General features: G+C 70.2%; 53 protein-coding genes, 1 tRNA gene and 1 pseudogene (1 of these 55 cut by a window edge). 12 read left to right on the forward strand and 43 right to left on the reverse strand.

Annotated features, from left to right (window positions below):
- Positions 1-226: 226 nt before the first annotated feature.
- From LHA26_RS00005 to LHA26_RS00020, 4 genes are read right to left on the reverse strand one after another with little or no spacing between them, the layout of a single operon-like run.
- Positions 227-1,105, reverse strand: coding sequence for a glycosyltransferase (locus LHA26_RS00005; protein ID WP_252166720.1), 879 nt, complete (start codon positions 1,103-1,105; stop codon positions 227-229).
- Positions 1,102-2,067 carry a glycosyltransferase family 2 protein gene (locus LHA26_RS00010; protein WP_252166721.1) on the reverse strand — a complete coding sequence of 322 codons (966 nt, stop codon included), beginning with the start codon at positions 2,065-2,067 and terminating at the stop codon, positions 1,102-1,104. Before LHA26_RS00010 ends, LHA26_RS00005 begins: the two co-directional genes overlap by 4 nt.
- Before the next feature lie 57 nt (positions 2,068-2,124).
- Positions 2,125-2,574, reverse strand: a complete 450-nt coding sequence (locus tag LHA26_RS00015) for a DUF421 domain-containing protein (protein WP_252166722.1) — start codon at positions 2,572-2,574, stop codon at positions 2,125-2,127.
- 9 nt (positions 2,575-2,583) lie between these two features.
- On the reverse strand, positions 2,584-3,072 hold the full coding sequence (locus tag LHA26_RS00020; protein WP_252166723.1) for a hypothetical protein: 489 nt from the start codon (positions 3,070-3,072) through the stop codon (positions 2,584-2,586).
- Between the two features lie 191 nt (positions 3,073-3,263).
- Between LHA26_RS00020 and LHA26_RS00030 the strand changes: the two genes are divergently transcribed.
- Positions 3,264-5,816, forward strand: a complete 2,553-nt coding sequence (locus LHA26_RS00030) for a sensor domain-containing phosphodiesterase (RefSeq protein WP_302898026.1) — start codon at positions 3,264-3,266, stop codon at positions 5,814-5,816.
- Between the two features lie 5 nt (positions 5,817-5,821).
- Here the strand turns inward: LHA26_RS00030 and LHA26_RS00035 are convergent, their stop codons facing one another.
- The 3 genes from LHA26_RS00035 to cpdR form a co-directional block, all read right to left on the reverse strand.
- Positions 5,822-7,015: an SDR family oxidoreductase gene (locus tag LHA26_RS00035; protein ID WP_252166724.1), complete on the reverse strand. Its 1,194-nt coding sequence runs from the start codon at positions 7,013-7,015 to the stop codon at positions 5,822-5,824.
- Positions 7,016-7,199: 184 nt separating this feature from the next.
- Positions 7,200-7,274 (reverse strand) — tRNA-Val (locus LHA26_RS00040).
- A 58-nt stretch (positions 7,275-7,332) separates the two neighbouring features.
- The gene (gene cpdR / locus LHA26_RS00045) at positions 7,333-7,719 is read right to left on the reverse strand and encodes a cell cycle two-component system response regulator CpdR (protein WP_252166725.1); all 387 of its coding nucleotides are present in this window, start codon (positions 7,717-7,719) and stop codon (positions 7,333-7,335) included.
- Between the two features lie 164 nt (positions 7,720-7,883).
- Between cpdR and LHA26_RS00050 the strand changes: the two genes are divergently transcribed.
- The gene (locus LHA26_RS00050) at positions 7,884-8,741 is read left to right on the forward strand and encodes an N-formylglutamate amidohydrolase (protein ID WP_252166726.1); all 858 of its coding nucleotides are present in this window, start codon (positions 7,884-7,886) and stop codon (positions 8,739-8,741) included.
- A 234-nt stretch (positions 8,742-8,975) separates the two neighbouring features.
- Here LHA26_RS00050 and LHA26_RS00055 read toward each other — a convergent pair whose 3' ends face one another.
- From LHA26_RS00055 to LHA26_RS00065, 3 genes are read right to left on the reverse strand one after another with little or no spacing between them, the layout of a single operon-like run.
- Positions 8,976-9,560 carry a cytochrome b gene (locus tag LHA26_RS00055; RefSeq protein WP_252166727.1) on the reverse strand — a complete coding sequence of 195 codons (585 nt, stop codon included), beginning with the start codon at positions 9,558-9,560 and terminating at the stop codon, positions 8,976-8,978.
- A 7-nt stretch (positions 9,561-9,567) separates the two neighbouring features.
- On the reverse strand, positions 9,568-10,335 hold the full coding sequence (locus tag LHA26_RS00060; protein WP_252166728.1) for a SapC family protein: 768 nt from the start codon (positions 10,333-10,335) through the stop codon (positions 9,568-9,570).
- Positions 10,336-10,382: 47 nt separating this feature from the next.
- Complete coding sequence (locus LHA26_RS00065) at positions 10,383-11,831, reverse strand: FAD-binding oxidoreductase (protein WP_252166729.1); 1,449 nt, start codon at positions 11,829-11,831, stop codon at positions 10,383-10,385.
- Between the two features lie 134 nt (positions 11,832-11,965).
- On the opposite strand from LHA26_RS00065, the gene LHA26_RS00070 reads away from it, so the two are divergent.
- The 3 genes from LHA26_RS00070 (at position 11,966) to LHA26_RS00080 (ending at position 14,974) form a co-directional block, all read left to right on the forward strand.
- Positions 11,966-12,397: a hypothetical protein gene (locus LHA26_RS00070; RefSeq protein WP_252168430.1), complete on the forward strand. Its 432-nt coding sequence runs from the start codon at positions 11,966-11,968 to the stop codon at positions 12,395-12,397.
- Between the two features lie 88 nt (positions 12,398-12,485).
- Positions 12,486-13,874: a DEAD/DEAH box helicase gene (locus tag LHA26_RS00075; RefSeq protein WP_252166730.1), complete on the forward strand. Its 1,389-nt coding sequence runs from the start codon at positions 12,486-12,488 to the stop codon at positions 13,872-13,874.
- A gap of 98 nt (positions 13,875-13,972) precedes the next feature.
- On the forward strand, positions 13,973-14,974 hold the full coding sequence (locus LHA26_RS00080; protein ID WP_252166731.1) for a GGDEF domain-containing protein: 1,002 nt from the start codon (positions 13,973-13,975) through the stop codon (positions 14,972-14,974).
- A 10-nt stretch (positions 14,975-14,984) separates the two neighbouring features.
- Here LHA26_RS00080 and tgt read toward each other — a convergent pair whose 3' ends face one another.
- The 9 genes from tgt to LHA26_RS00125 form a co-directional block, all read right to left on the reverse strand.
- On the reverse strand, positions 14,985-16,112 hold the full coding sequence (gene tgt, locus LHA26_RS00085; protein WP_252166732.1) for a tRNA guanosine(34) transglycosylase Tgt: 1,128 nt from the start codon (positions 16,110-16,112) through the stop codon (positions 14,985-14,987).
- A 77-nt stretch (positions 16,113-16,189) separates the two neighbouring features.
- Positions 16,190-17,218 carry a tRNA preQ1(34) S-adenosylmethionine ribosyltransferase-isomerase QueA gene (queA, locus tag LHA26_RS00090; RefSeq protein WP_252166733.1) on the reverse strand — a complete coding sequence of 343 codons (1,029 nt, stop codon included), beginning with the start codon at positions 17,216-17,218 and terminating at the stop codon, positions 16,190-16,192.
- Between the two features lie 22 nt (positions 17,219-17,240).
- Complete coding sequence (locus LHA26_RS00095) at positions 17,241-17,951, reverse strand: peptidylprolyl isomerase (protein WP_252166734.1); 711 nt, start codon at positions 17,949-17,951, stop codon at positions 17,241-17,243.
- Between the two features lie 69 nt (positions 17,952-18,020).
- Positions 18,021-18,527, reverse strand: coding sequence for a pantetheine-phosphate adenylyltransferase (gene coaD, locus LHA26_RS00100; RefSeq protein ID WP_252166735.1), 507 nt, complete (start codon positions 18,525-18,527; stop codon positions 18,021-18,023).
- Between the two features lie 8 nt (positions 18,528-18,535).
- Positions 18,536-19,453: a polyprenyl synthetase family protein gene (locus LHA26_RS00105; protein WP_252166736.1), complete on the reverse strand. Its 918-nt coding sequence runs from the start codon at positions 19,451-19,453 to the stop codon at positions 18,536-18,538.
- Entirely contained in the window at positions 19,443-19,688 is a 246-nt protein-coding gene (locus LHA26_RS00110; RefSeq protein ID WP_252166737.1) for an exodeoxyribonuclease VII small subunit, read from the reverse strand. Before LHA26_RS00110 ends, LHA26_RS00105 begins: the two co-directional genes overlap by 11 nt.
- A 115-nt stretch (positions 19,689-19,803) precedes the next feature.
- Complete coding sequence (locus LHA26_RS00115) at positions 19,804-20,478, reverse strand: cell cycle transcriptional regulator TrcR (protein WP_252168431.1); 675 nt, start codon at positions 20,476-20,478, stop codon at positions 19,804-19,806.
- Between the two features lie 110 nt (positions 20,479-20,588).
- A complete protein-coding gene (locus LHA26_RS00120; RefSeq protein WP_252166738.1) occupies positions 20,589-21,221 on the reverse strand; it encodes a glutathione S-transferase family protein in 633 nt (210 codons plus the stop codon).
- A gap of 2 nt (positions 21,222-21,223) precedes the next feature.
- Positions 21,224-22,234, reverse strand: coding sequence for an NAD(P)H-quinone oxidoreductase (locus LHA26_RS00125; protein ID WP_252166739.1), 1,011 nt, complete (start codon positions 22,232-22,234; stop codon positions 21,224-21,226).
- Between the two features lie 69 nt (positions 22,235-22,303).
- On the opposite strand from LHA26_RS00125, the gene LHA26_RS00130 reads away from it, so the two are divergent.
- Positions 22,304-22,501: a DUF1192 domain-containing protein gene (locus tag LHA26_RS00130; protein ID WP_252166740.1), complete on the forward strand. Its 198-nt coding sequence runs from the start codon at positions 22,304-22,306 to the stop codon at positions 22,499-22,501.
- 134 nt (positions 22,502-22,635) lie between these two features.
- Entirely contained in the window at positions 22,636-24,948 is a 2,313-nt protein-coding gene (gene clpA / locus LHA26_RS00135) for an ATP-dependent Clp protease ATP-binding subunit ClpA (RefSeq protein WP_252166741.1), read from the forward strand.
- Positions 24,949-25,021: 73 nt separating this feature from the next.
- Here the strand turns inward: clpA and LHA26_RS00140 are convergent, their stop codons facing one another.
- Genes LHA26_RS00140 through proS form a run of 3 tightly spaced genes read right to left on the reverse strand, consistent with a single transcriptional unit; the run spans position 25,022 to position 28,255 of the window.
- On the reverse strand, positions 25,022-25,699 hold the full coding sequence (locus tag LHA26_RS00140) for an ABC transporter ATP-binding protein (RefSeq protein WP_252166742.1): 678 nt from the start codon (positions 25,697-25,699) through the stop codon (positions 25,022-25,024).
- Entirely contained in the window at positions 25,692-26,939 is a 1,248-nt protein-coding gene (locus tag LHA26_RS00145; protein WP_252166743.1) for a lipoprotein-releasing ABC transporter permease subunit, read from the reverse strand. The genes LHA26_RS00140 and LHA26_RS00145 overlap by 8 nt, the downstream gene beginning before the upstream one ends.
- Positions 26,936-28,255, reverse strand: a complete 1,320-nt coding sequence (gene proS / locus LHA26_RS00150) for a proline--tRNA ligase (protein ID WP_252166744.1) — start codon at positions 28,253-28,255, stop codon at positions 26,936-26,938. The genes LHA26_RS00145 and proS overlap by 4 nt, the downstream gene beginning before the upstream one ends.
- A gap of 483 nt (positions 28,256-28,738) precedes the next feature.
- Here proS and LHA26_RS19985 point away from each other — a divergent pair, with 483 nt between their 5' ends.
- Positions 28,739-28,873 carry a hypothetical protein gene (locus LHA26_RS19985; RefSeq protein ID WP_302898027.1) on the forward strand — a complete coding sequence of 45 codons (135 nt, stop codon included), beginning with the start codon at positions 28,739-28,741 and terminating at the stop codon, positions 28,871-28,873.
- Between the two features lie 56 nt (positions 28,874-28,929).
- Here the strand turns inward: LHA26_RS19985 and pyrG are convergent, their stop codons facing one another.
- The 5 genes and pseudogenes from pyrG to LHA26_RS00175 all read right to left on the reverse strand — a co-directional run bounded on the left by pyrG (position 28,930) and on the right by LHA26_RS00175 (position 32,927).
- Positions 28,930-30,567, reverse strand: coding sequence for a CTP synthase (pyrG, locus tag LHA26_RS00155; protein WP_252166745.1), 1,638 nt, complete (start codon positions 30,565-30,567; stop codon positions 28,930-28,932).
- 395 nt (positions 30,568-30,962) lie between these two features.
- Positions 30,963-31,322 (reverse strand): annotated as a pseudogene (gene secG / locus LHA26_RS00160) (preprotein translocase subunit SecG); the annotation flags it as partial.
- A 642-nt stretch (positions 31,323-31,964) separates the two neighbouring features.
- A complete protein-coding gene (locus LHA26_RS00165; protein WP_252166746.1) occupies positions 31,965-32,417 on the reverse strand; it encodes a hypothetical protein in 453 nt (150 codons plus the stop codon).
- Between the two features lie 163 nt (positions 32,418-32,580).
- Entirely contained in the window at positions 32,581-32,745 is a 165-nt protein-coding gene (locus LHA26_RS00170; RefSeq protein ID WP_252166747.1) for a ribonuclease E inhibitor RraB, read from the reverse strand.
- Entirely contained in the window at positions 32,745-32,927 is a 183-nt protein-coding gene (locus LHA26_RS00175) for a hypothetical protein (protein WP_252166748.1), read from the reverse strand. Before LHA26_RS00175 ends, LHA26_RS00170 begins: the two co-directional genes overlap by 1 nt.
- Positions 32,928-33,065: 138 nt before the next feature.
- Here LHA26_RS00175 and LHA26_RS00180 point away from each other — a divergent pair, with 138 nt between their 5' ends.
- The gene (locus LHA26_RS00180; RefSeq protein ID WP_252166749.1) at positions 33,066-33,527 is read left to right on the forward strand and encodes an acyl carrier protein; all 462 of its coding nucleotides are present in this window, start codon (positions 33,066-33,068) and stop codon (positions 33,525-33,527) included.
- A gap of 79 nt (positions 33,528-33,606) precedes the next feature.
- On the opposite strand, the gene LHA26_RS00185 is transcribed toward LHA26_RS00180, so the two are convergent.
- Positions 33,607-35,106 carry a DNA recombination protein RmuC gene (locus LHA26_RS00185; protein ID WP_252166750.1) on the reverse strand — a complete coding sequence of 500 codons (1,500 nt, stop codon included), beginning with the start codon at positions 35,104-35,106 and terminating at the stop codon, positions 33,607-33,609.
- Positions 35,107-35,200: 94 nt separating this feature from the next.
- Between LHA26_RS00185 and dcd the strand changes: the two genes are divergently transcribed.
- Positions 35,201-35,755, forward strand: coding sequence for a dCTP deaminase (gene dcd, locus LHA26_RS00190; protein ID WP_252166751.1), 555 nt, complete (start codon positions 35,201-35,203; stop codon positions 35,753-35,755).
- A 16-nt stretch (positions 35,756-35,771) separates the two neighbouring features.
- Here dcd and LHA26_RS00195 read toward each other — a convergent pair whose 3' ends face one another.
- The 10 genes from LHA26_RS00195 to LHA26_RS00240 are packed head-to-tail and all read right to left on the reverse strand — an operon-like array spanning position 35,772 to position 49,638.
- Complete coding sequence (locus tag LHA26_RS00195; RefSeq protein ID WP_252166752.1) at positions 35,772-36,881, reverse strand: AI-2E family transporter; 1,110 nt, start codon at positions 36,879-36,881, stop codon at positions 35,772-35,774.
- Positions 36,878-39,106, reverse strand: a complete 2,229-nt coding sequence (locus tag LHA26_RS00200) for a ribonuclease R family protein (protein ID WP_252166753.1) — start codon at positions 39,104-39,106, stop codon at positions 36,878-36,880. The genes LHA26_RS00195 and LHA26_RS00200 overlap by 4 nt, the downstream gene beginning before the upstream one ends.
- Before the next feature lie 32 nt (positions 39,107-39,138).
- Complete coding sequence (locus tag LHA26_RS00205; protein WP_252166754.1) at positions 39,139-40,203, reverse strand: enoyl-CoA hydratase/isomerase family protein; 1,065 nt, start codon at positions 40,201-40,203, stop codon at positions 39,139-39,141.
- Entirely contained in the window at positions 40,200-41,288 is a 1,089-nt protein-coding gene (wecB, locus tag LHA26_RS00210; RefSeq protein WP_252166755.1) for a non-hydrolyzing UDP-N-acetylglucosamine 2-epimerase, read from the reverse strand. Before wecB ends, LHA26_RS00205 begins: the two co-directional genes overlap by 4 nt.
- A 27-nt stretch (positions 41,289-41,315) precedes the next feature.
- Positions 41,316-43,310, reverse strand: coding sequence for an acetyl-CoA carboxylase biotin carboxylase subunit (locus LHA26_RS00215; protein WP_252166756.1), 1,995 nt, complete (start codon positions 43,308-43,310; stop codon positions 41,316-41,318).
- A gap of 43 nt (positions 43,311-43,353) precedes the next feature.
- Entirely contained in the window at positions 43,354-44,346 is a 993-nt protein-coding gene (gene bioB, locus LHA26_RS00220) for a biotin synthase BioB (protein WP_437441266.1), read from the reverse strand.
- Between the two features lie 17 nt (positions 44,347-44,363).
- A complete protein-coding gene (gene scpA / locus LHA26_RS00225) occupies positions 44,364-46,514 on the reverse strand; it encodes a methylmalonyl-CoA mutase (protein WP_252166757.1) in 2,151 nt (716 codons plus the stop codon).
- A complete protein-coding gene (gene mce, locus LHA26_RS00230; RefSeq protein WP_252166758.1) occupies positions 46,507-46,923 on the reverse strand; it encodes a methylmalonyl-CoA epimerase in 417 nt (138 codons plus the stop codon). Before mce ends, scpA begins: the two co-directional genes overlap by 8 nt.
- The gene (locus LHA26_RS00235) at positions 46,920-48,101 is read right to left on the reverse strand and encodes an acetyl-CoA C-acyltransferase (RefSeq protein WP_252166759.1); all 1,182 of its coding nucleotides are present in this window, start codon (positions 48,099-48,101) and stop codon (positions 46,920-46,922) included. Before LHA26_RS00235 ends, mce begins: the two co-directional genes overlap by 4 nt.
- A 10-nt stretch (positions 48,102-48,111) precedes the next feature.
- On the reverse strand, positions 48,112-49,638 hold the full coding sequence (locus LHA26_RS00240) for an acyl-CoA carboxylase subunit beta (protein WP_252166760.1): 1,527 nt from the start codon (positions 49,636-49,638) through the stop codon (positions 48,112-48,114).
- 125 nt (positions 49,639-49,763) lie between these two features.
- Between LHA26_RS00240 and LHA26_RS00245 the strand changes: the two genes are divergently transcribed.
- On the forward strand, positions 49,764-51,161 hold the full coding sequence (locus tag LHA26_RS00245; protein WP_252166761.1) for a helix-turn-helix domain-containing protein: 1,398 nt from the start codon (positions 49,764-49,766) through the stop codon (positions 51,159-51,161).
- On the opposite strand, the gene LHA26_RS00250 is transcribed toward LHA26_RS00245, so the two are convergent.
- The 5 genes from LHA26_RS00250 to LHA26_RS00270 form a co-directional block, all read right to left on the reverse strand.
- Complete coding sequence (locus tag LHA26_RS00250; protein ID WP_252166762.1) at positions 51,146-51,541, reverse strand: hypothetical protein; 396 nt, start codon at positions 51,539-51,541, stop codon at positions 51,146-51,148. The genes LHA26_RS00245 and LHA26_RS00250 overlap by 16 nt on opposite strands.
- A 147-nt stretch (positions 51,542-51,688) precedes the next feature.
- On the reverse strand, positions 51,689-53,110 hold the full coding sequence (cls, locus tag LHA26_RS00255) for a cardiolipin synthase (protein ID WP_252166763.1): 1,422 nt from the start codon (positions 53,108-53,110) through the stop codon (positions 51,689-51,691).
- Between the two features lie 93 nt (positions 53,111-53,203).
- Positions 53,204-53,611: a hypothetical protein gene (locus LHA26_RS00260; protein WP_252166764.1), complete on the reverse strand. Its 408-nt coding sequence runs from the start codon at positions 53,609-53,611 to the stop codon at positions 53,204-53,206.
- Positions 53,612-53,728: 117 nt separating this feature from the next.
- Positions 53,729-54,343, reverse strand: coding sequence for a TetR/AcrR family transcriptional regulator (locus tag LHA26_RS00265; protein WP_252166765.1), 615 nt, complete (start codon positions 54,341-54,343; stop codon positions 53,729-53,731).
- Between the two features lie 194 nt (positions 54,344-54,537).
- Positions 54,538-55,182: an RBBP9/YdeN family alpha/beta hydrolase gene (locus LHA26_RS00270; RefSeq protein ID WP_252166766.1), complete on the reverse strand. Its 645-nt coding sequence runs from the start codon at positions 55,180-55,182 to the stop codon at positions 54,538-54,540.
- A 197-nt stretch (positions 55,183-55,379) separates the two neighbouring features.
- Between LHA26_RS00270 and LHA26_RS00275 the strand changes: the two genes are divergently transcribed.
- Positions 55,380-55,441: the 5' end (the start) of a hypothetical protein gene (locus LHA26_RS00275; RefSeq protein WP_252166767.1), read on the forward strand. The gene runs 349 nt beyond the window's last position; 62 of the gene's 411 nt are visible here — the first part of the coding sequence; it begins with the start codon at positions 55,380-55,382; the stop codon falls past the right edge of the window.

Genomic DNA, 55,441 nt, shown 5'->3' on the forward strand with positions numbered 1-55,441 from the left:
CAGAGCCTTGGCCTCCGCCCGGGGGCGGACAGGATCCTTCCACCCTGAAAGGGCGCAAGCGACCGAGCCTAAGCGCTGATCCTCCGAGCGGGCGAACCGAAGGTCCGCGGCGTCCGAGGCCCGCCGAAGCGACGGTGTCGCCGGCCGGGAGGCGCTAAGTAGGCGCCGACTCAGATTGGGTCAACAGGTTTTTTGGGAAAAAATGCCGGCGCGCGCCAGGCCCCGCTCAACCGGGGATTTCGGCCGCCGCGCGTGGCGCGCCGTCGCGGATGGCGCGCGCCACGCCCGGCGCCCTCTCGCCACCCGCCACAGCCTGCAGCGCCGCCCAATCCTGGCCGAACGCCGCCGCCTCAGCCGCCGCCAGCGGCCGGCCCTCGGCGCGCACCCAGGCCGTGACCGCCCGCCGCCATGCGGTGAAGGGCCCGTCGGTCTCGGAGTGATTCTGCCCCGTCCCCATCATGTAGAGCCCGGGCGTGCGCAGCGTGGCGAGCGCGACGCCGAGCGCGGCCGCGCGCGCGGGCCATTCATGATGCGAGCCGAGCACGGCATGGGGATCGCGGCCGATCGGCTCGGCATCGCCCGCAACCACCCGCGCGATCGTGCTGGAGCCGCACAGCCCGTGGAACGGGCCATCATAGGCCGGTCCGAGCGGAAAGGACGCGACCCGCAGGCTGGGAAGATCGAGCGCCAGGCCCGCGCCGAGCACCGCCCCCACCTGATCCGGCCCGATCGCCCGCCGCGCCTCCGCCACCAGGCCCGAGGCGAGCCAGTCGTCGGCGTCGAGGAACATCAGAAGCCCGCCGCCCCGCGCCGTCACCGCCTCCTTGATCCGCCACTTCTTGCACCCGCCATCGTCATTGGCGGCGCTGGGCGCGGCGCTGGGCCAGTCCGCCTCGAGCAGCTCGAAGCGCGGATCGCCCGCCACGCGCGCCCAGCAGGGCGGCGCCTCGTGCGCGGCGAGCAGCACCGTGAAGTCGCGATCGGTCTGCGCGCGCAGCGAGTCCAGCGTGCGCGCCAGGAGCCAGTCCACCCGCGCCCAGTCGCGCGCCGCCGCCCGCGCGATCAGCGGAATGCCGAAGAAGAAGGGCTCGGGCGCGGCGCTCATGCCGCCTCGGCCTCGGCCAGCCGCGCGATATGCGCGCGGTAGGCGGCGACGCACCGCGCCTCGGCCGCGCGCGTCTCGGGATCGGCGCGGAGCGCCGCCATCGCATCGGGAAGATCCGGATGATAGGCGAGCAGCGCCTCGTCCGCCTCCTCGTTGCGGTCGAAGATCGCCCAATTGGCGGCACGGTCCCAGCGTTCGGGCCCCAAGCCGCCGCCGCGCCAATGTTTGACGCAATAATCCTCCCAGGCGCGCGTGTTATAATGGTTCACCTGCGCCAGATCCCAGCGCACCGTGCCGGGCGCGCTCTGCAGAAAGGCCTCAGCGCGCGCGAAGGCTGGCGGCAGCGGCCGCCCCGCCCCGTCCACCGCGCGCAGCGCCGGGGCGCGCGCCTGCTTGGCATGGCCCGGGCCGTGCGGCAGCAGCGGGCAATGATAGGCATCGGGCGTGCGGCACAGCGTCTTGAACGACCAGTTGACGCCATGGTCGCGCGGCGCGGCGCGGCGGAAGCGCGAAGTCACCGGCTCGGGCGCGAAGGCGCGCGCGCCGCCGCTGCCGAAGATCCGCCAGTTGATCGCGATGCTGGTCGCCTCGGGCACCGCCGCGAGCAGCGCGCCGACGCTGTGATCGCCGACATGGACGAGAAGGAATTCGTCCGCGTCCAGCACCATCACCGCCTCAGGCCAGGCGCCGGCGATCGCCCGCTCGGCGGCCTGATAGGCGAAGAGCTGCGCCGCCGCGCCCGGCGGCGGGGTGCAGCGCAGATGCCGGATCAGCCCGCGCGCGGCGAGCCGATCCAGCAGCGCGGGCGAGTCGTCGGCGCAATCATTGCTGCACAGGATGAGATCGGTGAAGCCGATCAGCCGGTGATAGGCGATCCATTCGAGCAGGAACGGGCCTTCGTCGCGCACCGTGGCGACGAGCAGGACGCGCGGGGTGGGCTGGCTGCGGCTCGGCTCCGTCATGCATCCCCTTCCCGCCATGGCGCGGGTTCAGCGCCGCCGGCCGCTTTTGGTTCCGGCTCAGCCGCCGGCGCTCTTGGGGATGACGGACAGGCCGCCATTATGCTCGACCACGATGCGCTCCACCGCGTCGAAGCCCGCAAGCCCCTGCTGGCGTATCTCGCTGAGCAGATCGGCCTGCTGGATCCGCAGCTTGGCCAGCCGCAGCTCGTCCACCTTGCCATCCTGAAAGAGGGTGACGGGGGTGCCCTGCACGATCATGCCCAGCGTCTCCCAGCGCACCATCAGCAGCGACACCGCGACATGGGTGAGCGAGATGGCGAACAGGGCGAGCAGCGCCGCCGTGATCGAGCGCTCCTGGCCGACCACCGCCTGCACGGCGAGGCCGCCGAAGATGAAGATCACCACCATGTCGATCGGCGTGGCGGAGCGGAGCACGCGCCGCGTGGTGATCCGCAGCACGAAGGTGAGCAGCAGATAGACGAGAACGGCGCGAAGGATGATGCCCATGACGGCTCCTCACGGCAGGATGAAGACGGAGATGGGCGCGGCATGGCCCTGCACGCGCATCACCCCGCCGCCGCGCCCGGCGACGAGCGGCGTCAGCTGCAGCGTGATCAGCCCGCTGCGATCGGGGCCGAGATCGAAATCATAGGTGACGCCATCGCCGCCGGTGCGCATCGCCGAGGCGCGCGGCGAGGTCGCCTTCACCTCGAGCGAGGCCAGAAAGCGGCGGTCGAGCGTCACCTCCACCCGGTCGGACGGGAAATGCGGACCGACCGCGAGATCGAGATTGGTCGGCGTCTGGCTCCGCACGCTGGCGTCGAACCGGGCATAGGCGGGTATGCCGAGGAAGAGCGCGTGGCGCTTGCCGAAGGGGCTGTCGCCCAGCAGCCCGGCGAGCGCCGCGATCAGCAGCACGATCATCAGCCCGAAGGCGATCAGCTCGGCCTTGTGCCAGCGCCGCTCGAACGGGATATTCTCGCGTATATCGATATCGATAGCCATCGCCGTCCTTCCGCCTGCCGGCCGCGCCGTCGCGCACAGAACAGCTAAGCTCTTGTATTGGTGTCATGATATATATCAGCCGCGGCTTCATGCGGCGTGATGGACACTCGCCTCATCGTGCCCGCCCGCGGAAGAAGTCCCGCTCGCGTCGCGTAACCTTTTAAAAAGAGGCGCAGCGCTACAGCGGCCTCATGGAGGAACGGGCCCAGCGTAGCGAACAGGCCGCCGAGCAGGCGCGGTTGACGGCGCTCATCAACATGGCGATCCTCGATACGGCCGCCGAGCCCGAATTCGACGGCATCACTTTGGCCGCCGCCGCCGCGCTCGGCGCCGCCAGCGCCGCGATCAGCCTGGTCGATGCGGACCGGCAATGGTTCAAGGCGCGCCACAATATTCCGGTGCCCGAAACCCCGCGCGATCAGGCCTTCTGCGCGCATGCGCTGGCCCTCACCACACCGCTGGTGGTGCCGGACGCGCGCTGCGATCCGCGCTTCATCGACAATCCGCTGGTCACCGCGCCGGGCGGCATCCGCTTCTACGCCGGCGCGCCGCTGATCGCGGGCGGCGCCTGTCTCGGCACCTTGTGCGTCTTCGATCCGGCGCCGCGCCCCGGCCTCACCGCCGCGCAGAGCGCGGTGCTGACCGGCCTCGCCGCCACCGCCGCCCGGCTGATCGAGGCGCGCCGCTTCTGGCGCGCGGGCCAGATCGCGACCCAGGTCGTCGACGTGACGTCGGACGCAATCCTTTGCACCGATCGCGCCGGCGTGATCCGCTTCTGGAACCGCGCCGCGGAGCAGGTTTTCGGCTATGCGGCGGCCGAGGTGCTGGGTCGCGATCTCGATTGCATCATCCCGCCCGCCATGGTCGATGCGCATCATCGCGGCTTCGAGCGCGTGCGCGGCGGCGCCGAAAGCGCGCTCGCCGGCCGCTCCATCGCGCTCCCCGCCCGCCGCAAGGACGGCACCGAATTCCCCATCGAACTGTCGATCGCGCGCTGGGGCGAGCCCGAGGGCATTGGCGGCTTCGCGGCGATCGTGCGCGATATCTCCGCGCGCCGCGAACTCGAGCGCGAACGCCAGCAGGCGAGCGACTTTCTCGATACCATCGTCGCCAATCTGCCCGCGATGCTGTTCGTCAAGGATGCCGAGAGCCGGCGCTATCTGCTCGTCAACGCCGCCGGCGAGCGGCTGACGGGGCGCAGCGCCGCCGAGATGATCGGCGAGACCGACGCCGCGCTCTTCCCGGAAAGCGGCCCCGCCGCCGAGGCCCGCGACGAGGAGGCGCTGCGCGCCGCCCTGCCCCGCACCGACGAGAGCTGTTTCGTCCGCGCCGATGGCGGCCGCGTCCATATCCGCACGCGCCGCATCGTCATCGACGGGCCGGAACGCCCGCGCCAGTTCATCCTCGGCCTGTCCGAGGATATCAGCGAGGCGCGCCGGGCCGAGGCCGAGGTGCACCGGCTCGCGCATTTCGATACGCTCACCGGGCTGATCAACCGCGACAGCTTCCTCGCCGAGCTGGAACGCCGCGTGGCCGACGCGATCCCCTTCGCCTTTCTCAGCATCGATCTCGATCGCTTCAAGGCGGTCAACGAGCAGTTCGGCCATGCCACCGGCGACGAGGTGCTGGTGATCCTGGGCGAGCGGCTGCGCGCCGCCGTCCGCGCCGATGATATCGCGGCGCGGACCGGCGGCGACGAATTCGCGGTGCTGCTGCTCGGCCCCGATGCCGAGGCGCGCGCGCGATCGGTCGCGCAGCGGCTGGTCGAGCGTTTCGCCGAGCCGATCGCCACCAGCCGCGCGATCGCGCACAGCGGCGCCACCATCGGCATCGCGCTCGCGCCGCAGGATGGCGCCACCCCCAATGCCGTCCGCCAGAGCGTGGAGCTGGCGCGCGAGCGCGCCAAGGCCGACGGGCGCGGCCAGTTCCGCTTCTTCAGCCCCGAACAGGATGCCTCGGCCCGCGCGCGCCGCGCGCTGGAGGCCGATCTCCGCCTCGCGATCGAGCGCGGCGAGATCGCGCTCGCCTATCAGCCGATCGTCGCCACCGCCACGGGCCAGATCACCAGCGTCGAGGCACTCGCCCGTTGGAGCCACCCCGTCCATGGCCCGATCCCGCCGGATCTGTTCGTCTCGCTGGCCGAGGAGAGCGGGCTGATCCATGCGCTCGGCGCGCTGGTGCTGCGCCGCGCCTGCGCCGACGCCACCAATTTCGCGGTCGATGTCCGCGTCGCCGTCAATCTGTCGCCGCTCCAGTTCCAGGGCGGCGCGCTGTGCGAGCAGGTGCGCGCCATCCTCGCCGAAACCGGCCTCGATCCGCACCGGCTGCAGCTGGAGGTGACCGAAGGGCTGGTGATCCGCGATGTCGAGGCCACGTTCCACGAGTTGAACCGGCTGCGCGCGCAGGGCATCCACATCCATCTCGACGATTTCGGCGTCGGCTATTCCTCGCTCGGCTATTTTCAGCGCTTCCGCTTCGATACGGTGAAGATCGACAAGAGCTTCGTCGATACGATCGCGACCTCGGCCTCGGCGCGCGCCATCATCGGCGCGGTGGTCGGGCTCGGCGGCGCGCTCGGCATGAAGGTGGTGGCCGAGGGCGTCGAGGAGGCGGCGCAGATGGAGCTGCTCGTCGCGCTCGGCTGCACGCATCTGCAAGGCTATCTGTTCAGCCGGCCGGTCAGCGCGGAGGCGGTGCGCGCGCTGCTCGCCCAGCCCGCCGCGCCACTCCGCGCGGCGCTCTAGCCGCTTCAGGGGCGCAGCACCTCGGGCACGGGCGCGCCGATCCGGCGGGCGACTTCGGCCACCTCGGCGTCGCTCGGCGCGGGCGGCGGTTCGCGACCGGGCGTGCCGGCATCGTCGGCGATTCCGGGGCCGGTGCCCGCCACCGTCTCGTTGAGCGGGCGCGCGTTGGGCCCATCCGAAATCGCCTCCCGCGCCGGCGTCGGCGCCGGTTCCGGCGCCGCGCGCGCCGGCCCGCGGCGGCGCGCCAAGGCCAGTCCGGCGACCAGCGCCACCCCCAGCGTGGCGGCGCCGAGCGTGGCCGCCTTGCGTCCGCGTTCGGGATCGCGGAAGCCGCCATCGATCGCTCCGTCGTCGGCGGGCGGCTGGTGGAGATTGCCCGATGTCGACGCGGCGGGCGCCGCCTGCGCGAAATAGCGCCCCAGCGCCCGATCCATGATCGCCGCGCCGATGTTCGGCCCCAGCAGCTGGCCAAGCTTCATCGCCAGCAGCGGCGCGCCCACCGCCGTCGCCGCGCGCGGGCGATCGGCCAGCCGCATCACCGCGCGCGCGACGGTGCGCGGATCGAGCACGCCCGGCGGCACCGAGGTTTCGCCGCCGGTATAATTGCCGGCGTGGCGGATCGCCGGGGTATCCACGAAGGTGGGAAAGACATCGCAGATATGGATGTCCGGATGGCCGTGAAGCTCGCCGCGCAGCGCCTGGGAAAAGCCGCGCAGCCCGAATTTGCTCGCGGCATAGGCGACCGCCCAGGGCGCCGCCAGCAGCCCGCCAACCGACACCATGTTGACGAAAATGCCATGGCCCTGCGCCAGAAAGACGGGCAGCACCGCATGCGCGTCGTTGAGCCGGCCGATCAAATTGGTCTCGATCACGCGCCGGTGATCCGCCATCGGCACGTCGGTGAAGCGGCCGACCACGCCGATTCCGACATCGCTGAACCAGAGGTCGATCTCGCCCAGCGCCGTCACCGCCGCCTCGGCCAGCGCGACGCAGGCGGCGGCGTCGGTGATGTCGGTGGGCACGATGCTGGCCGTGCCGCCGGCCGCGCGGCAGCGGGCCGCGACCGCCTCGAGCGCGTCGCCGTCGCGCGCGGCGAGCACCAGCCGCGCGCCCCGCGCCGCGAACGCCTCGGCGGTGGCGGCGCCGATCCCGCTCGACGCGCCGGTGATGACGATGGCCTGGCCGTGCCGCTTCAGCATGATCGCTCTCCTTCACGGCCTCCAACGCCCGGCGCACGCCCGCGCCGCTGGCGCCGCACCGGACGTGCATCACGCGCGACGAACCGTGGCGCGCTCTTCATCGATGCGGATCGTCGCGGCCGCGCCGCCAGGCCTTGGGCAAAACGAAAAAGAGCCCGGAAGCCTGAGACTTCCGAGCTCTTTATGGTGGGCGTGGCAAGGATTGAACTTGCGACCCCTGCGATGTCAACACAGTGCTCTACCACTGAGCTACACGCCCGTGGGGGCCGCCTCTAGCCAGAGCCTCGGGGCTTGGCAAGCGGCGCGTGCAGAAAAAGTCAGAGGGCGCCGTCGGGGTTCGCCATGCTGCCGATGCCGAACAGCCGATCCACCTCCAGCACCAGATCGCGCAGATGGAAGGGCTTGGAGAGCACGCGCGCATGGGGATGGGTGGCGCCCGTCTTCAGCGCCACGGCGGCGAAGCCGGTGATGAACATCACCCGCATGCTCGGCGCCAGCGCCGCCGCGCGCTGCGCGAGTTCGATCCCGTCCATCCCCGGCATGACGATGTCGGTCAGCAGCAGATCGAACTGGTCGCGCTCCAGCAGCGGCAGCGCCTCCGTCCCGTTGGCGACGGCGGAGACGGCATAGCCGACCCGCTCCAGCGCCCGGGCCAGATACACGCGCATGGAGCTGTCATCTTCGGCAAGCAGGATCTTGATCATGGCACCACCATATGTCGAAGCGCCCGTCCGCGCGCCGGTCTCGTCGCCCGCCCGGTTCCGAATCGGGACGTGGCGGGCTTACAACGCCGCCCTTTCAAATAGCTGCGGCGCGGTCGGCGCGCACCCCCTTGCCGGGCCCCGGCCTCCCGCGATAGCAGCAAGCGATGAACCTCGGCTGTGTTCCCCAATCCGCCTTCGCGCGGCTCGGCCCGGCCGAACCCCTCACCCCGGTCGTGCTCGCCGTGCCCCATGCCGGCCGCGCCTATGATCCCGCGCTGCTGGACGCCGCGCGGCTGCCGCTCGCCGCGCTCGAGACGATCGAGGATCGCCATGCCGATCGGCTGATCGACGCGGCGGTGGCGGCGGGCGCGGTGGCGCTGGTCGCGCACGCGCCGCGCGCGCTGGTCGATCTCAATCGCGATCCGCGCGAGATCGATCCGGTGCTGCTGCGGACCGAGGAACGCCCCGCCGACCTGCGCATGACCGACAAGGTCGCGGGCGGGCTGGGCGTCATCCCCAGCCGCATCGCCGCCGGCGGCGCGGTGTGGCGCCAGCCGCTCGCCTGGGCGGAGATCGCGGCGCGGCTGGAGGCGGTGCATGCCCCCTATCATGCCGCCATCGCGCAGGCGCTCGATGCCGCGCAGCGGCGCCACGGCCATGCGGTGCTGATCGATTGCCATTCCATGCCGCCCTTGCCGGCGCCGTCGCGCGCGCGGCTGGTGGTGGGCGATCGCTACGGCGCCAGCGCCGCCCCCGGCTATGCCGCCGCCGCGCTCGCGACCGCGCGCCACGCCGGGCTCGGCGCGCTCTGCAACCGTCCCTATGCCGGCGGCTATACGCTCGATCGCCACGGCGCGCCGGCGCGCGGGCGCCACGCCGTGCAGATCGAGATCGATCGCAGCCTCTATCTGGATGCGTCGCTGCGCGCGCCCGGGCCCGGCCTGGCGGCGATGCAGGCGCTGGTCGCGGCGCTCTGCGCGGCGCTCGGCGCCCTGCGCGCTTTCGCCCAGGCGGCGGAATAGTCCTCGCCCGCCGGCCGTCCCCTGCCGCCTAAAGAAAAAGCCACCCCGCGCTTTCGCGCAGGGTGGCCAAGGTTCAGGGAGGAGACGCGCCTGAAAGGCGCGTCGTGCGGGTCGCGAAGGGGGGCGCGACCGCGCATTTCCTAAATAGAGACTGTTCGTGGCCGTTCAAGCACAGTCTTCAAAAAAAGTTCGCATCGCGACGAATCGCTGTTGCGATCGGCCGAAAGCTCCTGTTCAGCCGCGCGTCCGCCGCCCGGGCGCCGCGAATCGGCCCGGCAGCATGCGGTGCAGCACGCCGTCGCGCAGCACCAGCCCGTGGCGCGCCGCGCCGGCGAGATGCAGCGCCACCAGCGCCAGCATCGCCCAGCCCATGATCTCGTGCGCCTCGTGCGTCGGGCCGCCCAGCCAGGCGAGCGGCCCCAGCGGCAGCGCCGGCACGGCGAGGCCGCCGATCCAGAACGGGCCGCCGCGCGGGCCGGTGGAGGTGAAGATCCAGCCGGTCAGCGGCAACAGCAGCATCAGCGCGTAGAGCAGGCCGTGCACGCCGCGCGCCAGCACACGCTCGCGCGCGCCGGCGGGCAGCGGCGGCGGCCGATGGACGAGCCGCCACGCGACTCGCGCCACGGTCAGCACCAGGATGACGAAGCCCAGCGCCTTGTGGAGCGGGATCGTCCCGCGCAGCAGCGATTCGTGGAGCAGGCCGATCGTCAGATTGGCCAGCACCAGCACCGCGATCACCCAATGGAAGGCCATGGCCACGGCGCCGTAGCGCCGCAGCGGCGGTTCCACCCAGGGCCCCATGTCCGCGCGCCCGCTCATCCCCGCCTCAGAAGGTCGGCGCGGGCAGCTTGCCCTGCTCGCTCTGTCGACCGAACAGCTCGGCCAGCTTCTGCAACGAGAAGACATGCGCGTAGATCAGCGGCAGCGCGCCGCTCTGGATCAGCTTGCGCGCGAGATCGCCGCGCAGGTTGCGCAGCGCCTCTTCCGAGACGATCTGGAAGCCGCGATACACGTAAGGTTCCGGCGCGCCATTGGGCTGGGCCGAAAACTCGCCGTCGATCAGCAGCTTGTTCTCGATCAGGTCGCGCACGAAGGCGCCGGTCAGCTGGCTCGCCTGCTCGAACTGCTCGCAGAAGCCGAGCACGCCCTTGGTGAATTCCGAAGGCGCGCTGCCGTCGAACAGGGCGTCGCCCTCGGCGAAGGCGCCCAGCGCCTCGGCGCTGGGGTCGAAGCAGAGCGAAAGCTCTTCGGTGTCCGGGCGAAGCCGCGCGAGCATGAAGGGATAGCGGCGCACATAAGCGGGCACATAGGTGGCCGGCTCGCGCAGCATGCCGTCCTCGTCGAAAAATACGTTCACGCCCTCGTTCAGCCCCATGAGCGCGAGCGGCACGGGGTTTTCGCCCGCCGAGAAGACGATCGGATAATGGCGCTGCGCCTGGATGAACTCCTCGGCGAGCAGCGGCACGGCATGGACCTGGGCCAGGAACGGCACCTTCTCCGCCGGCCGGAACCGCCAATCGGCATGAAGCGCGCTCGAAAGCGGCGTCAGGTCGTTGTAGAAAAGCGGCAGGCTCTGCTGCGGCTGGCTGGCCATGTCGGTCTGTCTCCCCAATGCGGCCGGATGGCCTCTCCCCGCCGCGTCTATGGCGCTGGCGCCGGCTCTGCAAGCGGCAGCAGCGCGCCGGGGTTGAGGATGCCCGCCGGGTCGAACAGCTGCTTCACCGCGCGCAGCCCCGCCAGCCGGTCCGGTTCGCCCAGCGCCGCGAAGTCGTCGCGCTTGAAGCGGCCGATGCCATGCTCGGCCGAAAGCGTGCCGCCCGCGTCGAGCACGAGCCCGTGGACGAAGCGCGACACCGCCGCCGCCTCGCGCGCGAACCAGGCGCGATCGTCTGCGTCCCGCGGCGCGCGCACGTTGAAATGCACGTTGCCGTCGCCGAGATGGCCGAAGGCGATCGGCCGGGCGCCGGCGAAGCGCGCCGCCACCGCCGCGCTTGCCGTTTCGATGAAGCCCGGCATGGCGGCGACGGGCACGGCGATGTCGTGCTTGGCGGCCAGCCCGTCGCGCGCCTCGGCTTCGGACAGGCTCTCGCGCAGCCTCCACAAGGCTTCGGCCTGGCGCTCATTCTGCGCCAGCACGGCATCGGCGAGGCCGCCGCGCTCTGCCTCGGCGGCGAGCGCGGCCTCGAGCGCGGGCGCCACCGCCGCGTCGCCCACGGCCTCGATCAGGACATGCCAGCGATGCGCGCCGGCGAGCGGCGCCTGGGTCCCGGGAATATGGCGCAGCACCAGCGCCAGCCCCTCCTCCGGGATCAGCTCGAAGCTCTCCACCGCCTCGCCCAGCCGATCTTCCAGCCGGCGCAGCAGCGTCAGCGCCGCCCCCGCGTCGTCGAGCCCGATCCACGCCACGGCGCGGGCGCGGAAGGCCGGCACCAGCCGCAGCGTGGCGGCGGTCACCAGGCCCAGCGTGCCCTCGGCGCCGATCAGCAGCTGCTTCAGATCATAGCCCCGATTGTCCTTGCGCAGCGGCGTCAGCTGCTCCAGCCGCAGGCCATTGCCGAACACACCCTCCAGCCCCAGCACCAGCGCGCGCATCGGCCCGAAGCGCAGCACCTGCGTGCCCCCGGCATTGGTGGAGATCAGCCCGCCCACCGTGGCATTGCCCTTGGCGGCGAGCGAAAGGGGGAAGCGGCGGCCGTGCGCGGCGGCGGCCTCGTGGAGGTCGGCCAGCACCACCCCGGCCTCGGCGGTGATGGCGTTATCCTCGGGCGAGACGGCGCGGATCCGCTGCATCCGCCGCAGCGAGACGAGCAGCGCGCCCGGCCCGTCGGCCGGCGGCGTCGCGCCGCCCACCATCGAGCTGTTGCCCCCCTGCGGCACCAGCGCCACCCGCGCCTCGGCGGCGGCCGCCACCACGAAGGCGGCCTCGTCCAGCGTCGCGGGCGCGACCAGCGCCGCCGCCGCGCCCGTCATCCGGCGGCGCCAGTCGGTCAGCCACGGCGCGAGCGCGGCGGGATCCTGGGTGAAGCCGGCCGGGCCGAGCCGATCGGCCAGGCGCGCGAGCAGCGCGGCGGAGGGCGGAGCGAGGGACATGGCGCGCGCTCTATCGGCTTGGCGGCCGGCGGGAAAGCCGCCAGCGGGCGGCGCGCGGCCGATCAGTTCATCCCGCGTTCAAGCGCGGCTCCGCACGCGGCATCTGTCATGCTGAAACCCACTATCGGCCGGTGATGCTGCTGCTTCTCGCCGCCTTGGCGACGGCGTCCCCCCATGCTCCGCCGCATCGCGCCGCGCCGCCGCACCGCGCCGTCGCGCCGGCGCGCAAGGTGCTGCGCGTGCCCGCGCGGCATCGCCTCGGCGTGCCGCCCGCATTGCCGCATTTCCAGGAGCGGCGCGGCCCGCGCTGCATCGATGCCAATGCCATCGCCGGCGCCGCCGTCACCGCGCCCGACGGCGTCGACCTGATCCTCAAGGGCGGCAAGCGGGTCCGCGCCGCGCTCGACGAGGCCTGCCCCGCGCTCGATTATTACGAGGGCTTCTATGTGTCGCCCACGCCCGATGGCCGCATCTGCGCCGATCGCGATGTCATCCGCACCCGCTCGGGCGGCGCCTGCGAGATCGATCGCTTCCGCCTGCTGGTGCCCGAAAAACCCACCAAATGAGCCTTGCGCTTGACTTTGGGCGAGCAACGGCACAGGGCGGAGGCGATGCCAGCCGCCGCCTTGTGGGTGGCCGATCCCGGACGCATGCATGACCTTCGCCGATCTCGGCCTTTCCGATGAGTTGCTCCGCGCCGTAGCCGATTCCGGCTATACCGAGCCCACGCCCATCCAGCGGCAGGCGATCCCGCCCGTGCTGATGAACCGCGATCTGATCGCGATCGCGCAGACCGGCACCGGCAAGACCGCCAGCTTCGTCCTGCCGATGATCGACATTCTCGCCCATGGCCGGGCGCGGGCGCGGATGCCGCGCTCGCTGATCCTCGAGCCGACACGCGAACTGGCCGCCCAGGTCGCCGAAAATTTCGAGAAATACGGCAAATATCACAAGCTCTCGATGGCGCTGCTGATCGGTGGCGTGCAGATGGGCGATCAGGTCGCGGCGCTCGAGCGCGGCGTCGATGTGCTGATCGCCACGCCCGGCCGGCTGATGGATCTGTTCGGGCGCGGCAAGATCCTGCTCACCGGCTGTTCGCTGCTCGTCATCGACGAGGCGGACCGCATGCTCGATATGGGCTTCATCCCCGATATCGAGGAAATCTGCACCAAGCTGCCCGCCACCCGCCAGACCCTGCTCTTCTCCGCCACCATGCCGGCGCCGATCAAGAAGCTGGCGGATCGCTTCCAGTCCAATCCCAAGCAGATCGAGATCGCGCGCGTCGGCACCACCAACGCCTCGATCACCCAGGCGCTGGTCGAGACGAGCAACCGCGCCAAGCGCGAGACGCTGCGCGGCCTGCTCCGCGCCGAGGATGTCCGCACCGCCATCATCTTCGCCAACCGCAAGACGACGGTGCGCGAGCTGAACCAGTCGCTCCGCCGCAACGGCTTCGCCTCGGGCGAGATCCATGGCGACATGGACCAGCCCGCCCGGCTGCGCGAGCTGGAGCGGTTCAAGGCGGGCGAAATCAACCTCCTGGTCGCCTCCGATGTCGCCGCGCGCGGGCTCGACATCAAGGGCGTGAGCCACGTCTTCAACTTCGATGCGCCCTGGCACCCGGACGATTATGTCCACCGGATCGGCCGCACCGGCCGCGCCGGCGCCACCGGCAAGGCCTTCACGCTGATCACCGAGGACGATGCCGAGGCGATCGCCAATATCGAGAAGCTGACGGGGCAGACCATCCCGCGCATCGCCGCGCCCGATGCCGGCCGCCCCGCCCGCGCCGAGGCCGAGGAGGAGGCGCCGGCGCCGCGCCGCGAGCGTTCGGCCCGCGCCGGGCGCGGCGAGCGCGCCACCCGCGCCGACGAGCCGGCCCGCGCCCCCCGCGCCGCCGCCCCGCGCGAGGAGCGCGCCGTCGCCCCGCGCGCGGAGCGTGCCGCGCGCACCGCGCCGCCCGCCACCGGCCCCGCCGGCGAGGGCGATGCCGGGTGGAACGGGCCGGTACCCGCTTTTCTGGCGATTGGCATCGCCGGATAGCCTCGGGGCTTACCTCTTCTTTACTAGCGCTTAGTAGAAGAGCGTCAGACGCGGACGGGCCGGGGCCCGCCCGGCGAAAACAGACGAGACCCGAATCGGTGAGCGACGACTCCAGCCTCTTTGCCAAGATCGGCGCGTTGCTCAGCGAGGCCGGCCTCGAGCCGACCCCGCACAATTACGAATTTTTCTACCGCTACGCGACCGGCGCGGACAAGCAGCTGATCGCGGCGGTGGATACGGTCCGCGCCGCCGGCCAGCCGCTCAACAACCGCATCGTCGGCACGATCCGGCGCGAGCTGTTCGGCGCCGGCGGCGGCCTTGGCCGCGTGATCGAGAATGCCGAGCGCGAGCTGGGCCGGATGGTCGATTATGTCGAGCAGTCGGATGCCGACACGCGCGAATATCGCGACCGGCTGGATCGCAGCGCCGTCGATCACGCCACCACGCTCGATCGCCAGAAGGCGGTGCTCGCCGACATGGTGGAGGCCACCAACGCCATCCTCAGCCAGACCGACAAGCTCCAGAGCGAGCTGGCGCGCTCGGCGCGCGAGATCGACGCGCTCAAGGCCGATCTCGAGATCGCGCGCACCGAATCGCGCTCCGATCCGCTCACCGGGCTCGCCAACCGCAAGGCGTGTTGCGATTATCTCGGCGCCCAGCTGCCGCGCGCCGCGCGCGACCAGAAGCAGCTCAGCCTGATCTTCCTCGATATCGATCACTTCAAGCGCGTGAATGACCGCTTCGGCCACCGCACCGGCGACGAGGTGCTGCGGCTGGTCGGCCAGACGCTCGAGCGCAGCTTCCACGGCGTCGGCTTCGCCGCGCGCTGGGGCGGCGAGGAATTCGTGGTGGTGATGCCCGGCGCCAGCGCGCCCCAGGCCGCCGCCTATGCCGATCGCTTCCGCGAGACGATCGGCGCGCGCGCCGTCAAGGTGCGCGGCACCGGCGAGGAGATCGGCCGCGTCACCCTCTCCATGGGCATCTCCGAACTGGTCAAGAACGACACTATCCAGTCGCTGGTCGATCGTGCCGACCAGGCGCTCTACGAGGCCAAGGAAGGCGGCCGCGATCGCGTGATCTGCTCGCGCGCGGCGGCCTGATCGGCGCGCCTCAGCCGCGCCCGCGCGCGGCGTAGCGCCGGCGGAAGCTTTCCGCGAAGTCGGTCAGCCGCCCCGCCGCGATCGCGTCCCGCAGCCCCGCCATCAGCTGCTGGTAGAACCAGAGATTATGCTCGGTCATCAGCATCGCGCCCAGCATCTCGCCGGCGCGCACGAGATGGTGGAGATAGGCCTTGGACCAGCGGCCGATCGGCGACTCCGGATCCAGCGGTTCCAGATCCTCGGCATAGCGGGCATTGCGGATATTGACCGGGCCGTCCCAGGTGAAGGCCTGGCCGTTGCGGCCCGAGCGGGTGGGCAGCACGCAATCGAACATGTCGATCCCGCGCTCGACCGCGCCGACGATATCGTCCGGCTTGCCCACGCCCATCAGATAGCGCGGCCGGTCGCGCGGCAGCATCGCCACCGCGAAGTCGAGCGTGCGGAACATCTCCTCCTGCCCCTCGCCCACCGCCAGCCCGCCCACCGCATAGCCGTCGAAGCCGATCTCGATCAGCGCGTCGGCGGATTTCTGGCGGAGATCGGCATAGGTCGAGCCTTGCTGGATGCCGAACAGCGCCGCGCGCCCGGCATGGTCGCCGCCCGCGTCGAACGCCGCGCGGGAGCGCGCCGCCCAGCGCATCGAGCGCTCCATCGAGCGGAGCGCGCGGTCATGCTCGGCGGGCCAGGGCGTGCATTCGTCGAAGGCCATGACGATGTCGCTGTCCAGCATGCGCTGGATCTCCATCGAGCGCTCGGGGCTCAGCATGTGGCGCGATCCGTCGAGATGGCTCTGGAAGCGCACCCCTTCCTCGCTCTGCTTGGTGAGCGCGGAGAGCGACATCACCTGATAGCCGCCGCTGTCGGTGAGGATCGGGCGGTCCCAGCCCATCCAGTCGTGCAGGCCGCCCAGCCGCTCCACCCGCTCGGCGCCGGGGCGGAGCATGAGATGATAGGTGTTGCCGAGCACGATGTCCGCGCCGGTCGCGCGCACCGTCTCGGGCTTCATCGCCTTCACCGTCGCGGCGGTGCCCACGGGCATGAAGGCGGGGGTGGCGATGGTGCCGCGCTGCATGGTGATGGCGCCGGTGCGCGCCGCGCCGTCGGTGGCCGCGATGTGGAAGGCGAAACGCTCTGTCATGATCGCCGGCTCCTGCCCCCCGCCGCGCCCAGCGTCAACCGCGGCGGCCAGGGCGCGCGCCGGCGTCCGGCGCCCGATCAGCCCGGCAGCAGCAGCGAGGCGTCGCCATAGCTGTAGAAGCGATAGCCCTCGGCGATCGCATGCGCATAGGCCTGCTGCATCCGCTCCAGCCCCATCAGCGCCGACACCAGCATGAACAGCGTCGAGCGCGGCAGATGGAAATTGGTGAGCAGGCCGTCGATCGCGCGGAAACGATAGCCCGGCGTGATGAAGATCGCGGTATCGCCCTCGAACGGGCGGATGCGGCCATCCTCGCCGGTGGCGCTCTCGAGCAGGCGCAGGCTGGTGGTGCCGACCGCGATCAGCCGCCCGCCCGCCGTGCGCACCGCGTTGAGCCGCTCGGCGGTGGCGGCGTCGATCCGGCCCCATTCGGCGTGCATCTGGTGCGCCTCGGTATCCTCCGCCTTGACCGGCAGGAAGGTGCCCGCGCCGACATGCAGCGTCAGCGTCTCGCGGCCGATCCCCGCCGCGTCCAGCGCCGCCACCAGCGCGGGGGTGAAGTGCAGCGCCGCGGTCGGCGCCGCCACCGCGCCCGCCTCGCGCGCGAACATGGTCTGGTAATCCTCGGCGTCGCGGGCGTCGGTCGGCCGGCGCGCGGCGATATAGGGCGGCAGCGGCATGCGCCCGGCGCGCGCCAGCAGCAGCTCCACGGGCTCGTCGCCCGCAAAGTCCAGCCGCCAGCTGCCGTCCGCCTCGCGCGCGCGCGCGATCGCCGCCACCCCGGCGCCGAAGTCGATCCGGTCGTCCTCGCGCAGCCGCTTGGCGTTGCGGATGAAGGCGCGCCAGCTGCGCAGCCCCTCGCGCTTGTGCAGCGTCGCGCCGATCCGCGCCTCCCCGCGCAGCCCCTCGAGCTGCGCGGGGATGACGCGCGTATCGTTGAACACGAGATGATCGCCCGGGCGGAGGCAGGCGGGCAAGGCGCGCACCGTGCGGTCGGCCAGGCCGTCGCGCGCCACCACCAGCAGCCGCGCGGCGTCGCGCGGGCTCGCCGGCCGCAGCGCGATGCGCTCCGGCGGCAGCTGGAAATCGAACAGGTCTACGCGCATGCGATCGCGCCCCGCGCGGGGCTCAGTGCCGCCGGCGCGTCGGCGTGACGGGCGTGACCGGCGTCGGCGTGATCGGGCCCGACGGCAGCGCGGCGGGCGCCTGCACCGGCGGCGGCGGCGCCAGCTGCGCGGCGGTGAGCGGCGGCACGTCGCCGATCGAGGCGCGCACGATCCGCGTCGGCGTCGCCGGCGGCTCACCCCGCTGGATGGCATCGACATAGGCCATGCCCGAAACCACGCGGCCGAACACGGTATAATGCCGGTCCAGCTTCAGATTGGGCATGAACATGATGTAGAACTGGCTGTTGGCGCTGTTCTCGTCGGCGGCGCGGGCGGCCGCCACGGCGCCGCGCACATGCGGCAGGTCGTTGAACTCGGCCGGCACGTCGGGCAGCGTCGAGCCGCCCTCGCCGGTGCCCTTCGGATCGCCGCCCTGGGCCATGAAGCCCTCGATCACGCGGTGGAACATCAGCCCGTTGTAGAAGCCCTGCGCGGTCAGCGTCTTGATCCGCTCGACCATCTTGGGCGCCATGTCCGGCCGCAGCTGGATCACCACCCGGCCGCCATCGGACAGATCGAGATTCCACTCATTGTCCGGGGTGAGCTTGGGCGGCAGGAAATCCTCCACCCGGCTCGCCGTGCCCGCGGCCTGGATCTTGGTGGTCTTTTTGGCGAGCGCCGGGCTGGCCACGGCAAGGCAGGCGGCGAAGGTCAGAAGCGCGGATCGTATCATGTTGAGGGCCGTGGCTCCGGGATCGGCGAAAGTAGCGGGTGTTGCCCTAGCCTAATGGCAGGCGCTTGCCTATTGCTGAACGGCCCTTTCGCCCACCCGCCGCGCCACGTCTCCGGCGATGGCGGGGCTCACGAAGCGGCGGATGTCGCCGCCATAGAGCGCGATCTCCTTGACCAGCCGCGAGGCGATCGGCTGCAGCGCCACATCGGCCATCAGGAAGAGCGTCTCGATGCCGGGATCGAGCTGCTGGTTCATCCCCGCCATCTGGTACTCATATTCGAAATCGGCGACGGCACGCAGCCCGCGCACGATCACCGAGGCGCCCTGGGCGCGCGCGAAATGGATCAGCAGCGAGTCGAACGCCACCACCTCGATCGCCGCGCCGTCCAGCCCCTCGGCCTCGCGCCGCACCATCGCCAGCCGCTCCTCGATGCTGAACATCGGCGTCTTGGACGGATTGGTCGTCACGCCGATCACCAGCCGGTCGACCAGCCGCGCCGCGCGCCGGAAAATATCCATATGGCCGAGCGTGACCGGGTCGAACGTGCCCGGGTAGAGGCCGATCCGTTCCTGCATGACCGGCCCTAGTGATCTCGTTCGACGACATAGCGCGCGATCGCGCGCAGCAGGTCGGCCTCGGCGCCCCAGCCCGAAAGATGCGCCACCGCCTGGTCCACCAGCATCGCCGCCTGGGTGCGGGCGCGCTCCACGCCCAGCAGCGAGACGAAGGTGGCCTTGCCGGCCTCCGCATCCTTGCCCGTCGCCTTGCCGACGATCGCGGCATCGCCCTCCACGTCGAGCAGATCGTCGGCGATCTGGAAGGCGAGGCCGAGATCGCGCGCATAGGCGCGCAGCATCTTGCGCCCGGCCGGCGGCACATGGCCGAGTATGGCGCCCATCTCGAGGCACACGCCGATCAGCGCGCCGGTCTTGAGTTGCTGGAGCCGGGTGGTGGTGGCGAGGTCGAAGCGCGTCTCCTCGGCCATCAGGTCCATCATCTGGCCGCCCGCCATGCCCGCCGGGCCGCTCGCGCGCGACAGTTCGAAGGTGAGTTCGGCGCGCACGAAGGGATCGGCATGGGTGCGCGGATCGGCGGCGATCTCGAAGGCGAGCGCGTGCAGCGAGTCGCCCGCCAGCACCGCCACCGCCTCGCCGAACTGCTTGTGCACCGTGGGCTTGCCGCGGCGCATATCGTCATCGTCCATGCACGGCATGTCGTCGTGGATGAGGCTGTAGACATGCACGCATTCCACCGCCAGGCCGGCGCGCAGCGCGCTGTGGCGGTCGACGTTGAACAGCCCCGCCGAGGCCGCCACCAGCAGCGGCCGCAGCCGCTTGCCGCCGCCGATCGCGGCATGGCGCATCGCCTCGTAGAGTATGGCGCGGGGATCGTCGGGAACCGCGAGCACCTCGTCGAACAGGGCGTCGATCGCGGTGGCGACCTCGGCCATCGCCTCTTTCAGCGCGGGGGTGGTGAAGCTGGCCATGGTCTCACTTGCCATCGAACGGGCTCGTGCCGGCGGCGGCGCCGTCGGGGGCGATCTGGATGGACTCGATCCGCGCCTGGGCGGCCTTGAGGCGCTGCTCGCACTGGGCGCGCAGCCGATCGCCTTCGGCGTAGAGGGCGATCGACTCTTCCAGCGGCACATCGCCGCCTTCAAGCTGTTGCACGATGGTTTCAAGCCGCTTGAGCGCATCCTCGAAGCTCAGAGCGGCGATGTCGGCCTGGTCAGTCATGCGCCGCTTGTGGCGGTCGGTGCCCAAGCGGTCAAGCTGGCGCAGCCATTAACGAGGGATAGAAATCCGCGTGGCCGGCCGGGGCGCGGCGGGCGCCCGGCCGGGGGGAGCGCGGTCAGCGGCGGAACGGGTCCACCACGCCTTCGGGAAGGCTGTAGCTCGGCGCCGGACGATCCTCCTCGCCGGCGCTGCTGGGCAGGCGATGCGCGGCGTCGCGCTTGGCGCGCAGCTCCTCGAGCAGCGCCTCGCGGTCGCCGGGCAGGCGCTCGTCCACCGGCGCCTCGATCCCCGCCGCCTTGGCGGCCTTGGCGATCGCGGAGTCGAGTTCGCGCTGCGAGCAGAGGCCGAGCGTCACCGGATCCTTGGGCGTGATGTTGGCGATGTTCCAGTGGCTGCGGTCGCGGATCGCCGAGATGGTGGTGCGGGTGGTGCCGATCAGCTTGCTGATCGCGCCGTCCGACACTTCGGGATGGTTGCGGATGATCCAGGCGATACCGTCGGGCTTGTCCTGCCGCTTGGAGACGGGCGTGTAGCGCGGCCCCTTGGTCCGGCGCTGCTGCTCCGGCCCCTTGGACATTTGCAGGCGGTAATTGGGATTGGCCTGGCCCTTCTCGATCTCCTCCATGCTCAGCTCATGCGCGCGCACGGGATCGCGCCCGGTCAGCTTGGTGCCCGCCGTGTCGTCGGCGATGGCCTGCACCTCGAGAATGTGGAGCCCGCAAAATTCCGCGATCTGCGGGAAACTGAGCGCGGTATTGTCGACCAGCCAGGCGGCGGTCGCATGGGGCATGAGCGGCTGGGCCAAGGATCTCTCCCGCAGATAAAGAAACGGCCGCCCCAACGCGGGAGCGGCCAGAGCATCGGCAGAGTGTAGGCATCGCCGCCGCCCGAGGCAAGCCTTTACGCCATCGGCACATGGCCGGGCCGGGCCGCGACCCGCGCCAGCCACGCGCGCACCGCCGGATAGTCGGCCAGCGCGAAGCCCGCCTCCTCGGCGACATGGGTATAGGCGTAGAGCACGATGTCGGCGAGGCTGAAGCCCTGCGGCAGCAGAAAGGCCTGGCGGGCGAGCTGCGCCTCCATCAGCGCCAGCGCCGCCGCGCCGCCGCTGCGCTTGGCCGGCAGCTGCGCCCGCCGCGCCGCGTCCAGCCCCGCCTCGCCGCCCGGCCCCAGCCGCCAGAAGCGCAGCGTCGCTATGTTGGGTTCATGCTGATATTGCTCGAAGAACATCCAGCGCAGCGCATCGGCGCGGGCAAAGCCGTCGGTCGGGATCAGCCCCGCCTCGGGCGCCTGCTCGGCCAGATACCAGCAGGCCGCATTGCTCTCGGGCAGGAAGCGCGTGCCGATCTGCAACACGGGGATGCGGCCATTGGGGTTGATCTCGGCGAGGAAGCGCGGCGTCCGCGTCTCGCCGGCGCGAATGTCATAGCCGCGCCGCTCCAGCGCCGTTCCGGCATGCGCCGCCGTCAGCCGGATCTTGTAGCAATTGCCCGAGACCGGATCCTCGTGCAGGATCAGCGGATCTCCCGCCACGATCAGCCCTCCAGCGCCAGCACGATCTTGCCGACATGATCGCCGGCTTCCATCCGGCGATGCGCCGCCGCTGCCTCGGCGAAGGGGAAGACCTTGTCGATCACCGGCTTGAGCCGCCCGTCGGCGACCATCGGCCACACTTCGCGGGCGATCTCGTCGGCCAGCAGCGCCTTGAAGGTGGCGTCGCGCGCACGCAGCGTCGATCCGGTCAGCGTCAGCCGCCGCCGCATCACCAGCCCCATGTCGATCTCGGCGCGGTTGCCGCCCAGCTGCGCGATCGTGACATGGCGGCCATCCTCCGCCAGGCAGCGCAGGTTGCGCGCCACATAGTCGCCGCTCACCATGTCGAGCACGGCGGAGACCCCGCGCCCGTCGGTCAGCCGCTTCACCTCCTCCACGAAATCGGTCGTGCGGTAGTTGATCGCGTGGGTGGCGCCCAGCGTCAGCGCCTTGTGGCATTTCTCGTCGGAGCCGCAGGTGACGATCACGCGCAGCTCGAACAGCCGGCCGAGCAGGATCGCCATCACGCCGATGCCGCTTGTGCCGCCATGCACCAGCACCGCGTCGCCCTCGATCGTATAGGCGCGCTCGAACAGATTGTGCCACACGGTGAACAGCGTCTCGGGCAGCGCGGCCGCCTCGATCAGGCTCAGCGCCTCGGGCACGGGCAGGCACTGGCCCACCGGCGCGGCGCAATATTCGGCATAGGCCCCGCCCGAGACCAGCGCGCACATCGGCTGCCCCAGCAGCGCCGAATCCACCCCCTCGCCCACCGCCACCACGCGGCCGGCGCATTCCAGCCCGAGGATCGAGGGCGCGCCCGGCGGCGGCGGATAGGCGCCCTGGCGCTGCAGGATTTCGGGTCGGTTGATCCCGGCGGCGGCGACTTTGATGAGGCATTCGCCGGGCTTGGGCCGCGGCACCGGCCGGGTGACGGGCACCAGCACCTCGGGACCGCCCGCCTCCGCCGGATCATAGGCAAGCATCGTCTCGGGCAGTACGGACACTCTCATCCCCCAATCTTATACGCGCCGGCGCAGCGCCTTATTGACAGGCCGCTCCGGGCGGTCAACCATAACCCGATGGACGGTGACGACAGCCTTCCCCGCGCCCGCCACGATCCGCTCGCGCTGCTCGCGAGCCAGGATCTCGGGCTGCTTTCCGTAGAGGAATTGCACGCGCGGATCGCCGCCCTGCAGGCCGAAGTGGCGCGTACTACCACCCAAGTCGAACACGCCGTTAATACCCGCGCAACCGCAGACGCTTTATTCCGGAGATGAGGATAGCCCGCTCGGCGCGCGGCAGACGCTTCGAGCCGGACGCCGGGCGGGCAACCTTGATCGGACGGGCGGGCGACCCGACATTGGTCGGGCGCAGGGCCCATCCGGTCGGCCATGTGCCTAGGAGTTGATACATGCCTTCATTCGCCCGTGAGCTGGAGACCACCCTGCACAACGCGCTCGGCGCCGCCAGCGCGCGCCGCCACGAATATGCGACGCTGGAGCATCTGCTCCTCGCGCTGATCGGGGACGAGCATGCCGCGCAGGTGATGGCCGGCTGCGGCGTGGAGCTGAGCGAGCTGCGCGACGCGGTAACCACCTATCTCGATTCCGAACTCGATGCGTTGAAGACCGACGCCGAGACGGATCCCTCCCCCACCAGCGGTTTCCAGCGCGTGATCCAGCGCGCCATCCTGCATGTGCAATCCTCCGGCCGCGAGGAGGTGACGGGCGCCAACGTGCTCGTCGCGCTCTTCTCGGAGCGGGAAAGCTATGCGGTCTATTTCCTGCAGCAGCAGGATATGACGAGGCTCGATGCCGTCAGCTTCATCAGCCATGGCATCGGTAAGGGCGGCCAGCCGCAGGAGGCGCGCGAGGTGAAAGGGCAGGAGGAAGAGAAGCAGCAGAAGTCCGACGCCAAGTCGAAGGGCGACAGCGCTCTCAAGCAGTTCACGGTCAATCTCAACGACAAGGCCAAGGACGGCAAGGTCGATCCGCTGATCGGCCGCACCGCCGAGGTGGATCGCACCATCCAGATCCTGTGCCGCCGCTCCAAGAACAACCCGCTCTATGTGGGCGATCCGGGCGTCGGCAAGACGGCGATCGCCGAGGGCCTGGCGCGCAAGATCATCCATGGCGAGGTGCCCGAAGTCCTCAAGGAAGCCGTGATCTACTCGCTCGACATGGGGGCGCTGCTCGCCGGCACCCGCTATCGCGGCGATTTCGAGGAGCGGCTGAAGCAGGTCGTGTCCGAGCTTGAGAAGCTGCCGCACGCGGTGCTCTTCATCGACGAGATCCACACGGTGATCGGCGCGGGCGCCACCTCGGGCGGCGCGATGGATGCGTCCAACCTGCTCAAGCCGGCGCTGTCGGGCGGCCAGATCCGCTGCATCGGCTCCACCACCTACAAGGAATTCCGCAACCATTTCGAGAAGGACCGGGCGCTGCTCCGGCGCTTCCAGAAGATCGACGTGAACGAGCCCTCGGTCGAGGACACGATCAAGATCGTCACCGGCCTGCGGCCGTCCTTCGAGGCGCATCACCACATCAAATATACCAGCGACGCGATCAAGTCGGCGGTCGAGCTGTCGGCGCGCTACATCAACGATCGCAAGCTGCCCGACAAGGCGATCGACGTGATCGACGAGGCCGGGGCGATGCAGATGCTGCTGCCCGAAAATCGTCGCCGCAAGGTGATCGGCACGCGCGAGGTGGAGGCGGTGATCGCCACCATGGCGCGCATCCCGCCGAAATCCGTGTCCAGCGACGACAAGAAGGTGCTCGAAACGCTCGAGACCGATCTCAAGCGCGTCGTGTTCGGCCAGGATAAGGCGATCGAGGTGCTGTCCTCGGCGATCAAGCTCAGCCGCGCCGGCCTGCGCGAGCCCAACAAGCCGATCGGCAACTATCTCTTCTCCGGCCCCACCGGCGTCGGCAAGACGGAGGTGGCCCGGCAGCTCGCGGAGATCCTGGGCATTCCGCTCCAGCGGTTCGACATGTCGGAATATATGGAGCGCCACTCGGTCAGCCGGCTGATCGGCGCGCCTCCGGGCTATGTCGGCTATGATCAGGGCGGCCTGCTCACCGACGCGGTCGATCAGAACCCGCATTCGGTGCTGCTGCTCGACGAGATCGAGAAGGCGCATCCCGATCTGTTCAACATCCTCCTGCAGGTGATGGACAATGGGAAGCTCACCGATCACCACGGCAAGACGGTGGATTTCCGCAACACCATCCTCATCATGACGACCAATGCCGGCGCCTCGGACATGGCGCGCGAAACGGTCGGCTTCGGCACCCTCACCCGCGAGGGCGAGGATGAGGAAGCGGTGAAGAAGATGTTCACGCCGGAATTCCGCAACCGGCTCGATGCCATCGTGCCCTTCGGCTATCTGCCGACGCAGGTCGTCGCCCGCGTCGTCGACAAGTTCGTGCTCCAGCTCGAACTGCAGCTCGCCGATCGCGACGTGCACATCGTGCTCGAGGAGGAGGCGCGCGACTGGCTGACCACCAAGGGCTATGACAAGCTCTATGGCGCGCGCCCCATGGGCCGGCTCATCCAGGAGAAGATCAAGCAGCCGCTCGCGGAGGAACTGCTCTTCGGCAAGCTCGTCCATGGTGGCGAGGTGCGGGTCAAGCTCAAGGACGACGCGCTCGCCTTCGAGATCACCCCGGCCGCCCCGCGCGGCGGCAAGGGCAAGGCCAAGGGCACCAAGGTCAAGGTCTGATCCGCGTCCGATCGCGGCATGAAAAAGGCCGGGTGGCGACACCCGGCCTTTCTTTTCGCCCGCTGCCGCCGCGTCACAGCAGCGCCAGCCGGCCCTCGTGCAGCCGCACCACGCGATCCATGCGGGCGGCGAGCCGCTCATTGTGCGTCGCCACCAGCGCGGCCGAGCCTTCGCCGCGCACCAGCCGCAGAAATTCGCCCAGCACCTTGTCGGCGGTCGCCTCGTCGAGATTGCCGGTCGGCTCGTCCGCCAGCACCAGCATCGGCCGGTTGGCGAGCGCGCGCGCCACGGCCACGCGCTGCTGCTCGCCGCCCGACAATTTGCTGGGCCGATGGTCCAGCCGGCCCGCCAGGCCGAGCGTGCCGAGCAGGCCGCGGGCGCGGGCCAGCGCCGGCTCGGGCCGCGCGCCGGCGATCAGCTGCGGCAGCACCACATTCTCCTCGGCGGTGAAATCCGGCAGGAGATGATGGAATTGGTAGACGAAGCCGAGCCGCTCGCGGCGCACCCGCGTGCGGCCAAAGGCATCGAGCTGCGCCACCTCCTCGCCCGCGATCCGGATCGATCCCTCGAAGCCGCCCTCGAGCAGCCCGATCGCCTGCAACATGGTCGATTTGCCCGAGCCCGAGGCGCCCAGCAGCGCGACGATCTCGCCCGGCGCGACGGCGAGGTCGACGCCGCGCAGCACGTCGATCACCGTGCCCGCCTGCGCATAGGAGCGCGTCAGCCCGGCGACGGCCAGCACCTCATTCATAGCGCAGCACCTGCACCGGATCGGTGCTCGCCGCCTTGAGCGCGGGATAGAGGGTGGCGAGGAAGGCGAACACCAAAGTCATCACCACGATCGCCGTCACCTCGACGGGATCGACGCGCGAGGGCAAGGTGGTGAGCACGCGGATCGAGGGATCCCACAGGTCCTCGCCCGTGATCGCCTGCACCACATCCACCACATTCTGCCGGAAATAGAGGAAGATGGTGGCAAGAACCGCGCCCGCCCCGATGCCCAGCACGCCGATCGTCACCCCCACCGTCATGAAGATGCGGATCAGCGCCCCCCGGCTCGCACCCATGGTGCGCAAAATCGCGATGTCGCGCGTCTTGGCGCGCACCAGCATGATCAGCGACGAGAGGATGTTGAACACCGCGACCAGGATGATGATGGAGAGCACCACGAACATGGTCACGCGCTCCACCGCCAGCGCCTGGAAGAGCGAGGCGTTCATCTGCCGCCAGTCCACCAGCACGCCATGGCCCGCCACCTTGGGCGCGAGCGGCGCGAGGATCTGCCCCACGCGGTCCGGATTGCTGGTGCGGAGTTCGATCATCCCCACCGCATCGCCCAGCAGCAGCAATTGCTGTGCGTCGCCCAGCGGCATCACCACATAGGCCTTGTCGAAATCGAAGATGCCGATCTCGAAGATCGCGCCCACCTCATAGTTCACGATCCGCGGCGCGGTGCCGAACGGCGTCGCCTGGCCCGAAAGATTGACGACGCTGAGGCTGTCGCCCACGGTCAGGCCCAGCGCCTGGGCGAGGCCCGAGCCGATCGCCACCCGGTTGGAGCCCGGCGTCACCGCCGCGAGGCTGCCCTGCTTGACGAGCCGGCCGATCGCGTCGCGCATGTCGGGCAGCCGCATGCCGCGCACCAGCACCGGCTCCACCCGGCCCTCCACCGTCGCCGCCAGCGGCTGCTCGACCAGCGGGATCGCCGAGGTCACGCCCGGCGTGCGCTGCGCCTCGCGCACCAGGTCGCGCCAGTCGCGCAGCCCCTGCCCCGCATAGCCCTGGATCACGGCATGGCCGTTGAGCCCCACGATCTTGTCGAACAGCTCGGCGCGAAAGCCGTTCATCACGCTCATCACCACGATCAGCGCGGCGACGCCCAGCGCCACCGCCACCAGGCTGATCGAGGCGACGAGGAAGATGAAGGCCTCGCCGCGGCCGGGCAGAAGGTAGCGCTTGGCCACCATCCGCTCATAGCGGTTGAGGATCACCGGCCGGACACCCGCGCCAGCGCCTCCTCGGGGGAGAGCTCCTGCTTCTCGCCCGTGGCGCGGCGCTTCACCTCCACCACGCCGCGCGCCACGCCCTTGGGGCCGATCACGATCTGCCAGGGCAGGCCGATCAGATCCATGGTCGCGAACTTGGCGCCGCCGCGCTCGTCGCGATCGTCGTACAGCGTCTCGATCCCCGCCGCGGTGAGCCGCGCATAGAGATCCTCGGCGAGCGCGACGCAGCCGGGATCGTCGGCGCGCAGCGTGATCAGCCCCACCCGATAGGGCGCCACCGCATCCGGCCAGATGATCCCCGCCTCGTCATGGCTGGCCTCGATGATCGCGCCGACCAGCCGCGAGACGCCGATGCCATAGCTGCCCATGTGCGGCACCACGTCCGATCCGTCGCGCGCCTGCACGCTCAGCTTCATCGCCGCCGAATATTTGGTGCCGAAATAGAAGATATGCCCCACCTCGACACCCCGCGACTGGCGCAGCGCCGCGCCCGCCTCGGCCTCGCGGGCGGGGTCGCGCTTCTCGTCGGTGGCGGCATAATCGGCGGTGTAGCTCGAGACGATCGCCTGCAATCCCCCGACATCCTCGAAATCGACCGCGGACAGCGCCGCCGGCCGCTCCCAGTTGCTGTGGTAGAAGACGTCGCTCTCGCCGGTGGGGGCGAGCACGATGAATTCGTGGCTGAGATCGCCGCCGATCGGGCCGGTATCCGCCTGCATCGGAATGGCGCGCAGGCCCATCCGCGCGAAGGTGTTGAGATAGGCGACGAACATGCGGTTGTAGCTGTGCCGCGCCCCGGCTTCGTCGAGATCGAAGCTATAGGCGTCCTTCATCAGGAACTCGCGCCCGCGCATCACGCCAAAGCGCGGCCGCACCTCGTCGCGGAACTTCCACTGGATATGGTAGAGGATGCGCGGCAGATCGCGATAGGAGCGCGCGGCGTCGCGGAACAGCGCCGTCACCATCTCCTCATTGGTCGGCCCGTACAGCATCTCGCGCTCGTGCCGGTCACGGATGCGCAGCATCTCCGGGCCATAGGCGTCATAGCGGCCGCTCTCGCGCCACAGCTCGGCGGATTGCAGCGTGGGCATCAGCAATTCCACCGCGCCCGCGCGATCCTGCTCCTCGCGCACGATCCGCTCGATCTTGCGCAGCACGCGCAGCCCCAGCGGCAGCCAGGCATAGATGCCGGCCGCGGTCTGCCGCACCAGCCCGGCGCGCAGCATCAATTTGTGGCTGACGATCTGCGCGTCCGCGGGGCTCTCCTTGGAGACGGGCAGAAGATAGCGGGACAGGCGCATGGACAATCCGGGTTGGCGCGCGCGGCGCGGGAACATGCCTGCTCCTATGGCCATGGCGCGCCGCACGCAACCTCGCCGCCGGTGTTGCGCATTCATCACAGCTTCAGCTGATTTGGATGGCGCGCATGAAATCCAGTGGAAATGAACCGTAACGGCGATTACACGGAATGCACGAACGATGGTTTCGAGGCCGCGGTTCGGGGAGGGCGACGCCCGGGAGACTGCTAGGGGGGCAGCACCGGGACGGCGCCGAAAATGGGGGCTGACGAGCGATCGTCACGCGGGCGCCCGGGTCGCAAGGCCCGGGCGTTCGGCGTTTGGGGCCAGGTCCGCCCGCGCCCGCCCGGTGCGCCACCACCCGGCCCCTCCTGTCGCGCAATACGGTATGGCACAAAGCACGCGCGGGCACCGGTGCACCGGCGCCGCGACCGGCCGCCGCCCCTTTCGCCGCGTCATGCGTTGAGCGCGCGAAGGAGACCCGTCATGGCCACCCAACCCCCGTCCGATCCCGTCGATCTGCCCATCGACGAACCCGTGCCCACGCCCGTCGATCCGCCGATCGTCACCCCCGCCGATCCGCCCGCCCAGCCGAGCGAGCCGCCCCCCGCCCAAAGCTGAGGCCCACGCCGTCCGGCCCCGCCGCCCGCACCCGCGCGCGCGAGGCCGGGACGGCCTTACATCAGGCGCGAATGCCGCACCGCCGCCTCGATGAAGCTCGCGAACAGCGGATGCGGATCGAAGGGCTTGGACTTCAGCTCGGGGTGGAACTGCACGCCCACGAACCAGGGATGGTCCGGCCGCTCGACGATCTCGGGCAGCGTGCCGTCGGGCGACAGGCCGGAAAAGACCAGCCCGCCCTGCTCCAGCGCCTCGCGATAATGGACGTTCACCTCGTAGCGGTGGCGGTGCCGCTCCGAGATATCCTGGCCGCCATAGATGGCCGCGACATGGCTGTTGCCCGTCAGCCGCGCGGGATAGGCGCCCAGCCGCATCGTGCCGCCAAGATCGCCGCCGGCCTCGCGCCGCTGCAGCCCTTCCGCCGTCATCCATTCGGTGATCAGCCCCACCACCGGCTCCTCGGTCGGGCCGAATTCGGTGGTCGAGGCCGCGGCGATCCCCGCCGTGTTGCGCGCGCCTTCGATGCAGGCCATCTGCATGCCGAGGCAGATGCCGAAAAAGGGCACGCGCCGCTCGCGCGCGAAGCGCACGCTCGAAATCTTGCCCTCCGAGCCGCGCTCGCCGAAGCCGCCCGGCACGAGAATGCCGTGCATCGGCTCCAGCTGGCGCGCGAGATCGGCCTCGGGCCCCTCGAACAGCTCGGCGTCGAGCCAGCGGATATGCACCTTCACGCGATTGGCGATGCCGCCATGCACCAGCGCTTCCTGGAGCGACTTATAGGCATCCTTCATGCCGGTATATTTGCCGACGACGCCGATCGTCACCTCGCCCTCGGGATTGGCGAGCCGGCTCTCGATCTCGGTCCAGCGCGCGAGATCGGGACGCGAGCGATCGGGATCGATGTCGAAGGCGCGCAGCACCTCCGCGTCCAGCCCCTCGGCATGATATTGCGCCGGCACGCCATAGATGGTGCTGGCGTCGAGCGCCGGGATCACCGCCTCGGGCCGCACATTGCAGAACAGCGCGATCTTGGCGCGCTCGGATTGCGGCAGCGGCTGCTCGCAGCGGCACACCAGCACGTCGGGCTGGATGCCGAGCGCGGTGAGATCGCGCACCGAATGCTGGGTCGGCTTGGTCTTCAGCTCGCCGGCGGCGGCGATATAGGGCACCAGAGTGAGGTGGACGAAGATCGACTGGTTGCGGCCGAGATCGTTCCGCAGCTGGCGGATCGCCTCCATGAAGGGCAGGCTCTCGATATCGCCCACCGTGCCGCCGATCTCGCACAGCACGAAATCCAGATCCTCGGTATCGGCGCGCGCGAAGGCCTTGATCGCGTCGGTGACGTGCGGGATCACCTGCACCGTGGCGCCGAGATAATCGCCGCGCCGCTCCTTGGCGATGATCTGGCTGTAGATCCGCCCCGAGGTGACATTGTCCGACTGGCGCGAGGGCACGCCCGTGAAGCGCTCATAATGGCCGAGATCGAGGTCGGTCTCGGCGCCATCGTCGGTGACGTACACCTCGCCATGCTGATAGGGGCTCATCGTCCCCGGATCGACGTTGAGATAGGGGTCGAATTTGCGAATGCGGACCTTGTAGCCCCGCGCCTGGAGCAGCGCCGCGAGCGACGCCGCCATGAGACCTTTGCCAAGCGAGGAGACCACGCCGCCGGTGATGAAGATGAACCGCGCCATGGGAGTCGGGCCTTAGCGGGAGGAATCGGGAAAGGGCAAGCGCGCGACTCAGCCGCCGGCGAAGCTTGTGCCGCGCGGCCGACGAATGGAGCGCGCGCGCCCGGCGGACGAGGCCGGACGGGCGCCGGACCTTATTGGCTGTTGCCCGGGGCGGCCGCCGGCGCCGCCGGGGCGGGCGCGGGCTTGTCGGCGGGCTTGGGCGCCGCCGTCACGCCGCCGATGCCGATCGCGCCCTTGGCCGCCGCGCCCGTGTCGATGGTGCGGAAATCGGCCGCCGTATGGGCGCGCGGCGCGGGCCGGACGGCCGCCTTTTGCTGCTGCTGCGGCGCGCCCACCGCCGCCGGCTGGAGCGCCTGGGCGGTGACGGGATCGGGGCCCGGCGGCACCGGCGCATTGGCGCCCGTGGCGGCGGGGGCACCGCCCATCATCGGGATCGCGCCCGCGCCCGGCGCGGCGCCGGCCGGCGCCGGCGCGGTGATCGGGCCGGCCTGGCCCTGGCCGGCGAGGCTGGTGTCGATCGCGCCGCCGCTGTTGCGCATCGAGGCGAGCGCCGCCAGCAGGAACGCCATCAGCACGAAGGCGGTGGCGAGCACCGCGGTGGCGCGGCTCAGGAAATCGGCGGCGCCGCGCGCGGTCATCAGCCCCGAGGGCCCGCTGCCCATGCCGAGCCCCCCGCCCTCCGAGCGCTGCATCAGGATCACCGTCACCAGCGCGGCGGCGATGATGGCATGGACGACGAGGAGGAAGGTGAACATGAGGCGGCTGAACTCGCAGGCAAAGACAAAGCGCGCCCGGACGCGGCCGCCCGAACGAACCCGAGCCGCTTAGCCGAGGCGGCGGCCAAGTTCAACTCGGATGGACCCGTGCGGGCCAGGCCGGCGCTGACGACAATCCCACCAACGACCGCCACTCGGCCCACCCGCCGCGCAGTGTCTAGGTCATGAACTCATAAACGGCCGCCCTTCGCGAAGCGGCGGAACGGCATTTTCGGGTGGAAGCGACGTTGGCTCACCCAACAAAGACGATCTCCCAGCTGCGTCCGGGGTTCTCGCGCAAAGCTGCAAAGCCGGCATCGACGGTGAGCATGTCCCCCAGCCCTGGCTCTTGAAGGTCCATGTGCTCCAACCCGATCCCATGCCAGTCTGCGGTGATGTGCGCTCCCTCACCGCACGCAAACTGGAGATCGCCATCTTCGTCATGCGCGACCGCTAGGACCGGCCATCCATGACGTGCCAGCACACGATGCATGCCTTGTCGGGGGTGAAGCTCTTGCCTGCGAGGTCGATCATTTGCCCATGCTATACGCGCGCTGAATGTCCAGAAATGGTGGATAGCGGAATGGCGGCTATAGGACGCGAGGGCGGTGGTTAGCCGCCTGTCGCCAGCGTATCGAACAGCTACCTTGCAGGCGAATAAAACGAGTTTACCTCGCTGATGGCTACGGAGTGGATTAAGCCATCGGTTCCGAAATGATATAGCGTGGAACGGGTTGATGGTCTCGGATCGCCCGGCGGCGGTGGGTTAGTCGAATTGTCCTGGGTATCGAACTGATCGAGAATGAGCAGGACGCCGTTGTCTTTCCAGCCCATGCTCCACCCCAACGTCCTGCCGTAATAATTCGAACGGTCTTTTCCCCACCACGATAGCCAAGCGGATTTTCCTTGCGCGATAGGCTGACCGTTCACAGTCGCACTCACGTCATTCGCGAAAAAGGCAGCGATCTTTGCCTGATCTTTGTTCGCAGCGTCGCTTAAGAGCTCTCTGGCAGAGAAGACGTAAGAGGGCGGAGGTGGCGGCGGACTCGCCATGGCACTGGCAGCCGGAACTGAAACCAGCGCGATCAGTCTCATACATTGCTGCCATGCCATTTCGCTATCTCTCCCGTTGCCGATGACCCCTTTTGGGGTCATGCGATTGCGACGGCAATGGCGAGGTATGGGCGTAAGCGGCCTGTCCGCTTTCGGGGGCGGCGGCGGTGGCCGCAAGCGTCCGACATCGGTGGTCGGCGGACACTCAGTCTGCTGTTGCGACTGTCCCCCAGCCGTCGTAGCGAACGGAAAACCTCAATTCCAATCGAAGTGCGTCAACGGTCAACGCTTCGAGTGCTTCGGTGTCGGTAGTTTGATCGCGTTGGATGTCGGCCGCAACCTCGCCATCGTCCAAGGCGACGATCTGCATCACGCGCCATTCGGACCTGCAATTCCATCGGCAAGGCAGCGAACGTTTTCCCTTGATCCGGTTAGGCGAACATCAACCGGCCGGATGACGCTCGACACATCGCCGTTGTCGCGTAGTGATCGAACGACATCTGCGTCAGCTGCAAGCTCGGCGGCCAAACGGTTGGGATCAATCTCCGTCATCGCCGCGTCATAACCCGGGGCCGGTATGTCCGCAAATGGGCGTAAGCGGCCTGTCCGCTTTCGGGGGCGGCGGCGTTGGCGGCAAGCGTCCGACATTGGGTGGATTGCAGGCGTTCGCCGCGAGGGTAGGATGCCGTTATGAACAACGATCCGTTAGCAACGATACGCAAGCTGCTGATCGAGGGACAGGGAGTGCCCGAAGGCAAAGTCACACCTAATGCTAGGATATTACACGACCTCGGCGTGGATGGCGACGACGCTGCGCAAATTTTTCAAGCGTTACACGAGCAGTTCGGCACAGATTTCACAGAACTAAGCAGCCAATGGAGAGCGTTCTTCAACGCCGAAGCCGTTAGCCCGCGAGCAGTGCTACTCGGTATTTCTGCGATCATCGTCTGTGGTGGCTCGTTGGGCGCATTGGTCGCTGCGTTGCGTTGGCCAACGATTGCGGCGTGGGGATTGGCGTTGGCGCTGTTATCAGGCGGCGGCTGGTTGATCCAGCGGTGGTTTGGCCTGGACTTGCAGCCTCTCACGATCGCTGGCCTCGCGGAGATCGTCCAGGCGGGTCGCTGGCCATCTGATCCCGCCGATGTTCGCTAATGGAGCGGTAGCGGCCCGTCCGCTTTATGAGTCTACGGCCTAGCTTGGTGGCGCCCAGCCCACCCCCGCCCCCGCCGGATCAATCCGCGGCGGCGCGCTCGGTCCGTCGCTCCGCGCCCGCACTCGCCGCGCCGGCATCGGCATCGGCAAGGGCGCGCGCCGGCGCCCCGCCCGCATCGTCGATCGCGCCCGGCGCCGGCTCCGCGCCCAGCTCGGCGCTCATCGGCACGCGCGCCAGCGCGTCGACCGGGACGACCGGCTCGATCTCCTTGCCGCCCGTATCGATATTCAGCTCCTTGAAGCGCCGCGCCGTCACCAGCACGCGCCCGTCGAAGCTGCTCAGGAACTTGTTGTAATTCTCGACCGCCGAATTGAGGCCGCCGCCGACGCGCTTGAGATGGCCGCTCGCCACCACCAGCCGCTCATACATTTCCTTGCCCAGCTCGCCGATCCGCACCGCCTCGCGCGCCAGCGTCTCCTGGCGCCAGACCCCGGCCACGGTGCGCGCCAGCGCGACGAGATTGGTCGGCGCGGCGAGCAGCACGCGGCGCTGAAAGGCATAGTCCCACAAGGTCGGGTCGGAATCGGTGGCGGCGGCGAGGAAATGCTCGCCGGGCACGAACATCACCACGAATTCGGGCGTGCTCTCGAACTGGCTCCAATAGCTTTTGCCCGAAAGCGCGGTGACATGCGCCTTCATGGCGGCGGCATGGAGCGCGAGATGGCGCGCGCGCTCGCCCTCGTCGACCGCGTCGAACGCATCCTGATAGGCGTTGAGCGAGACCTTGGCGTCGATCACCAGCGCGCCGCCGCGCGGCACGCGGATCACGGCGTCGGGGCGGAGCCGCCCCTCATCGGTCGCGACCGAGACTTCCATCTCGAAATCGGTATGTTCGGCCAGCCCGCAGGTCTCGAGCACGTTGCGCAGCTGCTGCTCGCCCCAGCGGCCGCGCGCCTTGGGCGCGGCGCGGAACACATTGACCAGCCGCGCCGCCTCGCCGCGCACCGCCTCCTGCCCCTCGCGCATCGCGCCGATCAGGCTGGTGAGCGTGCCATAGGCCTCGCTCCGCTCCTTCTCGACCCGGGCGACCCCCTCCTCATAGCGTTTGAGCGTCGATTCCACCGGCGCCAGCAGCGCCTTGAGCTTCTCGCCGGCCTTCTCGTCGGCCTGGGCGAAGCGCTGGTCGGCGCGTTCCAGAAAGGCGCGCTGCGCCTCGCCCAGCAATTGGCCGCCAATCTCGTTGAACTGGCGCGCCAGCGCCTCGCGCGCCTCGCGCAATTCGGTGAGCCGCGCCTCGGCGGCGAGGCGCTGCGCGTCGGCCGCCGCCTCGCTCGCCGCCTGGGCGCGCAGCGCGGCGTCGCGCTCGCGCGTCACCTCGTCCAGCGTGGCGCGGAGCAGCGGCGCCGCCTGGGCGCGCTCCTCGGCGGCGGCGAGCCGGCGCTCGGCGTCGCGCAGCCGCTCGTCGAGCCGGTCGCGCTCCGCGCGCAGCGTCGCGCCGGGGCGCGCGCCGAGCAGCCAGCCCAGCAGCAGCCCCGCCAGCAGCGTGAGGATCGGAACCAGAAGCTGCGCCGTCACCATTCACCCTTCCCAGAACGTTTCGGGAACGTAGCAGCCCGTCTCCTACCGTGCAAGCGGCCTTCCACCGGCCGGCCCGAGCCTCTACAGAGCGGCCATGGCGATACTTCCCGACCACTGGATCCGCGAACAGGCACGCACGCGCGGCATGATCGAACCCTTTGTCGAGGCGCAGCGGCGCGAGGGCTGCATCAGCTACGGCCTCTCCTCCTACGGCTATGACGCGCGCGTCGCCGACGAATTCAAGATCTTCACCAATGTCGATTCGGCGACGGTGGATCCGAAGGATTTCGCCAGCAACAGCTTTGTCGACCGGCAGACCGATGTCTGCATCATCCCGCCCAACAGTTTCGCGCTGGCCCGCACGGTCGAATATTTCCGCGTGCCGCGCGATGTCTTGGTCATCTGCCTCGGCAAGTCCACCTATGCGCGCTGCGGCATCATCGTCAACGTCACCCCGCTCGAGCCCGAATGGGAGGGGCATGTGACGCTCGAATTCTCCAACACCACGCCGCTGCCCGCCAAGATCTACGCCAATGAAGGCGCCTGCCAGTTCCTCTTTCTTCAGGGCAGCGCGCCGTGCGAGACGAGCTATGCCGATCGCGCCGGCAAATATATGGGCCAGCGCGGGGTGACGCTGCCGCGCCTCTGATCCGCCGGCGCCCGCGTCAGAGCGGCTCGGTCACCGGGTCGCGCGTGGCGTCGGGCAGGTCGTGGCCGATCAGCTCGCGCCACAGCATCACCAGCACCGCCATCGTCGCCGGGCCGACGAACAGGCCGAGCAGGCCCAAAGTCTCCACCCCGCCGAGAATGCCGATCAGCACCCAGAGGAAGGGCAGGCGGGTGGCGCCGCCGATCAGCACCGGCCGCACGAAATGGTCGGCGACGCCCACCACCGCCAGCCCGATCACCATCACCAGGATCGCGCTCGTCACCGCATTCTGCACCAGCAGCATGAAGGCGGCGACCGCGAAGACCAGCGCCGCGCCGAACGGGATCATCGCCGCCACGGCGGTGATCGCGCCCATCAGGATCGGGTGCGGCACGCCCAGCGCCATATAGGCGAACACCATCAGCGCGCCCTCGCCGATCCCCACCAGCACCAGCCCGTCGATCGTGCCGCGCACCGATTGCACCACCTGCTGGCCGATCCGCTCCGCCGAGGGCCCGAACAGCGCGGTGCCGGCGCGCCGCATCTGCGCCACCAGCGCCTCGCCGTCGCGCAGCACGAAGAACAGCGCGAGCAGCGTGAAGGCGAACACCACCGAGCGATGGATCAGCCCCTTGCCCACCAGCTGGGTGTGGTGGATCAGATAGGCATTGTCGAAGCGCGCCAGCTCCGCCCGCGTCGCCTCGGGCGTGGCGAGATGCACCTGCCACCACGCCACCGCGCTCTGGCTGCCCACCGGCAGGCTGAACAGCCAGCTCGGCACCGGCACGCCATTGTCGCGCGCGCTGGCCAGCCAGCGCACCGCGTCCTGCGCCTCGGCGGCGGCGCGGAACAGGCCGACCGTGATCGGCACCAGCACGATCGCCGCGATCAGCGTGGTCGCGATCAGCGGCGCGAGCGCGCCACTGGCGGCCTTGGGCCAGCGCCTCTTCACCCGGCCGTAGAGCGGCGAGATGGCGATCGCGATCACCGCCGCCCAGATCAGCGAGGCGAGAAAGCCCTGCACGATCCATAGGCCCAGCAGCACCAGCGCCAGCGACAGGAGGATGCGCGCGCGCCGCTGGCGATGCGCGACGAGATCGGCGGGGGCGGGGCTGTACGGGCTCATCGTCTTCCCTGGTGGCGGATATTGGCGGGGCGCCCGCGCCGGCCGATCGGCCGCCGCCGGTCGCGGCCGCCGCGTGGCGGCAGACCGGCATGGTTGGCGCCCTCGGGCAGCTCGAAGCGCAGCGCGCCGGTCGCGACATTGGCCTCGGCGAGCCGCAGGCGCAGCCGCTGGCCCACGGCATAGCGCTCGCCGCTCTCCTCGCCGATCAGCGCGCGCTGCGCCTCGTCATGATGGAAGCGCTCCAGCCCGAGGGTCGAGACGGGCACCAGCCCGTCGCCCCCCAGCCCTTCCACCGTCGCGAAGAAGCCGAAGCTCTGCACGCCGGTGATGCGCGTCTCCACCAGCTCGCCGACGCGGGTCGAGAGAAAGGCGGCGACATAGCGATCGATCGTCTCGCGCTCCGCCTCCATGGCGCGCCGCTCGGCCCGGCTGATCGCCTCGCCGATCGCCTCGAACCGCTCGGCGTCGCCCGCCGCCAGCCGCGTCGCCTCGGCGGCGGGATCGAGCCGATAGGCGCCGACCAGCGCGCGATGCACCAGCAGATCCGCATAGCGGCGGATCGGCGAGGTGAAATGGGCGTAGCTGCCCAGCGCGAGCCCGAAATGGCCGACCGGCGCCGGGCTGTACACCGCCTGCATCTGGCTGCGCAGCACCTGCTCCCCCACCTCCTGGGCGAAGGGCTCGCCCGCCACCTTGGCGAGGATGCGGTTGAACAGCTTGGGTCGCACCACCTGGCCCAGGGCCAGCGGCAGGTTGAAGCTGGCGAGATAGGCCTTCAGCGCCACCAGCTTCTCGCGGCTCGGGCTTTCGTGGATGCGGTACATCACGGGCGCCTGGCGCTGCTCCAGCGCGCGCGCCGCCGCGACATTGGCGGCGATCATGAAATCCTCGACCAGCCGGTGCGCGTCGAGCCGCTCGCGCGGGGCGACGCTGGTGATGCGCCCCTTCTCGTCCAGCATCACGCGCCGCTCGGGCATGTCGAGGTCCAGCGGCTCGCGCGCCGCCCGCGCGCGCGACAGCGCCCCCCAGCAGCCCCAGAGCGCGCGCAGCGCCGGCAGCGCGCGGCCGGCCCCGGTATCGATCGCGGCCTGCGCCTCCTCATAGGGGATCACCGCCGCGATCCGCACCAGCGCGCGGCTGAAGCGGAAGGCGCGGATGCTGCCCTCGCGGTCGATCGTCAGATGGCAGGCGAGCGCGGCACGGTCCGCGCTGTCGTTGAGCGAGCAGACATCGGCCGACAGGATCTCCGGCAGCATCGGCACGACGCGATCGGGGAAATACACCGAATTGCCGCGCTTGCGCGCCTCGCGGTCGAGCGCGCCGCCCGGCCGGACATAGAAGGACACGTCGGCGATGGCGACGATGGCGCGCCAGCCCTCGGGATTGGCGGGATCCTCGTCGGGCGCGGCCCAGATCGCATCGTCATGGTCGCGCGCGTCGGGCGGATCGATGGCGAGGATCTGCAGGTCGCGCAGATCCTCGCGCCCCTCGCCCAGCGGCCGGGCCGCGCTCTCGCGCGCCTCGTCGAGCGCGGTCTCGCTGAAGCGGTCGGGAATGCCGAACTTGTGGATGGCGATCAGGCTGAAGCCGCGCGGCTGGAAGGGATCGCCCAGCCGCTCGGTGACGCGCGCGCTGATCCGCGGCGGCCGTCCGCTCTTCTCGGCGAGCACCAAATCGCCCGCCTCGGCGCCGCCGGCGTCGCTCACCGGCAGATCGTGGCGCTCGCGGCGGTCCACCGGCTTCAGCCATAGACGATCGCCCTCCTGGTGCAGCACGCCCAGCACCAGCTCCTCGCCCTTGGCGAGCGTCTTGAGCGGATGCGCGATCCAGCCGCGCCCGGCCTCCTCGGTCCGCGCGAGGATGCGGTCGCCCACCGCCAGCGCGCTGGCCTTGCGCCCCCGCTCCACCACGCGCAGGCGCGGCGGCGGCAGCGCCTCGGCATGCCAGGCCTCGGGCACCGCCACCGGCTGATCGCCGTCGAGATCGACGATGCGCAGCACCGTCACCTTGGGCACGCCGCCCTGCTTGTGGAAGGCGCGGCCGGGTCCGCTGTCGATCAGCCCCTCGTCGGCCATGTCCTTGAGCAGCGCCTTGAGCTTGATCTTGTCCTGGCCGTGCAGCCCGAAGGCGCGCGCGATCTCCCGCTTGCCGGCGGGCTGATCGCTGCTCGCGATGAAGGACAGGATCTGTTCGCGGCTGGGCAGGCCGGGCGCGGGCTTGGGCATCGCTTCCTCTCTATCGGGAAGCGGTAACGCCGTCACCTGTCGGTTGGAGCCGTCCCCGCGCGTCCGGGCAGCGCCGTCCAGCCCTCATCCGGCGGCAGCGGCGCGAACAGCGCGTCGAGCATCGCCGGCGTCACCGCCTCGGGCGTCACCGGCCGCCATAGGGGCGCATTGTCGCGGTCGACGAGCAGCGCGCGCACCCCCTCGGCGAAATCGGGCAGCGCCGACATCCGCGTGGCGAGCCGATATTCCACCTCCATCTCGGCGGCGAAATCCGTGCGCGTGCGCGCCTCGCGCACCAGCCTGAGGCAGGCCTTGGCGCTGAGCGGCGCCTTGCCGCGCAGCTGCGCGACCAGGCCCGCCGCCCATTCGCCGGGTTCGGCGGCGAGCGCGGCGAGGATCGACTCGAGATCGGGCCCGCCGAACAGCCGGTCGATCGCCGCGCGCCGGTCGAGGATCGGCGCCGGGCCGGGATCGCGCGCCGCCTCGTCCAGCAGCGCCTCGGCCGCCTCGGGCCGCGCCAGCAGCGCCTCGGTGAGCGCGGGCAGCGCCGCGCTCGGCACATAATGCGTGGCGAGGCCGAGCGCGTGGCACTCCGCCCCGTTCAGGCGCGCGCCGGTGAGCGCGAGATATTCGCCCAGCCGCCCCGGCAGGCGCGACAGATACCAGCCGCCACCGACATCGGTGAACAGGCCGATCCCGGTTTCGGGCATGGCGAACAGCGTCCGCTCGGTCGCGATCCGCCAGCGGCAAGGCAGGCCGATGCCCACGCCACCGCCCATCACCACGCCGTCGAGCACCGCCAGCGTCGGCGCTTCATAGGTGAAGAGCAGGTGGTTGAGCCGATATTCGACATGGAAGAAGGCGCGCGCCAGCGCCGCGTCGCGCGATGCCTGCACGATATCGCCGCCCGCGCAGAAGCCGCGCCCCTCGGCATGATCCAGCAGCACCAGCGCGGGCGGATCCTGCGCCTCCCAGTCCGCCAGCGCCGTCAGCATCGCCGCGCACATATCGGGGGTGAGCGCGTGCAGCGCCTTGGGCCGGTTGAGGCGGATCCGCCCTACCGCGCCCGTGCGCGCGATCAGCACCGGCGCGCTCATCCCAGCCGTCGCGCGAGATCGGCGAGGCAGCGGCCGGCGGTGGCGCCGTCCCACAGGGGCGGCCGGGGCCGCGCCTCGAGCGCCACCGCCAGCGCCGCTTCCAGCCGAGGCGCGAGGCTCGCCGCATCGACCAGCTGGTTGGTGCCGTGGGTGATGGTGACGGGCCGCTCGGTATTCTCGCGCAGCGTCAGGCAGGGAATGCCGAGATAGCTCGTCTCCTCCTGCACGCCGCCGCTGTCGGTGATCACCGCCGCCGCGCCGGCGACGAGGCTCATGAAGCGGATATAGGGCAGCGGCCCGACCAGCCGCACCCCCGCCGCCGCCAGTTCCGCGTCATGGCCGGCGGCGGCGAGCCGCTGCGCGGTGCGCGGATGGACGGGAAAGACGAGCGGCAGCCGCGCCTGCACCGTGCCGAGCGCCGCCACCAGCGCCGCCAGCGTGGCGGGCACATCGACATTGGAGGGGCGGTGGAGCGTCACCACCCCGTAGCGCGCGGGCAGGCCCAGCGCCGCCGCCTCCCCCGCCGCCGCGATCTGGCCGCGCGTCAGCTCGAAACTGTCGAGCATGATGTTGCCGACATTGGTGATGCGCGCGGGATCCACCCCCTCCCGCGCGAGATTGTCGTCGGCGTCGGGCGAAGGCGTCCAGAGGATGTCGCTGATCGCGTCGGTGGCAAGGCGGTTGATCTCCTCGGGCATGGCGCGGTCGCCGCTGCGCAGCCCGGCCTCGAGATGGATCACCGGAAAGCCCTGCTTTGCGCCCACCAGCGCGCAGGCGAGCGTGGAATTCACGTCGCCCACCACGATCAGCGCATCCGGCGGCGCGGCGGCGGCCAGCGCCTCATAGGCGATCATCACCCGCCCGGTCTGCTCGGCATGGCTGCCCGAGCCGACGCCGAGATGATGGTCGGGCGCCGGCAGCCGCAGATCGGCGAAGATCGCGTCCGACATATTGGCGTCGTAATGCTGGCCGGTGTGGATCAGCACCGGCCGGAAGCCCGGCGCCGCCGCCAGCGCGTGCCACAAGGGCGCGACCTTCATGAAATTGGGCCGCGCCGCCGCGACGAGATGGATGGTCCTGCTCATGATCCCCGCTTAGCCCGGCCGCGCCGCTCAGTCGAATTCGAGGATGACCTGGTCGATCGCGAGGCTCGCGCCCACTTCGGCGGCGACCAGCCGCACCGTCGCCCGCTTCTCGGCGCGGAGCATATTCTCCATCTTCATCGCCTCGACCGTGGCGAGCGGCTGGCCCGGCTCGACCGTGTCGCCCGCCTCCACGAACAGCCGCGTCAGCAGGCCCGGCATGGGCGAGACGAGGAAGCGCGAGAGATCGGGCGCCGGCTTGTCGATCATGTGTCGGCGCAGCGCCGCCACGCGGGGCGGCAGCGCCTGCACCAACCGCTGCCGGCCGGCGGTGGTGACGAGCATATGGGTGCGCCGCCGCACCAGCCGCAGCGCCAGGCTTCGGCCATCCACCTCGGCCTCGACCAGCGTCTTGCCGGGGCGATAGGCGAGCGCGAGGCTCAGCCTGGCGCCATCCACGATCGCTGCGCCGGGCTCGAGCACCACCGAGCGCTCCTCGCCATCGATGCGGATCACCCAGTGATCGGGCGGCGCCAGCGGCGCGCCGAGCTGGCCGCCGATCGCGCGCGCCCGCGCGGCCTCGGCCTGCGCCACCGCCGCCGCCACCGCCGCGACCGCCCGCTGCGTCTCGGGCTGCTCGGGCGCGCCATGGAAGCCGTCCGGATATTCCTCGGCGATGAAGCCGGTCGTCAGCGCGCCCGCCCGGAAGCGCGGATGCTGCGCGATCGCCGAGAGGAAATCGAGGTTGGTGCCGAGCCCGGCGATCGCATAGCGATCCAGCGCCTCCGCCTGGAGCGCGATCGCCCCGGCGCGGTCGGGCGCCCAGCTCACCAGCTTGGCGATCATCGGATCGTAGAAGATGCTGACCTCGCCGCCTTCGGCCACGCCGGTATCGACGCGCACCACGCCGGCCGCGTCGCGCCGCTCCGGCGGCGGCGCATAGCGGGTGAGCCGGCCCGTGGAGGGCAGGAAATTGCGATAGGGATCCTCGGCATAGACGCGGGTCTCGATCGCCCAGCCCTGCAGCCGCACCGCATCCTGATCGAACCCCAGCGGCTCGCCGGCGGCGACGCGGATCATCTGCTCCACCAGATCGAGCCCCGTCACCTCCTCGGTCACGGGATGCTCCACCTGGAGGCGCGTGTTCATCTCCAGAAAATAGAAGCTCTTCCCCGTGGGATCGGCACCCGAGACGATCAACTCCACCGTGCCGGCCGAATAATAGCCGACCGCGCGCGCCAGCGCGACCGCCTGCTCGCCCATGGCGCGGCGCATCTCGGGGGTGACGAAGGGCGATGGCGCCTCCTCCACCACCTTCTGGTGGCGCCGCTGGATCGAGCATTCGCGCTCGCCCAGATAGACGATCGTGCCATGCTGGTCGCCCAGCAGCTGGATCTCGATATGGCGCGGGCTCTCGATGAACTTTTCGATGAAGACGCGATCGTCGCCGAAGCTCGCCAGCCCCTCGCGCCGCGTCGCCTCGAAGCCGTCGCGCACGTCCTGCTCGCTCCAGGCGAGCCGCATGCCCTTGCCGCCGCCGCCGGCCGAGGCCTTCATCATCACCGGATAGCCGATCTCGCCGGCGATCCGCACCGCCTCCTCGGTCGATCCGATCTCGCCCAGATAACCGGGCACGACATTGACCCCGGCCTCGGCGGCGAGCTTCTTGGACTGGATCTTGTCGCCCATCGCCGCGATCGCGGCGGGCGGCGGGCCGATGAAGACGATATTCTCCTCCGCCAGCCGCCGCGCGAAGCTTTCCCGCTCCGACAGGAAGCCATAGCCCGGATGCACCGCCTCCGCCCCGGTCGCCTTACAGGCCTCGACGATCGCCTCGGCGCGGAGATAGCTGTCCGCCGCCGGCGCCGGCCCGATCCGCACCGCCTCGTCGGCGAGGCGGACATGCGGGCTGTCGGCGTCGGCGTCGGAATAGACGGCCACCGTCTTGATCCCCATGGCGCGCGCCGTGCGGATCACCCGGCACGCGATTTCGCCGCGATTGGCGATCAGGATCTTCGAGAACATCCGCTCCCTCTTATGCTTTGTGGCCGGGATCCGGCGTTCGGGATTATTCGGCGGCGAGCGCGGCGGCCGGGGCCGCCATGGGCGCGAGACCGAGCTTGGCGAACAGCGCGGCATCGGCGCCGCCCCCGGCATTGCCGGTGGTGAGCAGCCGGTCGCCGGTGAAGATCGAGTTGGCGCCGGCCATGAAGCACAGGGCCTGCGTCGCCTCGCCCATGCTCTCACGCCCGGCGGACAGGCGGACGATCGAGTCCGGCATGGTGATGCGCGCCACGGCGACGGTGCGGACGAACTCGATATCGTCGATCCGCGCCGACGGCACGTCCTTGAGCAGATCGCCCAGCACGGTCCCGGCGATCGGGACCAGCGCGTTGAGCGGCACGCTTTCCGGCGGCGTCGGCATGGTGGCGAGCGCGTGCAGGAAGCTCACCCGGTCGGCGCGGCTCTCGCCCATGCCGAGGATGCCGCCGCAGCACACATTGATCCCCGCCGCGCGCACCCGGTCCAGCGTATCGAGCCGATCCTGGAAGCTGCGCGTGGTGATGATCTCGCCATATTTCTCGGGCGAGGTATCGATATTGTGGTTGTAGTAATCGAGCCCGGCGGCGGCGAGCCGCTCGGCCTGGTCGGTCTCGAGCATGCCCAGCGTCATGCAAGTCTCGAGGCCGAGCGCCTTCACCTTGGAGACCATGTCGAGCAGCGCCGGCATGTCCCGCTCCTTGGGGCTGCGCCACGCCGCCCCCATGCAGAAGCGCCCGGATCCGGCCGCCTTGGCCTCGCGCGCCGCGGCGAGCACGGCGTCCGCCTCCATCATCTTGGACGCCTTGAGCCCGGTCTCGTGATGCGCGGACTGGCTGCAATAGCCGCAATCCTCGGCGCACCCGCCCGTCTTGATCGAGAGCAGCGTCGAGAGCTGGACCTGATTTTCCGGATGGTGGCGGACATGCACATCGTGCGCCCGCGCCACCAGATCGAGAAAGGGCAGATCGAACAGCTCCGCGATCGCGTCCTTGGTCCAGCCCCGCTCCGTCGCCGTCATCGTCATGGTCTCCGTCGTCAAGCCGCTTCCTCCGCAGGGGGCATGTTATGGCCGAGCAGCCTCAGCACCTCCTCGGCGGCGGCGGCCAGGTTGGTGCCGGGTCCGAAGATCGCCTGGACGCCGGCATCGTAGAGCGCCTGATAATCCTGCGCGGGAATAACGCCACCCGCGATCACCTTGATATCGCTTCGCCCCGCCTCGCGCAGCTGGGCGATCAGCTCGGGGATCAGCGTCTTGTGCCCGGCGGCGAGGCTGGAGGCGCCGATGATGTCCACGGCTTCCGCCAGCGCCAGCGCGGCGGCCTCGGCCGGGGTCTGGAAGAGCGGCCCGGGAATGACCTCGAAGCCCAGATCGCCAAAGGCCGAACTCACCAGATTGGCGCCGCGGTCATGCCCGTCCTGCCCCATTTTGGCGACCATCAGCCGCGGCGGCCGGCCGAGCCGCCGGCCGATGGCGGCGACGCCCTCGCGCAGCGCCTGCCAGCGGCGATCCTCGCCATAGGCGCCCCCATATACGCCGCTGACCGGGCGCGGCACGGTTTCGTGCCGGCCGAACACCGCCTCCAGCGCCGCCGAAATCTCGCCCAGCGTGGCGCGCGCGCGCGCCGCCTCGATCGCGAGCGCCAGCAGATTGGCCTCGCCGCGCGCGCCCTCGCTCAGGGCATCGAGCGCGGCGCGGCAGCGCGCCTCGTCGCGCGCGGCGCGCACCCGCTCGATCCGCGCGATCTGGCCGGCGCGGACGCTGTGATTGTCGATATCGAGGATCTCGATCGGCGCCTCCTCGGCGAGCCGGTGGCGATTGACCCCGACGATCACCGCCTCGCCGCGATCGATCCGCGCCGCCTTGGCGGCGGCCGCCTCCTCGATCATCGCCTTGGGCCAGCCCGCGGCGACCGCCTTCGCCATGCCGCCCTCCGCCTCCACGCGGTCGATCAGCGTCTTGGCCTCGCGATACAAGGCGTCGGTGAGCGCCTCGACATAATAGGAGCCGCCGAGCGGATCGACCACCTTGGTCATCCCCGTCTCTTCCTGGAGCACGATCTGCGTGTTGCGGGCGATGCGCGCGGAAAAGTCGGTGGGCAGCGCGATCGCCTCGTCCAGCGCGTTGGTGTGGAGGCTCTGCGTGCCGCCCAGCATCGCGGCCATGGCTTCGATGGTGGTGCGGATGATGTTGGTATAGGGATCCTGCTCGGTCAGCGACACGCCCGATGTCTGGCAATGGGTGCGCAGCATCTTGGAGCGCTCGTCGCGCGCGCCGAGCTCGGTCATCGCCTCGCACCACAGCCGCCGCGCCGCCCGCAGCTTCGCCACCTCCATGAAGAAGTTCATACCGATCGCGAAGAAGAAGCTGAGCCGCCCGGCAAAGGCATCGAGATCGAGCCCGCGCGCCATGGCGGCGCGGGCATAGTCCTTGCCGTCGGCGATGGTGAAGGCCAGCTCCTGCACCTGCGTCGCCCCGGCCTCCTGCATATGGTAGCCGGAGATGGAAATGCTGTTGAATTTCGGCATGTTAGCCGAGGTATAGGCGATGATGTCGGAGATGATCCGCATCGAGGGCGCGGGCGGATAGATATAGGTGTTGCGGACCATGAACTCCTTCAGAATGTCGTTCTGAATCGTTCCGTCCAGCTGCGCCTGGGCGACGCCCTGCTCCTCGCCCGCGACGATGAAGAAGGCGAGGATGGGGATCACCGCGCCGTTCATCGTCATGCTCACCGACATGCGGTCGAGCGGGATGCCGTCGAACAGGATCTTCATGTCCTCGACGCTGTCGATCGCCACGCCGGCCTTGCCGACATCGCCCGTGACGCGCGGATGATCGCTGTCATAGCCGCGATGCGTGGCGAGATCGAAGGCGACCGACAGGCCCTTCTGCCCGGCGGCGAGGTTGCGCCGGTAGAAGGCGTTGGATTCCTCGGCGGTGGAGAAGCCCGCATATTGGCGGATCGTCCATGGCCGCCCCGCATACATGGAGGCGCGCACGCCGCGCACAAAGGGCGCAAATCCAGGCAGGCCCGGCTCGATCTCTGCCAAATCTTCCTTTGTATACAGTGGCTTGACGTCGATACCTTCGGGCGTGTGCCAGGTCAGGTCGCGGCCCTTGACCTCCTGCGACGCGCGCGCGCGCCAGGCGTCCAGATCGGGCGCGCCGCCCTGCCCGTCAGCCATGGCGCGGGGCCTCCATGATCTCGGTCAGAACGCCACCCATGTCCTTGGGATGTATAAAGAAGATCGGCGTGCCATGGGCGCCGGTCCGGATCGGCCCGAGGATCCGCGCGCCCTGCTCCACAAACCAGTCATGCGCCGCTTCGATCGCCGGCACCTCGTAGCAGAGATGGTGCTGGCCGCCGGCCGGGTTGCGGGCGAGAAAGCCGTGGATCGGCGAGAGCGCGCCCAGCGGCTCCAGCAGCTCGATCTGGCCGTTGGGGAGATCGACGAAGCAGAGGCGCACCCCCTGCTCCGCCATCTCGATCGGCGCGCCCACCGCCTCGGCGCCGTGCAGCTGCGCATGGCGCGCCGCCGCCTCCGCCAGCGACGGCACCGCGATGCCGATATGGTTGAGCCGGCCGAGCTTCACGCGATCAGCTCCACAGCCATGGCGGTCGCCTCGCCGCCGCCCAGGCAGATGGCGGCGAGCCCGCGCCGCTGGCCGTGCACCTGCAGCCCGTTGATGAGCGCGCCGAGGATCCGGGCTCCGCTCGCGCCGATCGGGTGGCCCAGCGCGCAGGCGCCGCCATGCACGTTGAGCACATCGTGCGGCAGGCCGAGATCGTGCATGGCGATCATCGCCACGGTCGCAAAGGCCTCGTTCACCTCGAACAGATCGACATCGCCGATCGCCCAGCCGGCCTTGTCCAGCGCGCGCTCCGCCGCGCCGACGGGCGCGGTGGTGAATTCGGCCGGCGCGCGCGCATGGGCGGCGTGGCTCACCAGCCGCGCGACGGGGGTGACGCCCAGCCGCTCCGCCACCGAAAGCCGGGTCATAACCAGCGCGGCCGCGCCATCGGAAATGGACGAGGCATTGGCGGCGGTGATCGTGCCGTCCGCCGCGAAGGCGGGCTTGAGCGTGGGGATCTTGTCGACCCGCGCGGTGCGCGGCTGCTCGTCGCTGTCCACCACCGCCTCACCCTTGCGGCCCCGCACCGTCACCGGCACGATCTCGCGCGCCAGCGCTTCGCCGTGGCTCTGCGCGCGCTCGAGCGAGGCGATGGCGAACGTGTCCTGCTTGTCGCGGGTGAACTGGTAGCGCTGCGCCACCTCCTCGGCGAAATGGCCCATCAGCTTGCCCTGCTCATAGGCATCTTCCAGCCCATCGAGGAACATATGGTCGTAGAGCCGATCATGGCCGAGCCGCGCGCCGGCGCGATGCTTGAGCGAGAGATAGGGCGCGTTGGACATGCTCTCCAGTCCGCCCGCCACGATCATGTCGGCGGATCCCGCCACCAGCGCGTCGGAGGCCATGATCGCCGCCTGCATGGCCGAGCCGCACATCTTGTTGATGGTGGTGGCCTCCACGCTGTCGGGCAGGCCGGCCTTGCGCGCCGCCTGGCGGGCCGGCGCCTGGCCGAGGCCGGCGGGCAGCACGCATCCCATATAGCAGCGCTCGATTGCCTCGGGCGCGATCCCGGCCCGCGTCACCGCGCCGCGCACCGCCGCCGCGCCGAGCTCGGTGGCGGTGAGCCCCGCCAGCTCGCCCTGGAAGCCGCCCATGGGCGTGCGCGCAAAGCTGAGGAAAACAACATCGTCCGAGCGCATGGCGTGATCCTTAGAGCGGGATATTATCGTGCTTCTTCCACGGATTTTCGAGCGCCTTGTGGCGCAGCTTGCGCAACCCCAGCGCGATCCGGCGGCGGGTGGAATGGGGCATGATGATCTCGTCGATAAAGCCCTTGGCGGCGGCGACGAAGGGATTGGCGAAGCGCGCCTCATATTCGGCGGTGCGCGCCGCGATCTCCTCGGGCGTCCGCCCGCGGAAGATGATCTCCACCGCGCCCTTGGCGCCCATCACCGCGATCTCGGCCGAGGGCCAGGCATAGTTGAGATCGCCGCGCAGATGCTTGGACGCCATCACGTCATAGGCGCCGCCATAGGCCTTGCGCGTGATCACGGTGATCTTGGGTACGGTCGCCTCGCCATAGGCGAAGAGCAGCTTGGCGCCATGGGTGATGATGCCGTTATGCTCCTGCGCCACGCCGGGCAGGAATCCCGGCACGTCGACAAAGGTGACTATCGGGATCTCGAAGGCGTCGCAGAAGCGCACGAAGCGCGCCGCCTTGCGCGAGGCCGAGATGTCCAGAACCCCCGCCAGCACCATCGGCTGGTTGGCGACAAAGCCCACCGTGCGCCCCTCGATCCGCCCGAAGCCGATGATGATATTGGCCGCGAACTGCGGCTGCAGCTCGAAGAAATCGCCGTCGTCGACCGTCTTGGCGATCAGCTCGTGCATGTCGTAGGGCAGATTGGCCGAGGCGGGGATGAGCGTGTCGAGGCTGGGCTCGTGCCGGTCCCACGGATCGTCGCAGGGCCGCTCCGGCACGCCCTCGCGATTGCTGGCGGGCAGGAAGTCGATAAAGTCGCGGGCCGCGACCAGCGCTTCCACATCATTGTCGAAGGCCTGGTCGGCCACGCCCGAGCGCGTGCTGTGCGCCACCGCGCCGCCCAGCTCCTCCTGCGTCACCACCTCGTTGGTGACGGTGCGGACCACGTCCGGACCGGTGATGAACATGTAGGAACTGTCCTTCACCATGAAGATGAAGTCGGTCATGGCCGGGGAATAGACGGCGCCCCCCGCGCACGGGCCCATGATCAGGCTCAGCTGCGGCACCACGCCGCTCGCCAGGATGTTGCGCTGGAACACCTCGGCATAGCCGCCGAGCGAGGCCACCCCCTCCTGGATGCGCGCGCCGCCGCTGTCGTTCAGCCCGATCACCGGCGCCCCGACCTTGAGCGCCATGTCCATCACCTTGCAGATCTTCTCCGCGTGACGCTCGCTCAGCGAGCCGCCGAACACGGTGAAATCCTGGCTGAACACGAAGACCAGCCGGCCATTGATGGTGCCCGAGCCGGTGACGACGCCATCGCCCGGGATATGCACGGCATCCATGCCGAAATCGCTGCAATTATGCTCGACGAACATGTCGAGCTCCTCGAAGCTGCCCTCGTCGAGCAGGATATCGATCCGCTCGCGCGCGGTGAGCCGCCCCTTGGCGTGCTGCGCCGCGATCCGCGCATCCCCGCCACCGAGCCGAGCCTGGGCACGGCGCTGTTCCAGCATCTCCAGGCTTGTGGGCATCCTCTCTCCTTCCCTCCAGGCTCGAGCTCGGCATCCCCCGCGGCACCCCCTGCACGGCCCGGGCGCCGCGCGCAAATGTGGTTTTGTGAAGTTGCGAAGGCGGTATCTGTGAAGTAGGTGAAGCCATGGCTCGCCCCGTCTATGCCGGCGCCCGGGTGCGCGCGCTGCGCCGCCGCCTCGTTTTGTCTCAGGCGGATATGGCGCGGCGGCTCGCCATCTCGGTCAGCTATCTCTCGCAGATCGAGAGCGACGGCCGGCCGCTCACGCGCAGCGTCGCGCTCGCGCTCGCCACCTGCTTCCCGGCCGACTGGCAGAGCGATCAGGACCATGCCGAGGACCGGCTGATCGCGGCGCTGGCCGAGGCGGCGGCCGAGCCGCTCAGCGGCGATCCGCTGCCCGATGGCGAGGCGCTGGCGCGGGCGGTGACGCAGCAGCCCGCGCTGATGCGCCGCTTCGTCGCGCTCCACGCCGCGTGGCGCCGCGCCGAGGATCAGCTCCAGCGGCTCGACGAGGCCTATGGCACCGGCACGGCGGGCGCGGCGCGCCTGCCTTGGGACGAGGTGCGCGATTGGTTTCACGATGCCGGCAATTATGTGGACGCGCTCGATGCCGGCGCGGAGCGGATCGGCACGGCGCTGGGCGAGGATCCCGATGCGCTGGTGCGCGCGCTGCGCCAGCGCCACGGCGTCACCGTGCGCGCCGCCGCGCGCGACGACATGCCGCTGCGCGCCTTCGATCCCGCCACGGGCCGGCTCTGGGTGGATGGCGCGCTGCCGGCCGAAAGCCGCCGCTTCCAGCTCGCCCATCAGCTGGCGCGGATGGAGCTGGGGCCGGTGATCGCGGCGCTGGTGGCCGAGGCGCGGCCGCACGCGCCCGAGGCGCTGCGGCTGCTCGAGGTGGGCCTCGCCAATTACGCCGCCGGCGCCCTGCTGATGCCCTATGAGGCGTTTCGCGCCGAGGCGCGGCGCGTGCGCCACGATATCGATCGGCTGCGCCGCCGCTTCGGGGTCAGCTTTGAACAGGCCTGCCACCGGCTTTCCACGCTCCAGCGGCCCGGCGCCGAAGGCGTGCCACTCTTCTTCGCGCGGGTGGATATGGCCGGCAACATCACCAAGCGCCATTCGGCGACGCGGCTGCAATTCGCCCGCTTCGGCGGCGCCTGTCCGCTCTGGATCGTCCATGAGGCGGTCGCGATTCCCGATCGCATCCTCACCCAGCTCGCCGAGATGCCGGAGGGCACGCGCTATGTGTCGATCGCCAAGGGGCTGGTGAAGGAGAGCGGCCGCTTCGAGCGCTCGCCGCGCCGTTATGCCGTGGTGCTGGGCTGCGAGCTGCGCGACGCGGGCGATTTCGTCTATGCCGATCATCTCGATCTCGCCCGGCCGGACGCGGCCACGCCGATCGGCGTCTCGTGCCGCATCTGCCCGCGCGAGGCGTGCGATCAGCGCGCCTTCCCGCCCACCGGCCGGCCGCTGCGGGTCGATCCCGAGCGGCGCGACGTGGTGCCCTACCGGTTCGACTGAGGCGCGCCGAGCCGTTCGATCGCGCTGATCTGCGCCTCGTCAAAGCCCTGTCGGCGAAGCTCCGCGGCGTGGGCATCGGGCAGATGATGGCGGTGGCAGCTCACCACCACCGCACGCCGAAGCGTCTCCAGCCGCGTGTCCGCCAGCGGCTTGCGGCCGGGCTCGAGCCCGAACAGAAAGGCGAGGCAGCGCTCGATCAGGCCCGGCGCCTCCAGGCTGGCGAGCGTATCCTCCTGCGCGAGGGCGATCACCTGCCGCTCCAGCGTCGAGAAGCTGGCCGGACGCCGCGCGCCCGCCACGGGGCGCGGCGGCCAGGACAGGCCGCCGGTTTCCTCGGTGCTGATCTCGTCCCGCCATGCCAGCGTCGCGTCGAGAGCCATACGACTCCTTCCTCTGCTACCGCACCCATCTACGCCGCGCCGCGCCACCAAGGGCCAGCGCGCGGGCCGAACCTAGCCGCGCGGCGTGAACCGGAGATTGCCAAAGGCGGCCTAAAAATGCCTTTCGCGACGAGCCGGGCGCGGCGGCTAGAGCAAGGGGCCGAGCAGCCGCGCCAGATTTTCCGCCAATATCCGGAGGCGCGGCCGGCGCCGCCAGGCCGCGGGATCGAGCGGATCGCTGCCCGCGATATAGCTCTGCTGCACCGCCACCAGCGCGCCGATCGAGGCGCGGTCGTGCAGCAAGAGGCTTACCTCCTCGTTGAGCTGGAAGGAGCGGAGATCGACATTGCTCGAGCCGACGATGCCCAGCGCATCGTCGATCGCGACGCTCTTGGCGTGGAGCAGGCGATCACGATAGCGGTGGATGCGCACGCCGGCGCTGAGAATTTCGTCATAATAGGAACATTGGGCGAGGTGGACGAGCCATTGGTCCACCACCGCCGAGACGATGAGATCAATCTCCACCCCGCGCGCCCGGGCGGTGCGGAGCGCGCCGATCAGATCGTCGTCGGGCACGAGATAGGGGGTGACGATGATCGCGCGGCGCCGCGCGGCATGGATCTGCCAGACGAGCAGCGTCTCGAACCCCTCCAGCGGATAGTCCGCCCCGCTCGGCAGAAGCTGCAGCGTCGCCTCGCCCGCGGGCGGCGGGATCGGCGGCTGCGGCTCGAGCAGCGCCTCGGTCTCGCAGAACCAGTCCGCCTGGAAAACCGCCGCCATCTCCGCCACCACCGGGCCGGTGACGCGCACCGCGATGTCGCGATTGACGATGCCGGGGCGGAAATCCTTGGAGACGATATTCTGCGATCCGACATAGCCGATCGTGCCGTCGATCACGAACAGCTTGCGGTGGTTCCGCATGTCGCGGCGGGTGCGGGCGCGGAACAGCGACACCGGCAGCGCTTCGCGCGCCTCGACGCCGGCGGCGCGAAGCGCGGCGAGCGTGCCACGCCGCCAGGGGTGCGAGCCCACGGGATCGAACAGCACGCGCACCGCCAGGCCACGCGCCACCGCATCGGCGAGCGCCGCGATTACCCGGCGCCCGGTGGCGTCGTCCGCGAAAATATAGACGAGGATGTGCACGCTGTGCCGCGCCGCCGCGATGTCGGCGACGAGCCGCGCCACCGCCGCATCATAGTCGTCGATCAGCGTCAGCCCATTGCCCGCGACCGCCGGAAGCGCGCCGAGCCGCAGCGCCAGCGCCGCCACCTCCGCGTTCGCCGCCGGAGCCGGCGCCGCCGCGAGGCGCGCGGCGAGATCGGCGAAGAAGGGCTGGAGCCGCGCGAAGCGCTCCGCCCGCCAGCGCGGGAAACGCGGCCGGCCGATCAGCCAGAACAGCAACAGGCCGGGGATCGGCTGGAAGAAGAGCAGCAGCAGCCAGCTGCGCGCCGCCGCCGGGGTGCGCCGCATGGGCACGATCACCAGCACGATCAGCCGGATCAGCCATTCGGTCGCGGAATAGAGGGTGGAGGGCTCGAGCAGCCGGTCGAGAGCGGGGGCCCAGCTCATGCGGGGCGTGGGCGGGCGGCGAACATGCCGCCCTCCTAGCCGGTCCGCCCGGTACGCACCATCCGCGCGAACCCGGGCCCGGCCAGGCCGATGTCAGAGCGCGCGGCGGCTCCGGCGCTCGATGCGACCATTGGCGATGCTGGCGAGCAGCAGCTCCAGCTGGTCGCTGCTGAAACCCGCCTCGAGGAAGGATTTGATCGAGGAGACGGGCACCGCATAGCCATAATGCCAGGCCTGCACCGCGAGGCGACGCAGCGCCTCGAGCCGGCCATCGGCCAGACGCGGATTATGCCCACCGCCGAAGAGACGGGCGAAAAGCCGCGAGAGGCGGCTGGGCGGCGACAGGCTCGCCAGACCATCGCGCTCGGCGAGCACGATCACCTGCCACTCGGTGCGGGCGAAGCGGGCATCGGCGGCGGTGGCCACCGCCGGCGCGCGGCTGGCGCCGAACAGCGGCGTGACAGTGGCCGCGGTGTCGCGAAGATCGAGATAGGCCATCATATATCCCCTTGCAGCAGGGCTGCCGCGCTGCGGCTTTTCCATACCGAAGAGTATATATTGAGTCACACCCCGACTCGTCAACCGCTTTCTATACCGATCGGTATTTTTTGCGGTGCGTCAACGGCTGGGCCAAATCGCCTTCAGAGTGGCGGAGGCGGCGCACAGCTGCTCGCGCGGCACGTCGGAGCTTGCCTGCACCATCAGCCCCTGGATGAAGGCGCCGAGCATGCGGGCGAGGCCGATGCTCTCAATGCCTTCCGGAATGTCGCCCTCGGCCTTGGCACGCTCGAACCGCGCCAGGATCGCGGCGTCGATGGCGGCGCGGCGCGCCACCACTTCCTTGCGCAGCGCCTCGCCCTGCGGCGCGCAGGCGAGCGAGGCGACGACGCTGAGACAGCCCTTGGGCTCGTCGCCCTCGCCCTGCTTGTCGAGCGCGCCCCGGATCAGCCGATCCGCCACCTCGCGCGCGGTCGGCGCGGCGAGCGCCTGCTGGATATAGGAGAGCTTCTCGCGCTCGTAGAGATCGAGCGCCTTGCGGAAGAGCGATTCCTTGTTCCCGAAGGCGGCGTAGAGGCTGGGCCGGGTGATGCCCATCGCCTCGGTCAGCTCCGAAAGCGAGGCGCCCTCATAGCCACGCTGCCAAAAGACACGCAGCGCCGCGCCCAGAGCCTGATCCACGCAAAACTCGCGAGGCCGCCCGCGCCCGGGATGGGGAAGGAGATCAGTTTCCATACCGCACGGTATATAGGGCATCGTACCTTAAAGGTCCATGAGTCATCCGAAGCGCCGGACCAGGGCAGAGACCGGTCTGGCGCCCGGAATTCCTGCGGTGTGGCCGGGCGATAGACCAAAGTCGACCCGCCGGATTCTCGGCCGTTGCCGCGCGTGGACGGCAGCCGCGTTGCGCCTGCGCGGCACCGCCCCGCTCAGGCCGGAACCACCGCGATCGCTTCCGGCCGTTCGCGCACGAGCCGATCGTCCATGCGCCGGTTGCGACGATCGCAGACATGGTCGAGCAGTTGGTCGAGGATCGCCTGCCCCGCCGGCCAGGCGCCGAGGCCCGAGGCGGCGTTGAGATGGCCGCCCGTGCCGGCATCGCAAAAGCTGGCGAGCCAATTGTTCGCCATTTCGCGCGCCCGGGCTTGGCTGCACCAGGGATCGTCGCGGCTGGCGACGAGGATCGCGGGGAACGGGAGAACGCTGCGCGGCGTCGGCGCGAAATCGGCGACGCGCGGATCGATGCGGCCGCGATCGAGATCGGGGGGCGCCACCAGCAGCGCGCCCGCGACGGGCCGGCACGCCGCCTCGCCCGCCAGATGCGCCCACCAGGCGACGAGATGGCAGGACAGGCTGTGCGCCACCAGCACCACCGGGCCGCCCGCGCGCGCCAAGGCGCGCTCCAACCGGCTGATCCAGAGATTGCGCGAGGGCTGCGCCCAATTGCCGAGATCGACCCGCTCCATGCCGGGCCGGCTCGCTTCCCAGAGGCTTTGCCAATGATCGGGGCCCGATCCATCCAGACCGGGCAGGGTGAGGCATAGCGGCATGCGCGCGAGGCGGTCCTGGAACATGGCTCTCTCCTGTTCGCCCGTTCCTCCACAAGGTAGGCGCAGTTATTCCCGAGTCCATCGCTCGGCCTCTCGCTTCGGCGCATCCCAGCGTCCGCTGCCCGCACCATGGTCCGTGCAATAATGCGAATCACTCGCAGGCTGGTTGACAGCGCCAGAGACTCCGGTTCTATTGCGAGGCGTTCGCAGGAGGAGGATGCATGTACGCCTTTGTCGATCGCCCAGTGGGCACGCTCAAGCCGGGCGCCCGCTTCCTGCTCTG

This window comes from Sphingomonas morindae (assembly GCF_023822065.1).
Lineage (GTDB): Bacteria > Pseudomonadota > Alphaproteobacteria > Sphingomonadales > Sphingomonadaceae > Solisphingomonas > Solisphingomonas morindae.

Coding starts and splice junctions, on each gene's coding strand:
- LHA26_RS00005 (WP_252166720.1), bottom strand. CDS start 1,105: ATGAGCGCCGCGCCCGAGCCCTTCTTCTTCGGCATTCCGCTGATCGCG.
- LHA26_RS00010 (WP_252166721.1), bottom strand. CDS start 2,067: ATGACGGAGCCGAGCCGCAGCCAGCCCACCCCGCGCGTCCTGCTCGTC.
- LHA26_RS00015 (WP_252166722.1), bottom strand. CDS start 2,574: ATGGGCATCATCCTTCGCGCCGTTCTCGTCTATCTGCTGCTCACCTTC.
- LHA26_RS00020 (WP_252166723.1), bottom strand. CDS start 3,072: ATGGCTATCGATATCGATATACGCGAGAATATCCCGTTCGAGCGGCGC.
- LHA26_RS00030 (WP_302898026.1), top strand. CDS start 3,264: ATGGAGGAACGGGCCCAGCGTAGCGAACAGGCCGCCGAGCAGGCGCGG.
- LHA26_RS00035 (WP_252166724.1), bottom strand. CDS start 7,015: ATGCTGAAGCGGCACGGCCAGGCCATCGTCATCACCGGCGCGTCGAGC.
- cpdR (WP_252166725.1), bottom strand. CDS start 7,719: ATGATCAAGATCCTGCTTGCCGAAGATGACAGCTCCATGCGCGTGTAT.
- LHA26_RS00050 (WP_252166726.1), top strand. CDS start 7,884: ATGAACCTCGGCTGTGTTCCCCAATCCGCCTTCGCGCGGCTCGGCCCG.
- LHA26_RS00055 (WP_252166727.1), bottom strand. CDS start 9,560: ATGAGCGGGCGCGCGGACATGGGGCCCTGGGTGGAACCGCCGCTGCGG.
- LHA26_RS00060 (WP_252166728.1), bottom strand. CDS start 10,335: ATGGCCAGCCAGCCGCAGCAGAGCCTGCCGCTTTTCTACAACGACCTG.
- LHA26_RS00065 (WP_252166729.1), bottom strand. CDS start 11,831: ATGTCCCTCGCTCCGCCCTCCGCCGCGCTGCTCGCGCGCCTGGCCGAT.
- LHA26_RS00070 (WP_252168430.1), top strand. CDS start 11,966: ATGCTGCTGCTTCTCGCCGCCTTGGCGACGGCGTCCCCCCATGCTCCG.
- LHA26_RS00075 (WP_252166730.1), top strand. CDS start 12,486: ATGACCTTCGCCGATCTCGGCCTTTCCGATGAGTTGCTCCGCGCCGTA.
- tgt (WP_252166732.1), bottom strand. CDS start 16,112: ATGACAGAGCGTTTCGCCTTCCACATCGCGGCCACCGACGGCGCGGCG.
- queA (WP_252166733.1), bottom strand. CDS start 17,218: ATGCGCGTAGACCTGTTCGATTTCCAGCTGCCGCCGGAGCGCATCGCG.
- LHA26_RS00095 (WP_252166734.1), bottom strand. CDS start 17,951: ATGATACGATCCGCGCTTCTGACCTTCGCCGCCTGCCTTGCCGTGGCC.
- coaD (WP_252166735.1), bottom strand. CDS start 18,527: ATGCAGGAACGGATCGGCCTCTACCCGGGCACGTTCGACCCGGTCACG.
- LHA26_RS00105 (WP_252166736.1), bottom strand. CDS start 19,453: ATGGCAAGTGAGACCATGGCCAGCTTCACCACCCCCGCGCTGAAAGAG.
- LHA26_RS00110 (WP_252166737.1), bottom strand. CDS start 19,688: ATGACTGACCAGGCCGACATCGCCGCTCTGAGCTTCGAGGATGCGCTC.
- LHA26_RS00115 (WP_252168431.1), bottom strand. CDS start 20,478: ATGCCCCATGCGACCGCCGCCTGGCTGGTCGACAATACCGCGCTCAGT.
- LHA26_RS00125 (WP_252166739.1), bottom strand. CDS start 22,234: ATGAGAGTGTCCGTACTGCCCGAGACGATGCTTGCCTATGATCCGGCG.
- LHA26_RS00130 (WP_252166740.1), top strand. CDS start 22,304: ATGGACGGTGACGACAGCCTTCCCCGCGCCCGCCACGATCCGCTCGCG.
- clpA (WP_252166741.1), top strand. CDS start 22,636: ATGCCTTCATTCGCCCGTGAGCTGGAGACCACCCTGCACAACGCGCTC.
- LHA26_RS00140 (WP_252166742.1), bottom strand. CDS start 25,699: ATGAATGAGGTGCTGGCCGTCGCCGGGCTGACGCGCTCCTATGCGCAG.
- proS (WP_252166744.1), bottom strand. CDS start 28,255: ATGCGCCTGTCCCGCTATCTTCTGCCCGTCTCCAAGGAGAGCCCCGCG.
- LHA26_RS19985 (WP_302898027.1), top strand. CDS start 28,739: ATGGCCACCCAACCCCCGTCCGATCCCGTCGATCTGCCCATCGACGAA.
- pyrG (WP_252166745.1), bottom strand. CDS start 30,567: ATGGCGCGGTTCATCTTCATCACCGGCGGCGTGGTCTCCTCGCTTGGC.
- LHA26_RS00165 (WP_252166746.1), bottom strand. CDS start 32,417: ATGAGACTGATCGCGCTGGTTTCAGTTCCGGCTGCCAGTGCCATGGCG.
- LHA26_RS00170 (WP_252166747.1), bottom strand. CDS start 32,745: ATGCAGATCGTCGCCTTGGACGATGGCGAGGTTGCGGCCGACATCCAA.
- LHA26_RS00175 (WP_252166748.1), bottom strand. CDS start 32,927: ATGACGGAGATTGATCCCAACCGTTTGGCCGCCGAGCTTGCAGCTGAC.
- LHA26_RS00180 (WP_252166749.1), top strand. CDS start 33,066: ATGAACAACGATCCGTTAGCAACGATACGCAAGCTGCTGATCGAGGGA.
- LHA26_RS00185 (WP_252166750.1), bottom strand. CDS start 35,106: ATGGTGACGGCGCAGCTTCTGGTTCCGATCCTCACGCTGCTGGCGGGG.
- dcd (WP_252166751.1), top strand. CDS start 35,201: ATGGCGATACTTCCCGACCACTGGATCCGCGAACAGGCACGCACGCGC.
- LHA26_RS00195 (WP_252166752.1), bottom strand. CDS start 36,881: ATGAGCCCGTACAGCCCCGCCCCCGCCGATCTCGTCGCGCATCGCCAG.
- LHA26_RS00200 (WP_252166753.1), bottom strand. CDS start 39,106: ATGCCCAAGCCCGCGCCCGGCCTGCCCAGCCGCGAACAGATCCTGTCC.
- LHA26_RS00205 (WP_252166754.1), bottom strand. CDS start 40,203: ATGAGCGCGCCGGTGCTGATCGCGCGCACGGGCGCGGTAGGGCGGATC.
- wecB (WP_252166755.1), bottom strand. CDS start 41,288: ATGAGCAGGACCATCCATCTCGTCGCGGCGGCGCGGCCCAATTTCATG.
- LHA26_RS00215 (WP_252166756.1), bottom strand. CDS start 43,310: ATGTTCTCGAAGATCCTGATCGCCAATCGCGGCGAAATCGCGTGCCGG.
- bioB (WP_437441266.1), bottom strand. CDS start 44,346: ATGACGGCGACGGAGCGGGGCTGGACCAAGGACGCGATCGCGGAGCTG.
- scpA (WP_252166757.1), bottom strand. CDS start 46,514: ATGGCTGACGGGCAGGGCGGCGCGCCCGATCTGGACGCCTGGCGCGCG.
- LHA26_RS00235 (WP_252166759.1), bottom strand. CDS start 48,101: ATGCGCTCGGACGATGTTGTTTTCCTCAGCTTTGCGCGCACGCCCATG.
- LHA26_RS00240 (WP_252166760.1), bottom strand. CDS start 49,638: ATGCCCACAAGCCTGGAGATGCTGGAACAGCGCCGTGCCCAGGCTCGG.
- LHA26_RS00245 (WP_252166761.1), top strand. CDS start 49,764: ATGGCTCGCCCCGTCTATGCCGGCGCCCGGGTGCGCGCGCTGCGCCGC.
- LHA26_RS00250 (WP_252166762.1), bottom strand. CDS start 51,541: ATGGCTCTCGACGCGACGCTGGCATGGCGGGACGAGATCAGCACCGAG.
- cls (WP_252166763.1), bottom strand. CDS start 53,110: ATGAGCTGGGCCCCCGCTCTCGACCGGCTGCTCGAGCCCTCCACCCTC.
- LHA26_RS00260 (WP_252166764.1), bottom strand. CDS start 53,611: ATGATGGCCTATCTCGATCTTCGCGACACCGCGGCCACTGTCACGCCG.
- LHA26_RS00265 (WP_252166765.1), bottom strand. CDS start 54,343: ATGGAAACTGATCTCCTTCCCCATCCCGGGCGCGGGCGGCCTCGCGAG.
- LHA26_RS00270 (WP_252166766.1), bottom strand. CDS start 55,182: ATGTTCCAGGACCGCCTCGCGCGCATGCCGCTATGCCTCACCCTGCCC.